Below are 56,592 nucleotides of genomic sequence, written 5' to 3'. Positions count from 1 at the left end.
GCCGGGACCTGCTGGACGCGACCGTTCGGGCCCGGGTGCTCGCGCATCCCCGGATCGAACTCGCCGACGGCACCGAGGCGCTGGCGCTGCTCGGCACGGACGCGGCGGTCACCGGGGTGCGCGTTCGGCACGCCGACGGGGCCGAGCGGACCCTGACGGCCGACCTGGTCGTCGACGCCACCGGGCGCGGCTCGCACACGCCGCGCCGACTGACCGAGCTCGGGCTGCCCGAGCCGGAGCGGCGGGAGGTGGACTCCGGTCTGGCCTACGCCAGCCGGATGTACCGGGCGCCCGATGCGGCGCGGGACGGCTTCCCCGTGGTCAACATCCAGCCGGACCCGCGGTCCGGGCAGCCGGGGGGCGGGGGTGTGCTCCTGCCGATCGAGGACGGCCGGTGGCTGGTCACGCTGTACGGCCCCCGGGACGCCGAACCCTCCACCGACCCGGCCGACTTCGAACGCTACGCCCGCGCGGAGCTGCGGCACCCGATCCTGGCCGAACTCCTCGGACAGGCGGAGCCGCTGGGCGAACCGGCCTTCACCCGGACGACGGTCAACCGCCGGCACTACTACGAGCGGATGACCGTGTGGCCGGAGGGCCTGGTCGTGCTGGGCGACGCGCTCGCCGCCTTCAACCCCGTGTACGGGCACGGCATGTCGGTGGCCGCACAGAGCGCGGTGGCGCTGCGGGATGCCGTACGGCGTCACGGGTGGGGCTCGCCGGCCCTGGCGCGGCGCGCCCAGCGGGCGGTGGCCCGGCCGGTCGGGGCGGCGTGGGAACTCGCCATCGGACAGGACGTGTTCTACCCGGGGGCCACGCAGAGCGGGCCGACACTGCGGGACCGGGCGGTGGCGGCGTACGTGGACCGTCTGATGTACACCGCCACCGGCAACGGCCGCGTGGCCCGCCGGGTGACCGACGTGACGTCCCTGCAGCGCGGCGCGGAGACACTGCTGGCACCGGGAATGCTGCTGGCGGCCATGGTCGGCCCCCTCAAACCACCGCTGCTCGCCCCACCCCTGACAGCAGAGGAACGAAAGGCGGCGGGTCTTTCGTAGCACGCGGCCCAGCAACGCCCTTCAGGGGCGCGGGGCTGCATTTGACATGCGGCTCCGCCGCGCGGGCGCGACAAGCCCCCACGGCGCCGCACCCAAACAACGACACATCCCGGCACTACCGACGGAGTCTCACCCCGAGAACGCCGGTTGAGCCACGCCCTCCCCCACTCCCGCCACCACCAGCACCGACCCCGACAGCGGCGCAGGCGCAGCCAATCCGGTACGGGCGGTAGTGACGTACAGGTCCGTCAGATCCGCGCCCCCGAAGGCGCACGCCGTAGGCCGGGGCACCGGCAGTTCGAGAACCCGGTCCAGTACACCCCCCGGCGTATAGCGCCGCACCGCGCCGCCGTCCCACAGCGCCACCCACACACAACCGTCGGCATCGACCGTGAGCCCGTCGGGGAATCCGGCGCCCTCCTCGATCTCCACCAGCGGCCGCCGCCCCGTCACGTGCCCGTCCACGGCGTCGAAGACGTCGATACGCCGGGTCGGGGAGTCGACGTAGTACATGAGCCGCCCGTCGGGGCTCCAGCCGGTGCCGTTGCTCACCGCCACGTCGTCGAGGACGACGGCCACCGAGCCGTCGGGCGTGACGCGGGACAGCGTGCCGCCACCCGGCGCCTCGTCGTAGCGCATGGTGCCCGCCCACAGCGCGCCGTCCGGCGCCACGGCGGCGTCGTTGGCGCGGCGGCCGGGCACCGGGTCGTGGTGCAGCCAGCGGAAGGAGCCGTCCGGGTCCAGCAGACCCACCCCGTCACGGAGGTTGAGGACCAGGCCGCCGTTCACACGGGGCTTCGCCGCGCCGACGTGCTGGTGCGTGGTGCGGGTCGTGCGGCGGCCGGTGGCGGGGTCGTAGGTGTGCAGGCGGGAGCCGAGGATGTCGATCCAGATCAGCCGCCCGGCCGCCGGGTCCCAGGTCGGGCCCTCGCCCAGCGTCGCCTCGGCGCGCACCGCCACCTCGTACCGCGTCATGCGGCGCTCCGGTGGCCCAGGCGCTCCGACAGCTCGGCCGCGCCCTTCACGGCGAGTTGCTCCAGCTCGGCCAGGCGCTCGTCGCTCCAGCGGATCATGGGCACGGAGATGGACAGGGCGGCCACCACCTGGCCGGTGCGGTCGCGGACCGGCGCGGCGACGCAGGAGACGTCCGGGTTGGACTCGCGGCTCTCCACCGCGATGCCCCGCTGCCGGATCCCGGCCAGCGCCTCGCGCAGGGCCGCCGGGTCGGTGATGCTGTTCGGCGTCATCGCGACCAGCTCGGCGCCGTCGGGGACGCGGGCCGCGAGCTCCTGCTCGGGCAGCGAGGCCAGCAGCATCTTGCCGACGGACGTGCAGTGGGCGGGCAGTCGGCGGCCGGCCGCGGAGACCATGCGCACGGCGTGCGTGGAGTCGACCTTGGCGATGTAGATGACGTCGGTGCCCTCCAGGATCGCCACGTGCACCGTCTCGTCGCAGGTCTCGGCGACGGACCGGGCGACCTGCTGGCCCTCGGCGGCGAGGTCGAGCTGCTCGGCGTAGCGGCTGCCGAGCTGGTACGGGCGTACACCGAGCCGGTAGCGGCCCGGCTGGCCGGGGACCTGGACGATGTACGACCGGGCGGCGAGCGTGGTGACCAGCTCGTGCACGGTGGTGCGCGGCAGCTGCAGCTTGCGCACGATGTCGGGGGCGGAGAGCGTGCCGTCCCCGTCGAGGAAGAGCTCCAGGATGTCGAGAGCCCGGGTCACGGCAGGTACGAGGCGTCCCACGGCCGGCCCCCTCCCTTGCGTTCTGAGACGTGTGTCTGTTGGCTTGAGCGTTGACCTGAGCGGCTGCGTTCGAAATTTCAACACGCGGTCGGAATGGCGAACACAGGCTACTCACGGAATGTTTGCCTGGGCAATGGCCTTGCACGGGCCAGGTGAGGCGGTGAGCGCCCTCAGTCCGCGCGCAGGTGGGCGAAGGCCGTGCGGAGCAGTTCCTCGGCGACGGCCGGTGTGCGCTCCTCCTCGGGCAGGGCCGCGTACGCGAACAGCGCGGAGCGGATCGCGCCGACGGCGGCGCGGGAGAGCACCGCGGCGCGAAGCGGCGTGGCCGCGTCGGGATCGTGCCGCGCGAGCCGTTCACGCACGGCCTGCGCGAGCTCGTCCTCGAACTGGCTGAGCACCGGCAGGAACTGACGCACCGGCTGGTCCGGGAAGCGCTGCGGCGGACCGCTGAACATCAGGCCGACGCCACCGTCGGAGACGAGGTCGAGGGCCGCGCCCAGCACGGCGGAGTACGGGTCCTCGTCGGCGGGCCGGGCGATCACCCGGGCCCGCATGACCGGGGCCAGGTCCAGGGTCTCGTCGAGGACGAGGTCCTCCTTGGACGGGAAGTAGCGGAAGAACGTCCGCTCGGTGACCCCGGCCGCCGCCGCGATGTCCCGCACGGTGGTCCGGGCGTACCCACGCTCCTCGAACATGCGGTGCGCCGCCTCCTGGAGCGCCTTGCGCGTGGCCGCCTTGTGCGCCTCGCGCCGGCCACGGGGCGCGGCGGGGGGAGTGTCGAGGGTTGCCATGTGAGGAGTATCGCAGGCGGAAAACCGACGGTACAGAATCTGTCAGTCATGACACTTTCGCTATGCTGTCAGTCATGACACTTTTTCGAGGGGGGCGTACGGCCCGCAGTCGGGTCTCGCGGCGGGCCCGGCTGATCGCCCTGGGCGTGGCCGGCGCCGTGCTGGCCGCCGGGGGTGTCGCCGAGGCGGTGGCACGCGACCGGGCGGCCGACCGGCTCGCGGACCGTATGGAGCGGCGGCTGCACACCGCGCTGGACATCGGCTTCGGCCCGACTCCGGTGATGGTGCAGCTGGCCCGTGGGTCCTTCCCCCGGGTGGAGGTCTCCGGCGAGGGCGCCACCTTCCGCCGGTTCACCGGGGTGGATCTGCGCGCCGAGCTGGACGACGTGGTGCGCACGGGTGACGGGCTGTCGGTGGCCGACTCAAGGGTGAGCGCCGAACTGGCCGACGCCGCCCTCGCGGACGCCGTCGCCACGATGACCGGGGGCGCGCTGGGCGCCGCCGCCGTCACCACCGACCCCGGCACGGGCGAACTGGTGGTGCACGCCGGGCCGGCCGGGCGGATCGCCGTCGGTTTCCGGCCGGTGCTGAAGGAGCGGGGCATCCGCTTCGAGCGCACCACCGTGCGGGTCGGCGACCGCACGATCCCGGACGCCCTCGCCGCGCAACTGCTCGGCGAGGCCCCGCAGGAACTCGACCTGTCCGGACTGCCGCTCGACCTGGAGCCGCAGCGGCTCGCCGTGACGTCGAACGGGCTGCGGCTGGAGCTGACAGGGGGCAGTACGACCGTGCGGGCCTGAGCCCGGCCCCAAGCCGAACGACGTATCGCCGAACCCCCGGCCCCCAGAGGCACCAACCCCACCGCACTGCCACTACTGCACGAGGAGCATCTCCGTGGCGACTTGGCTCTATCGGCTCGGTCTCGGCGCATACCGCCGCCGACGGCTCGTCCTGGCGGCCTGGCTGGCCGTGCTGGCCGGTGCCGTCTGCGCGCTGGTCGTCGTGGGCGGCAGGCTCGACAACGAGTTCACGATTCCCGGCTCCGAGTCCCAGCGGGCGCAGGACACGATGGCCGAGGACTTCCCGGCGGCGGCCGGGACCAGCGCGCAGATCGTGTTCACCGCGCCCGAGGGACGCAAGGTGAGCGATCCGCAGGCGGCGCAGGGCATCCAGCGCACGCTCGCCGCCGCGCAGGACGCTCCGCAGGTCGCCGCGGTGATCCCGCCGGACCGGGCCGGGACCGTGACGCCGGACGGGCGGACCGCGCTGGCGCAGGTCAACTACGACGTGAGCCGCTCCGCGCTGGACGACGGCACGCTCGACGCGCTGGAGGAGACCACCCGGGCCGCCGAGGAGGCGGGTCTTGAGGTGTCCGTCGGCGGGCAGGCGTACGGCAACGGTGTGCTCACCCCCAGCGTGCTCGAACTCCTCGGCGTGGTGGTCGCGTTGGCGGTGCTCGCCATCACCTTCGGCTCGCTGCTCGCCGCCGGGATGCCGCTGCTGACCGCGTTCGTCGGCATCGGCACGGGGCTCGCGGGGCTGCTGGCGGTGTCCTCGGGGGTGACGGTGTCGTCGACCGCGCTGAGCCTGGCGCTGATGCTGGGACTGGCCGTCGGCATCGACTACGCGCTGTTCGTGCTGTCCCGGCACCGGACGCAGCTGGCCCAGGGGATGGACCCGCGTGAGTCCGCCGGGCGGGCCGTCGGCACGGCGGGCAGCGCGGTGGTGTTCGCGGGGACCACCGTCGTCATCGCCCTGGTCGGTCTGATGGTCGTCCGGATCCCGTTCCTGACGGTCATGGGCCTGAGCGCGGCGGCGACCGTGCTGATCGCGGTGCTGGTCGCGGTGACGCTGCTGCCCGCGCTGTTCGGCCTCGCGGGCGCACGGCTCGCGCCGCGTCCGGGGTCGCGGGCGGCCCGGCGGGCGGAGCCGGCCTCGGGCGACTCCGAGGACGCCGAGGAGTCGCGCACATCGGTCATGGGCCGCCGCTGGGCCCGTCTGGTCACCCGCCGCCCCCTCCTCGTCGTCCTCGCCGGCGTCGCCGCCCTTCTCACCCTCGCCGTCCCCGCCGCCGATCTGCGGCTGGCGCTGCCCGACAACGGCACTGCGGCGCACGGGACGTCGCAGCGGGAGACGTACGACACCGTCGCCGAGGCCTTCGGGCCCGGATTCAACGGGCCGTTGCTGGTGCTCGCCGAGGCGGACACGCCGGGGCAGGCCGGGCAGCGGCAGACGGCCGCCGTGGCCGGGCGGTTGCAACAGCTGCCCGGTGTGGTGAAGGTCGGACAGCCGCAGTACGCGCCGGAGTCCGGGCGGGCGGTGATCCAGGTCGTACCGAAGGGCGGCCCGCAGGACGAGTCCACGCAGGACCTGGTGGACGCCATCCGCGACGACGCGGCCACGATCGAGGGGGAGACCGGCGCCGCCGTCTCCGTCACCGGCACCACCGCGATCGGCATCGACGTCTCCGACCGGCTGAGCGCCTCGCTGCTGCCGTTCGCGGCCGTGGTCGTGGGCCTGTGCCTGGTACTGCTGCTGCTCGTCTTCCGCTCACTGGTCGTGCCGGTCAAGGCGACGGTCGGCTTCCTGCTGTCGGTGGCGGCGTCCTTCGGCGCGGTCGTGGCGGTGTTCCAGTGGGGGTGGCTCGCCGACGTACTGGACGTGGCAAGGACCGGACCCGTCGTCAGTTTCCTGCCGATCGTGCTGATGGCGGTGCTGTTCGGACTGGCGATGGACTACGAGGTGTTCCTGGTGTCCGGCATGCGCGAGGAGTGGGTGCGCACCGGGCGGGCCCAGGACGCGGTGGTCGAGGGCGCCGGGCATGCCTCGCGGGTGGTCACGGCGGCCGCGCTCATCATGTTCTTCGTCTTCGCCAGCTTCGTGGCGACGGAGGACGCCATCGTCAAACCCATCGCGTTCTCGCTGGCGTTCGGTGTGCTGGTGGACGCCTTCGTCGTCCGGATGACGCTGGTGCCGGCGGTGCTGGCCATGGTGGGCCGCGGCGCGTGGTGGCTGCCACGGGGACTGGACCGGCTGCTGCCCGACCTCGACATCGAGGGGGCACGGCTGCACGACGGCCCGCACCAGGAACCCGTACGGCCACTGACCGAAATCAAAGCGGGTTCTGGCTGAAATACCCCGGATAAAAAACGCCGGTCCGCCTCTACGGTTCACCGAGAGGCAGGCCGGCGTTTTTTGCCGTTAATTGTTTCCACTGCGGAAATTACCAGCGGAATATTTGATTCCGGAGAAGCCCTTGTGCTTGACTGAGGGCATCGAATCGACACCCGGTTCGAACGGGGAAGAGCTGACCACTCTTTTCTTCGCTCTTCGATGCACCCTCTGGCGCATCTTCACCATCATGGTTCTGACCTGCGCAAAGATGCCCGGGTCGGACTTCCTTGGCACGCACGATTCCCCCTTCCGTCTTTCGCCCGAGCGGTCGTTTTCCGCTGCCCGAAACAAAGGGATCACGCATGCACCTCGAAGAGAAAATCACCCCCGCCCGCCGCGCTCCGCGTACCGTCGCGCGACCTGTCATCACCGGCTCCTCGCATTCCTTTCCAGGCACCCGGAGCAGCCAGGACGAGCTGTGGCAGGACTTTTTCCGGGAGCACTACGAGGGTTATCCGCTGGCCCGCCGAATATTCGAGAATTCCGGCATCAACTCCCGCTCCACCGCCGTGGACCCGCGCGCCGAGAAGGAGGTGTCCGGCTGGAGCACCGGACAGCGCATGGCCCGCTACATCGACGAGGCCGTCCCGCTCGGCAGGCGCACGGTCGCGGACGCCCTGGAGTCGGCGGGCCTGGCCCCGCAGGACGTCGGCCTGCTGGCCGTGGCCTCCTGTACCGGCTACACCACACCCGGCCTGGACTTACGGCTCGCCGACGAACTGGGCATGAGCAGCAGGGTGCAGCGGCTGTTCGTCGGCCACATGGGCTGCTACGCCGCCGTCCCGTCCCTGGGCGCGGTCTCCGACTTCGTCGCCTCGCGGGGCCGCCCGGCCGTGCTGCTGTGCCTCGAACTCACCTCGCTGCACGTCCAGCCGCCCAGCCGGGACATCGAACAGATCGTGGCGCACGCGCTGTTCGCCGACGCGGCCGCCGCCGTCGTCCTCGAACCCGACGCGGACACGGGCTACGAGGTGATCGACGTCGTCGCGGTCACCGACCACTCCACCGCCGACCACATGAGCTGGCAGATCACCGACCTCGGCTTCAAGATGGGCCTGTCGCCCAAGGTCCCGGACGTGCTCGCGCAGCACGTCGGCGAGGTGGTCCGCGACCAGCTGCTCGCCCCGCACGGGCTGACCCCCGAGGAGGTCACCGGCTGGGCCGTGCACCCGGGCGGCAAGCGCATCCTGGAGGTCGTCGGCGAGCGCCTCGACCTGCCGGCCGGCGCGCTGGACGCGTCGTACGGCGTCCTCGACGAGTGCGGCAACTGCTCCTCGCCCACCGTCCTGATGGTCCTTCAGCGGCTGCCGCGCACCGACGGCCCGGTGGTCGCCATGGCCTTCGGCCCCGGCCTCACCCTCTACGCGGCCCTGCTGCGCCGGTCCTGACCCCGGCCGGGCACCTTCCCGCACGACCCACGGACACCACCCAAGGACGCACGGAAGGAACAGCTGCGCATGCCCACCCCGACCTCACCGGCACCCGGCCAGGTCTTCGTCACCGGCACCGGCCGCTGTGGCTCGACCCTGGTCTCCGAGCTGCTGCGCGAACACCCCAGGGTGCTCAGCCTCTCGGAGCTCTTCAACCACCTCACAGACATGTACCGGATCACCGCCCGCGTCTTCCCCGAAGGCCCCCTCACGGCGGCGGAGTTCTGGCGGATCCTGTCCTCGCGCAATTCCGTCAACAAGCTCCTGACCGCCCACGGACTCGCCCCCAAGGAAGTCCTCTACCGCCCCGCCCCCACCACCCGCTTCCAGGCCGACACCGGCGTCCCCGCCGTCCTGCTCACCACGCTCCCCCACCTCACCGACACCCCGGACGAGCTGTACGACGAACTCGCGGCGGCCGTCGCCGAGTTCCCGGACGCCGGTGTGGGCCAGCACTACCACCGCCTCTTCGGGTGGCTGTGCGCCCGCTTCGGCAAGGCCCTGTGGGCCGAGCGCAGCGGCGGCTCGCTGATCCTCGCCTCGCAGTTCCGCGAGCACTTCCCCGACGCCCGCTATCTGCACATCGTGCGCGACGGCCGGGACACCGCCCTGTCCATGAGCCGCCACACCGGCTTCCGCATGGCCGCCGTGGTGATGGCGCTGCACCTGACGCTGGGTCACGACCCGTACGCCGAGCAGGCGGCCCTCGACGCCGAGCGCGATCTGGGCTTCGTGCCGGAGGAGCTGCTGCCGTTCCTGCCGGAACGTTTCGACGCCGCCGCCGTGCGCGACTACCGGGTCCCGGCGTCGCTGTTCGGCACGTACTGGGCGGACGAGATGCAGCGCGGCATGGCGGCGTTGTCCGCGCTGCCGCGGGAGAACGTGCTGCACCTGTGGTACGAGGACCTGCTCGCCGCGCCCGAGGAGTGTCTGCACCGCATCGGCGAGTTCCTCGGCGCCGAATTCGTGGACGCCGACTGGGTGCGTCGGAGCGCGGCCAAGGTGGGCGCACCCTCGTCGTCCTGGCGGGAGCTGCCCGCCGCCGAGCGTGAGGAACTGGAGCAGGCGTGCGCCCCCGGCTTCTCGGTGCTCGCCGCACACGGGGTCGTACCCCTTTCCGGTACGGCGGCTTCAGGGCCTCGGCGGCTTCGGCGGCCTCGGCGGCGAGGAGTGGCGCATGAGGGCCCCGTCGAGCCAGGGCGCCACGGTGTGGCTGACCGGGCTGCCCAGTTCCGGCAAGACGACGCTGGCGCAGGCGCTGGCCAGCCGCCTCACCCGTGAGGGACACCGCGTCGAGGTCCTCGACGGCGACGAGATCCGCACCTTCCTCAGCGCCGGCCTCGGCTTCACCCGCGAGGACCGCGACACCAACGTGCAGCGCATCGGCCTGGTCGCCGAGGTGCTGGCCCGCAACGGCATCCTGGTGCTGGTCCCGGTCATCGCGCCGTACGCCGACAGCCGCGAGGCGGTCCGCAAGCGGCACGAGGCGAGCGGGACGCCGTATCTGGAGGTGCATGTCGCCACCCCGCTCCAGGTGTGCGCGGTCCGCGATGTGAAGGGCCTGTACGCGCAGGCCCGCGCCGGGCGGCTGTCCGGGCTGACCGGCATCGACGACCCCTACGAGCTGCCGCAGTCGCCGGACGCGAGGGTGGAGACCCAACTCCAGTCCGTCGCCGAGTCGGTGGACGTCGTGCACACGCTCATGTCGGAACGGGGGCTGCTGTGACCGCCGTGGCCGCCCGGCTCACGCACACCGACGTGCTGGAGTCGGAGGCGGTGTACATCTTCCGCGAGGTGGCCGGCGAGTTCGAGAAGCCGGTGCTGCTGTTCTCCGGCGGCAAGGACTCCGTGGTCATGCTGCATCTGGCGCTGAAGGCGTTCGCGCCGGCGCCGCTGCCGTTCTCGCTGCTGCACGTGGACACCGGGCACAACTTCCCGGAGGTACTGGCGTACCGGGACCGTGTGGTGGCCACACATGGGCTCACCCTCCATGTGGCGTCCGTACAGGACTACATCGACCGGGGTGCGCTGCGCGAACGTCCCGACGGCACCCGCAACCCGCTCCAGACGCTGCCGCTGCTGGAGGCGATCGGCGGTGGCGGCTTCGACGCGGTGTTCGGCGGTGGGCGGCGCGACGAGGAGAAGGCCCGCGCCAAGGAGCGGGTGTTCTCGCTGCGCGACGAGTTCGGCACGTGGGACCCGCGCCGCCAGCGGCCCGAGCTGTGGCAGCTGTACAACGGCCGTCATCTGCCCGGCGAGCATGTGCGGGTGTTCCCGCTCAGCAACTGGACCGAGCTGGACGTCTGGCAGTACATCGCCCGCGAGGCCATCGAGCTGCCGTCCATCTACTTCGCGCACGAGCGCGAGGTGTTCCTGCGCTCCGGCATGTGGCTGGCCCCGGGCGACTGGGGCGGCCCCAGGGACGGCGAGCCGGTGGAGAAGCGCCGGGTGCGCTACCGCACCGTCGGCGACATGTCCTGCACCGGCGCGGTCCTGTCCGAGGCGTCCGACGTCGTCGAGGTGATCGCCGAGATCACCGCCTCCCGGCTCACCGAGCGCGGCGCCACGCGTGCCGACGACCGGCTGTCGGAGGCCGCGATGGAGGACCGCAAACGCGAGGGGTACTTCTGACATGACCGCCGACCTCACGGCTTTCGGCCACCCCCCGCATGTCACCGCCGCCCTGATGATGCGCGGCATCTTCCAGGAGGCCCGGTCCCGGCTGACCGTCGGGGCCGGCGCACAGGAGGGACACGTGAACCCCATGCCCACCTCCCGGCCCGCCGAGGCGCCCGTGGCCGAGGCGGACCTGCTCCGCTGGGCCACCGCCGGTTCGGTGGACGACGGCAAGTCCACCCTCGTGGGACGGCTGCTGCACGACTCCAAGTCGGTCCTCGCCGACCAGCTGGAGGCCGTGGCCCGCGCGTCCTCGGGCGAGGGACCCGACCTGGCCCTGCTCACCGACGGGCTGCGCGCCGAGCGCGAGCAGGGCATCACCATCGACGTGGCGTACCGGTACTTCGCCACCCCGCGCAGGCGGTTCGTCCTCGCCGACACCCCGGGGCATGTGCAGTACACCCGCAACATGGTCACCGGCGCCTCCACCGCCACCCTCACCGTGATCCTCGTCGACGCCCGCAAGGGCGTGGTCGAGCAGACCCGCCGGCACGCGGCCGTGGCGGCGCTGCTGCGGGTGCCGCACGTGGTGCTCGCCGTCAACAAGATGGACCTCGTCGGCTACGAGCAGTCCGCCTTCGCCCGGATCGCCGGGGAGTTCACCCGGCTCGCGGCCGGGCTCGGCATCCCCGAGGTCACCGCGATCCCGATCTCCGCGCTCGCCGGGGACAACGTCGTCGAGCCGTCCACGCGCATGGACTGGTACGGCGGCCCGACCGTCCTCGCCCATCTGGAGAACGTGCCCGTCACCGAGGAGGCCCCCGACGCACCCGCCCGCTTCCCGGTGCAGTACGTCATCCGCTCCGGTGACACCCGTCTGTACGCCGGTCAGCTCGCGACCGGTGAGCTGCGGGTCGGCGACCGGGTCACCGTGCTGCCGTCCGGGCGGACCACCACCGTCACCGGCGTCGACGTCCTGGGCGCCGCGGCCGAGCTGGTGCGCGCCCCGCAGTCGGGTGCGCTGCGCCTCGCCGACGACCTGGACGTCTCCCGGGGCGACCTGATCGTCCCGGCGGCGGCGCTCCCCGAGGTGTCCCGGGATGTCGAGGCGGCCGTGTGCCATCTGCACGAGCGCCCGCTGCGCCCCGGTGACCACGTGCTGCTGAGGCACACCACCCGGACCGTGCGCGCGGTGGTCCGGCGGGTCTCGGGGCCCGGACGCCTCGAACTGAACGAGATCGGTCAGGTGGCGCTGCGCACCGCCGAGCGGCTGGCGTTCGACCGGTACGCGGACAGCCGCCGCACCGGCTCCTTCGTGCTGATCGACCCGGCCGACGGGGCCACGCTGACCGCGGGCATGGTCGGCGCGACCGCTCCGGGGACCACCGATGCGGCTGCGTGAGCGCCACCGCACGTCCCGCCGCTCCCGGCGTCCGCTCCGCGCGGCCCTGGCGCTGCTCCTGCTGCTCCTCGGCGCGGCGGGCTGCGGCTACGGGTCCCGGGCGCCGGGCGTGGCGGCCGCCCCGGCCGTCGGCACGGGTCCGCCGCTGTCGGCGGAGTCGGTCTCCGTCGGCTACTTCGCCAACGTCACCCACGCCACCCCGCTGGCCGCCGTCCAGGAGGGCTACTTCACCCGTGAGCTGGGCGGCACCCGGCTGCGCACCCAGGTGTTCAACGGCGGCCCGTCGGCGCTGGAGGCGCTCAACGCGGGCGCGGTGGACATCGCGTGGATGGGCCCGTCGCCCGCGGTCAACGGCTTCCTGCGCTCCGACGGCCGAGCCTTGAGGATCGTCTCGGGTGCCGCCTCGGGCGGGGTCGCGCTGGTCGTCGACGCCGACACGAAGGTGCGCGGCACGGACATCCGGGGGCTGCGGATCGCCACGCCGGAGGCGGGCAACACGCAGGACGTGGCGCTGCTGCACTGGGTCCGGCAGCAGGGCTGGGCGGTCGACCCGCACACCGGACGCGGTGACGTGACGGTCGTACGGCAGTCGGTCAAGGAGATCCCGACGAGCTTCCGGCGTGGCGCGATCGACGGGGCGTGGGTGCCGGAGCCGGTGGCGGCACAGCTCGTCGCGGCCGGCGGGCGGGTGCTCGTCGACGAGGCGGACCTGTGGGACGGCGGCGCGTTCGTCACCGCGCTCGTCGTGGTCAACCCCGCGTTCCTGAAGGACCATCCGGACGTCGTCGAGGCGGTACTGCGGGGCGCGGTGCGCACCAACGCGTGGCTGCGGGACCGGCCCGCCGAGGGCCGGGCGGCCGTCAACCGGGCCATCGAGACGCTGACCGGACGGCCCTTGCCGGGCCCGGTCCTCGACGCGGCCTGGCGGCACGTCCGCCTGACCGCCGATCCGCTCGCCGCGACCCTCGCCGAGGAGGCCGACCGGGCCGACCGGCTCGGGCTGCTCGGCGGCAGCCGTGACGCCCTGGACGGAATCTTCGATCTGCGCCCCCTCAACCGGGTCCTCGCCCAGCGCGGCGAGCAGACCGTGGCCGACGCCGGGCTCGGCGTCGCGGCCGACGAGAGCCACTGAGAGCCACTGAGACCACTGAACCAGAAGGATTTGATCCCATGTCAGAAACGGTGCTGCGGGCCGGCGCACCGGCCCGTCCCGTCCTCGTGGCCGAGGCGGAGCGTCCCGCCGTATGCCTCACCCATGTCTCCAAGTGGTTCGACACCGCCGGGCGCCGCCAGACGGTCCTCGACGACATCGGGCTGACCGTCGGCCGGGGCGAGTTCGTCTGTGTGCTGGGCGCCTCCGGCTGCGGCAAGTCCACGCTGCTCAACCTGGTCGCGGGCCTGGACCGGCCGTCCACGGGCGCCATCGACGTGCCCGGCGGGCGGCGGCCCGCGCTGATGTTCCAGGACCACGCCCTGTTCCCCTGGCTCACCGCCGGGCGGAACGTCGAACTCGCCCTGCGGCTGCGCGGAGTGCCCCGGCGCGAGCGGCCCGAACGGGCGCGGCGGCTGCTCGACTTGGTCCGGCTGAAGGACGCGTACGGCAAGCGGATCCACGAGCTGTCCGGCGGGATGCGCCAGCGGGTCGCGCTGGCCCGGGCGCTCGCCCAGGACGCCGACGTGCTGCTGATGGACGAGCCGTTCGCCGCGCTGGACGCCATCACCCGCGATGTGCTGCACGAGGAACTCGCCCGGATCTGGGCCGAGAACCACCTCACCGTCCTGTTCGTCACCCACAACGTCCGCGAGGCGGTGCGGCTCGGGCAGCGGGTCGTGCTGATGTCCTCCCGGCCGGGCCGGATCGCCCGCGAGTGGGCCGCCGCAGGCTCCCCGGAGGCCGCCCTGACGTCCCTGGTCACCGACGCGTTACGGGAGGAGATCCGCCGCCATGGCCGCCGGTGAGACGGTCACGGCCCGCGAGGTGCGGGAGTCGGCGGCGGTCGAGGCGGGCCTGGACGCGCTGGACAGCGCGCCGGCCGGGCCCGCCCGGACGCCCGTCGGGCGGCTGCTGCGGCAGCGGCTGCTGCCGCCCCTGGTGGCCGTCGTCCTGGTCCTGCTCGCCTGGCAGGCCGCCTACGAGGCCGAACTCAAGCCGGACTACCTGCTGCCGTCCCCCGCCGACGTGGGGCGGGCGCTGTCCGACCAGTGGTACGAGGGGACGCTGTTCTCCACGGTGTGGACCAGCATGGAGCGCGGCGCGCTCGGCTTCGTCGCCGCCGTGCTCATCGGCACCGCGCTGGGGCTGCTGCTCAGTGCGGTGCGGCCGCTGCGGGTCGCGGTCGGGCCGGTGCTGTCCGGGTTGCAGTCGCTGCCGTCGGTGGCGTGGGTGCCGGCGGCGGTGGTGTGGTTCGGGCTGACCGACGCCACCATCTACGCGGTGATCCTGCTCGGCGCCGTCCCGTCGGTCGCGAACGGGCTGCTGGCCGGGGTCGACCAGGTGCCGCCGCTGTATCTGCGGGCCGGGCGGGTGCTCGGCGCCACCGGGTTCGCCCGGGTGCGGTACGTGCTGCTGCCGGCCGCGCTGCCCGGCTATCTGGCCGGACTGAAGCAAGGCTGGGCGTTCGCCTGGCGGTCCTTGATGGCCGCCGAACTCATCGCCAGCTCCCCGGAGTTGGGGCTCGGCCTCGGCCAGCTGCTGGAGAACGCCCGCTCCTACCAGGACATGGCGCTGGTGCTCGCCACCATCGGGGAGATCCTCGTCGTGGGCATCGCGGTGGACCTGCTGCTGTTCGCCCCGCTGGAGCGGCGGATGCTGCGGTCCCGGGGTCTGGCGGGCGCTCGATGAAGGGGGCGCCGCGCCGGACCGTATCTGCTGTACTGGCCGGGTGAGCGGGTCGTCGTGGCTGCTGCGGCTGGCGCCCTCGGCGGCGCCGCCGGAACCGGTGTGCTCGCCCGAGACCCTGGCCGCGGCGCGCGGGCCGCTGGGGCCGGGGCCGGTCGGCTGGGGCGTCGAGGTCGCCCGGGACATGGCCGCGCACATCGTGCGGCACGTGCCCGAGCACGGCGGAACCGGCGCGTATCCGCCGTTCCACCGGGCGGTGGAGGCGACCGTGCTCCAGGCGCTGCGCGGGCTGCTCACCCAGCCGGAGCCGACGGGCTCGCTGGTGGTGGCGGAGGCGATGGCGAGCAACGCCGAACTCGCCCGGCGCAATGTGCCGTTGGAGCGGGTGCTGCGCGGGGTGCGGCTCGGGCACGCGTATCTGCACGGGCGGCTGATGGAGGCCCTCGACAAGGAGCCGGACGACGTCCGGATCCAGGAGAGCCACCGGGTCAGCGAGCTGCTGTTCGTCTACGCCGACGTGCAGGCCAGCCGGCTCGCCGAGGAGTACGTCGCCGAGCGGGACCGGTGGCGGCGCGGCCGGGAGGCGGCCCGCCGCCGGATCGTGGACGACCTGCTGGCCGGACGGCTGGTCGGCGGGGCGGTCGCGGCACGCACCCTCGGCTACGAACTGGCCCGCCATCACGTGGCGTTCATCGTCACGTCGGGTTCACCGGACACATCGGTGGACGAACTACGGCTGCTGGCCGGGGAGTTGAGCCGGGCGGCCGGGGCGGAGAGTCTGCTGAGCGTGGCGGCGGGCAGCGCGGAGCTGTGGGCGTGGGCCTGCTGGCCGGCCGAGCCGCCGAGGGACGCGCTCGCCCGCCTCCCCAGGCTGGTCCCCGAGCGCCGCCCGCTACTGGCCGCGCTGGGCTCGGTGGGCTACGGCGCCGAGGGCTTCCGGCGCAGCCACCGCGGCGCCCGCGAGGCTCAGCGCGTGTCCCGCTTCGGGCACACGGGCTGGCTGTGCGACTACGCCGACGTGAGCACGGCGGCCCTGCTCACCGCCGATGTGGAACACGCCCGGTGGTTCGCCGCGCGGGTGCTCGGGGGGCTGGGGGGCGATGATCCGCGGGTGCGGGAGCTGCGGGAGACGCTTCGCGTGTATTTGGCGGAGGGGCGTAGTCCGCAGGGGGCGGCTGAGCGGCTGTTCGTGGCGCGGAACACCGTGACGTATCGGGTGCGGCGGGCTGTGGAGTTGTTGGGGCGGCCGTTGGAGCCGGATGCGTTGGAATTGCGGATGGCGTTGGAGATCGTGCGGTTGCTGGGGCGTGGGTAGTGCCGGGATATGTCGCCTTTTGTCTGCGGCGCCGTTGTGGTTGATCGCGCAGTTCCCCGCGCCCCTTTAGGGCGTTGCATGAGGCCGGTGTACCAAAAGTGCGGGGGAGTTTGGGGTGCCGGACCAAAGCCCGTCGGGCTCGGTGGTCGTTGACTGCTTGACGAGGGTGAACTTCCCGGGGTCCGGCAGGGCAACGGGAGGACAACAGCACCCGCCTTCGCTTCCCCCCTCAGTCTCCCGGGATTCGCCATGCCCACATTCCCCGTGCCCAGCCGCCGCACCCTCCTGCGTACCGCCGCCGTCGCCTCCGGCGTCAGTGCGGTCGCCGTGCTTCCCCTGCGCCCGAGCCCGGCGGTCGCCGTACCGCACAAGGGCACCCAGCTCGTGCTGCTCGGCACCAGCGGCGGGCCCGTCCCCATGCACGGGCGGGCCGGTATCTGCTCCGCGCTGGTCGTCGACGGGCGGGTCTATCTCGTGGACTGCGGGCCGGGCACGTTCGGCCGGTACGCGCAGGCCTGGCTGACGGCCGAGCAGCTCACCGCGGTGTTCGTCACGCATCTGCACTCGGACCACCTGTCGGACCTGTACCCGCTGCTGTGGCTGCGGTTCGGCGGATTCCAGCCGCTGGGCGGGCCCGTGCACATCTACGGCCCCGGTTCCGCCGGGACGCTCCCCGCCGTCCACCCCGTCGGGCGCGACGTGCGGACCGTCAGCCCCTCCGATCCCGCCCCCGGCACGAAGGACCTGGTCACCGGTCACATCGCCGCGACCGCCTACGACATCAACGTCCGTATGCGCAGCGAGGGCTGGCCCGACATCCGGGAGCTGATCGTGCCGCACGACATCCGGTTCCGTCCGCCGAGGGGTGCCGGGCCCCGGAAGCTGATGGCGCCGCCGATGGAGCCGTTCGAGGTGATGCGGGACGAGCGGGTGCGGGTCACGGCGGTGCTGGTGGAGCACCCGCCGGTCTACCCGTCCTTCGCCTACCGCTTCGACACCGCCGACGGGTCGGTCGTGTTCAGCGGCGACACCGCGCCCTGCGGAAACGTGGCCCGGCTGGCGCGCGGCGCGGACATCCTCGTGCACGAGGTGATGGACCTCGACACCCTCGCCCTGGGCGGACTGAAACCGGCCCAGCAGCGGCACATGGAGATCAGCCACACCGACGCCGGCCGGGTCGGCCCGATCGCCGAACGCGCTGGTGTGCCCACGCTGGTCCTGAGCCATCTGGTCCCCGGCGCCACCAACATCGTCCCGGACTCCACCTGGCACACCAAGGCGAGCAAGGGCTACTCCGGGCGCGTGGTCGTCGGGCGCGACCTCACCCGCGTGCCGCTCGGCGCCGCCGCCCGGCGCGACTGAGCGCCGCCCCGGCCGAGCCTGCCGCGCAGTCGCTGGGCGCGCAGCACCAGTTCCAGTTCGAAGCGGCGGTCGGGGTCGTCGATCTCGTCGCCCCACAGCTCCCGTATCTGCCGCAACCGGTACCGGACGGTCTGAGGATGCACACCCAGCCGCGCCGCCACCTCCGGCGCCCCGCCCCGCGTCTCCAGCCACGCCAGCAGCGTCTCCGCGAGCCGCCGCGCATGGGCGGGCCCGCAGTGGGCGAGCGGGGCGAGGCAGCGCAGCGCCAGGTCGTCGAGGAGTTCCTCGGGCTGGAGCAGTACCAGCGCCTCGGTGTGCTCGGTGCAGAACAGCACCTCCCCGGCGGGCAGCAGCCGCCGTTCCATCAGGCGTACGGCGGCCTCGGCCCAGCGCAGCGACTTCGCGGCGTGGGCCAGCGGCACCGGCGGCCCGATCGCGCCCGCCCAGCCGCCGAGCGCGCGTTGCAGCAGCTCGCCGCGCCCGGCGGCGTCCGGCTCGGGCACGACCATGCGGGGCTGCTCGTACTCCATGTCGAGCAGCACGCCCTGCCCGACCGCGGGCGCGACCGCCTCCCGCGCCGGGCGCAGCAGCACCCCGACGGCGACCTTCTCGGGCAGCTGCCAGCCGATCCGGGCGGCGCGTTCGGCGAGGGCGTCGGCTGGGTCGCCGCGGTGGCGTTCGGTGAGCAGCAGCTCCATGAGGCGCCGCTGCAGGCGCAGCCGTTCCCCGGCCTGGCGGGCGGCGGCCTCGGCGTAGCCGCGTACGGACTGGTCGACGAGGCCGTCGAGGTACTCGTAGCCCGCGTCGACCAGCTCGTACATCGCGGGCGGCGGGATCTCGACGCGCTGGCCGATGTCGGCGAAACGGCGCCAGGCCATGCGTACCCCCATCCGGTAGATCGCCTGGAGGGAGTCGAGGGTGCGGCCGTTGTAGCCCTCGCCCCGGCCGAAGTCCTGGAAGACATTCGGCGGCACGCTCGGGCGCCCCTCGGAGTGTTCGAGGTGCTGCACGAACACCTCGATGGCGCGCCGGATGCCGACCAGCGCCATCGGCTCGCCGTTCTCGTCCAGCACGAGCGGCAGCTGCGGGTACTCGCGGCGGATCTCGCGCAGGATCTCCTCGGCGAGCGCGGGCGCCTCGGCCATGGCGATCGCCGCGAACCGGCGCACCTGGAGCCGGGGCACCTCGTGCCAGGCGGAACGGGACGTGCCGGCCGCGCCGGTGGGGGCGGCCGGAGTGACGGTTGCCGGGCGAGCCGTCACCGGTCAGTCCCCCTGACCTGCTTGTTCGTATGTGATCAGCGGGCTGTTGGGCTGCTCTGGAGTGGCTTCGAGCAGGGCGACGACGCCGAGCGCGGCGGCCACGGCGAGGCCGGCCGCGACCACGACGGTCACGGTGGCGGCGATCAGTCTGGACATGCGGGGTCAGCCTCTCTGGTCCGGAGGTTCCTCCCACCCCGGGATGCCCGCCCCTGTCTGTCGGCCCAGTGTCGGCGCGGTCCCGCGTGCCGTCAAGGGCCGGTATCGGATCCACGCTCACGTTGTGACGTGACGTCAGGTACAACAAGCGCCGAAATTGTCACGCGGGTGAGTAGCCGTGACGAACGCCTGGGCGAAAACTGTCCAACCCCACCCCGAGCACAGCCTGTCCACAGCACCAGCTCAAGAAGCACCCCCTTCCCCCACATCGAGTACCGCACCCCGAGACGAGTTGGAGCACCCATGCCCCAGCACGTGCCGCCGCCGCTGCGCACCGCGCTCCCCCGGCCGCAGCAGCACCCGTCGGCGCTCCCCCCTTCCCCGCGCCGAATCGTTTTCCTTGCCCACCGGGACCTCGGCAACCCGGCCGCGGGCGGCTCCGAGCTGCTCGTCGACCGGCTGGCCGAGGGCCTGACCCGCCTCGGCCACCAGGTCACCCTCCTGTGCGGCGGCCCCGCGGCCTTCCGCGAGTACCGGGTCGTCTCGGCAGGCGGGCCCTACGGCCACTACCTGCGAGCCCGCTCGGCCTTCGCCCGCCAGGTCGGCGACTGCGATCTGCTGGTCGAGGTGTGCAACGGCATGCCCTACCTCGCCCCGCTGTGGCATCGCGGCCCCACCCTCTGCCTGGTCAACCACGTCCACTCCGACCTGTGGGGGATGCGCTTCGGCGGGCCGCTCGCGCCCGCCGCCCGGATCGGCCGAAGACTGGAGCACTGGGCGCTTACGGGTGCGCAGCAGCGGAGTGTGCTGGTCGCCGTGTCTCCGTCCACCGCGCATGCCCTGCGGGCGATCGGCGTCGAGCGGGACCGTATCCGGGTGGTGCACAACGGGGTCGAGGAGCCCGGGCCCCTGGGTGACCGCTCGACCGAGCCGCTGTTCGTGGCCGTCGGGCGGCTTGTCGAGTACAAGCGGATCGATCTGCTGCTGCGGTTGTGGGAGCGGGTGCGGCCGGTTACCGGCGGGCGGCTGGTGATTGTGGGGGACGGGCCTGAGCGGTCGTCTCTCGAGCAGCTCGCGGGGCCCGGTGTCGACTTCGTCGGGCATGTGTCAGAGGCGGAGAAGCACCGGCTGCTGTGTGCGGCGTGGCTGTTGCTTCACCCGTCGGCCGTGGAGGGGTGGGGGCTCGTCGTCACCGAGGCCGCGGCCCGGGAGACGCCGACCATTGCCTTTGATGTGCCCGGGCTGCGGGATTCCGTCGTGGACGGGGAGACCGGGGTGCTCGCTCACGGTGAGTCTTCCTTTGCCGCGGCCTGGTGCACGTTGGCCCTGTCGGGACCTCGCCGGGAGTTGATGGGCAAGGCCGCGCGGGAACACGCCGCGCGGTATCGGTGGGAGCGGACGGTGCGGCAGTTTCGTGCGGTGGCCTCGGAGGCGGTGAGGGGCTTTGACGCCTAGACGCCGTGTCGGTGAGGCCGTCTCGCGAGTGACGGTTGTTCGTGGCTGGTCGCGCCCACGCGGCGGTAGCCGCAAATCGATGACAGCCCCGCGCCCCTTGTGGGCGTCACCTCGCCGACGTTTCAAAGATCCGTCCTTCCGGCGGTCCCTCGCTCTGTTCCGGGCCTTCCTCCACGAGCAGGACGACCCCGAAACCTGCTACTCGCTGCTCGCTCGTGACGCCGTCGATCAGGTCGAGGCCTACGACGGGCCCGTCGCCGGGCGTACCGTCGTGGACGTCGGTGGGGGCAGTGGGCACTTCACCGAGGAGTTTCGGCGGCGCGGCGCGCACGCCTATCTCTTCGAGCCCGACGTGCGTGAACTCGGTGAGAAGCCGCCCGACGGGGCGGTGATCGCCGACGGCTATCTGCTGCCGCTGTCGGACGGGGCCGCAGACGTCACGTTCTCCTCCAACGTTCTGGAACACGTGGCCGACCCGCAGACCTTCCTCAGCGAGCTGGCACGCGTGACCCGGCCCGGCGGGCTGATCTATGTGTCGTTCACCAACTGGCTCTCCCCCTGGGGCGGCCACGAGTGGGCGCCCTGGCACTACCTCGGCGCCGAGCGGGCCCGCGCCCGCTACCGGCGCCGTACCGGAAAGCCCGCCAAGCACACCCTCGGCGAGAACCTCTTCGCCGTGCACATCGGCCCCACCCTGCGGCAGGTCCGCGCCCGCGACGACGTCACGCTCGTCACGGCGCGCTCCCGCTACTGGCCGTTCCTCCCGGAGGCCGTCGTCAAGGCGCCCGGCATCCGCGAAGTGGCCACCTGGAACCTCCTCCTCATCCTCCGGCGGTGTCCCCCATGACGACCACGGTCCAGGCTCCTCCCCCGGCAGCCGTCCCCACCACCGCAACCGCCGCGGGCCCCCCGGAGGGCCCGCGGTCGCGGCGCTGGCTGCTGGGGTTCTGGGCCGTGGTCCTCGTGCTGTTCCTGGCGGTGCGGCCGGGCCGGCAGACCTTCGACACCAAGCTCGGGGTGACCGTCGATCCCGGCCAGTTCCTCGCCGATCTCGGCCAGTTGTGGCACGACCGGGGCGGCTTCGGCGGCATCCAGGACCAGTACGTCGGCTATGTGTGGCCGATGCTCCCCTTCCACTGGCTGTGCCGGGCGGTCGACCTGCCGGTGTGGCTGGCGGAGCGGCTGTGGATGTCGCTGGTGGTGTCGGTCGCCTTCTGGGGCGCGCTGCGGCTGGCCGAGCGGCTGCGGATCGGCAGTGGCACCTCCCGGCTGCTCGCGGCCGTGGCGTACGCGCTGTGGCCGGTGTTCACCGTCGTCATCGGCTCGACGTCGGCGGCCGCGCTGCCCGGCGCCTTCCTGCCGTGGGTGCTGCTGCCGCTGACCGACGAGCGGTACAGCGCCCGCGTGGCCGCGCTGCGCTCCGCGCTGATCATCCCGTTCATGGGCGGGGTGAACGCGGCCTCGACGCTGGCGTCGCTGCTCCCGGTGGGCCTGTACCTGCTGTCCCGCCCGTCGGGTCCACGGCAGCGCAAGCTGATCGCCTGGTGGGTGCCGGGCGTGATCGTGGCGACCGCGTGGTGGTGGATTCCGCTGCTGTTGCTGGGCGTGTACGGGGAGAACTTCCTTCCGTACATCGAGAGTTCGGCGACGACGACGGCCACCATGTCGGCCACGGAGGCACTGCGCGGTGCCGGGAACTGGGTGGCGTATCTGCACTTCGGTGAGGCATGGCTGCCCGCCGGGTGGGCCGTGGTGTCCTCGGTCGTCGTGATCCTGTGCTCGGCGATCGCCGCCGGGCTGGGGCTGGCCGGGCTGGCGCGGCGGGACATGCCGGAGCGGCGGTGGCTGGTGCTGACCGTGCTGGTGACCGGGCTGGTGCTGCTCGCCGGGTACGGCGGCGCGTTCGGGGCGCCCTTCCACGAGACCGCGCAGGACTGGCTGGACGGCTGGCTGGCGCCCTTCAGGAACATCTACAAGTTCCAGACGGGCCTGGCGCTGGCCCTGGTCCTCGGCCTCGCCCACCTGGTGGCGGTGGCCGCCGAGCCGCGCGGCGCCCGGCGGGTACGCGGCCGCCGGTTCGCCCCGCTGGTCGCTGCGGTGCTGGTGCTGCCCGGGCTGGTGTGGCCGTACGTCAACGGGTCGATCCTCAACGCGGGCTCCTTCCAGGAACTCCCCAAGTACTGGCAGGCCACCGCCGACTGGCTGGAGAAGTACTCCCCCGACTCGCGCGCCCTGGTCGTCCCGGCCACCGCGCACGGCATCTACACCTGGGGCTCCCCCATCGACCAGCCCCTCGACGTGCTCGCCGAGTCCCGCTGGGCGCAGCGCGACTACGTGCCGTTCGGCACCGCCGGCAACCGGCGCGCGATGGACGCGGTGGAGCAGGCGCTGGTGACCGGCGCCGAGGTCCCGGGCCTCGCCGACTACCTGAGCCGCGCTGGCATCCACTACGTCGTCGTACGCAACGATCTCGACCCCGACCAGGTCGGCGCCGTGCCGACCACGACCGTCAAGCGCACGCTGGAGCAGTCCGGCTACCAGCGGGTGACCGGGCTCGGCCCGATCATGACCGGCGGCCGGATCGCCGACGACACCCCGCTGCAGGTCGAGGGCCTCTACCCACGGCAGCGGGCGGTGGAGATCTACCAGCCGCCGGGGCAGGACGTGCCGCGGCCGGGACAGGCGGGGTTGTACCCGATCGCCGACACGGCCGTCGTCTCCGGCGGCCCCGAGTCCCTGTTGCCGCTCGCCTCCACGCTGCGCGGCCGGGCGACCGTGCTGGCCGGCGACCACCACCCCGGGCTCGGCTCCCCGCAGCTGCAGGTGACCGGCGACGGGCTGCGGCGCGCGGACACGCGGTTCGGGCTGGTCAACGCCAACACCTCGTACACGTACACGCGGGACGAGCGGAACGCGCCCGACGCCCATCAGGACCCCGGTGAGCCACCGCACCAGATCCTGCCGATGGCCGGCCTCGACCACCAGACGGTGGCCGAGCTGCGCGGGGCGCGGTCGGTGACGGCGTCCTCGTACGGCAGCTGGCTCTTCCATCTGCCGCAGTTCGACCCCGTCAACGCCTTCGACGGCAACCCGGCCACCGCGTGGACGGAAGGGTCGGAGGGGTCGCCGGACGGGCAGTGGCTGCGGATCGAGTTCGCGGGCGGGGGCTCGGGGGGCGGCGAGTACGACATGCCGTCGTCGTTCAGGGTGACGCCGTTGCCGCAGGAGAGCGTGCGGCCGGCGCCGACGCGGGTGCGGGTGGAGACGGAGCGGGGGTCGCAGACCAGCTTCCTCCAGCCGAACGGGATGACGCAGAGCGTCAAGGCACCGGCGGGCGCGACCAGTTGGATGAAGCTGACGATCGTCGACTCGGTGGCCCGCAAGGCCGGGCTGACCGGGGCGGGCTTCGCCGAGATCCAGCTGCCGGACGTACAGGTGACGCGCCTGCTGCGGCTGCCGGCGGACGCCTCGCCGGCGGCCTCGGAGATCGTCTCCCTGCACCGCCCCGCCGACCCCACCGGCCTCTCCCCCACCGGCACCGAGGCGGGCCTGCACCGCCGCTTCTCGACGACCGGGACGGGGACGTACGAGGTGCGGGCGAGCGCGGTGCCGGTGCCGGGCGAGGAACTGGACCGGCTGCTCTACGAGATCGCGCCCGAGCAGCGGGACCGGATCACCGCCACCGCCGACTCCACGGCCCGGCTCGGCGCGGGTCTGTCCGCGCGCAACCTCACCGACGGTGACCTGACCACGGCGTGGATCGCGGGCGACCGGCCCACGATCCATCTGCGCTGGGAGGGCAAGCAGCCGGTGAGCGAACTGGTGCTGGCGGCGGCGGGCGGGCTGTCCTCCCGCCCCACCGAGGTGCACATCAGCTCCCCCGACGGCGCGGCGAGCGCCGGTGTGGACGAGAACGGCTGGGTGCGCTTCCCGGCGATCACGACGGACCGCCTGGACATCACGATCACCGAGACGGCCCCGCTCACCCTCCACAACCCGGTCGTCGACGAGGACCTGCGACTGCCGGTCGGCCTGACCGAGGCCTACCTCCCGGCCCTCGACGGCTACCGCACCCCGCAGCCCCGCCCCGACCGGGAGTTCTCACTGCCGTGCGGTGAGGGGCCGGTGCTGGCGGTGGACGGGGAGCTGTACCGGACCAGCGTGAAGGGCACGGTACGGGACCTCACGGAACGCCGGCCGGTGGAGGTGTCGCTGTGCCCGTCGAGCGGTGTGGAACTGTCCGAGGGCGCGCACCGGGTGGAGGCGGGCGACGCCGGTCCGCTGGTCCTGACGGACGTGACGCTGACGCGCGGCACGGTGACGGAGCCGGTGTCCACCGGCCGTGACCTTCGGGTACGGGACTGGCTGGGCGACCGCCGCGAGGTGACGGTCGGCTCGGGCGCGGCCTCGTACCTGACGACGTACGAGAACTTCAACGACGGCTGGAAAGCCACACTGAACGGCGACGAACTCACGCCGGTCCGGCTGGACGGCTGGCAGCAGGGCTGGCGGATCCCGGCCGGGGCCGGCGGCACGATCAAGCTGTCGTACGAGCCGTCGACGACCTACGAAGCCGGGCTGATCGGCAGCGGGGTGGGACTGGCCGGGCTGGTGGGCCTGGTGCTGTGGCGCCGGCGCGCGCCCAACCCCGACGCACCGCAGCCCGTGCCCCCGGCGCCGGGCCTGTGGCTGGGCACGGTGGCGCTGACGCTGGTCGGCGCGGTGATCGCCGGGTGGTTCGCGCTGCTGGTGCCGGCGCTGGCGGTGCTGGCGTACCGGCGGCACGCGCTGCTGGTGCCGATCGCGGTCGTGGCGCTCGCGGGAGCGGGTGTGGTGGCAGCGACGGGGGCGGGCGAGCCGGCCGGTGACGGCGCCGGGCCCTTCTCGCCCGCGGCCCAACTGCTGGCGCTGGTCGGCCTGTTCGCGGCGCTGGTGAGCGTGCGGGAGCGGGGCGGCGGCGGTCCGGGTACGACGGGTCCCGGTGTGACGGGTCCGGATACGACGGCGGTCCTGCCGCCTGTGGCCCCCGAGACGGCGCCGACGCAGCGCCTGCCCCGGCGCGGGAGGGCCGTGCAGGACCCGTTCCCGCGCGCGGAGGCCGGACCACCGGTCTCGGCACGCGGTCCCGGCAGTCCGGAGTTCGAGGAGGGAGACGCCACCCGATGACCGCACTGGACAACGCGGGCCCCCGCCCGGCGGTACGCATCCCGTTCCCGGTCGTGGACGAGGTGGCCCGCCACTGCCTCCAGGACGAGGAACCGGAAACGGTCCACATCGAGGTCCACCTCCCGGGCCCGCTGGACCCGCCCCGCCTGCGCAGGGCCTTCACCGAGGCCCTTGAGCGCCACCCCCGCATCCTGATGCGCGAGGCGCCGGGCCCGTGGTACCGCCGCCGCTACGAGTGGGAACTGACGGAGGAACCGGATGTGGAGGTGGTGGGCTTCCCGGCGCCGGGGAGGGATGCGCTGAGGGACGCCAGGACGAGGGCCCTGACGCAGGCTCCGCCGCTGTCACAGTCTCCGCCGGTCCGGCTGGAGGTCGTCGGCGTGCCCGACGGCACGGTCCTCTTCCTCACCATCAACCACACCGCCCTCGACGGCCCGGCCTGCCTCCGCATCCTCGCCACCGCCGCCGAGCTGTACGGCGGCAAGGACAACTCCCCCGCGGCTCCGCCCACCCGCACGACCCGGGCCGAGCCGCCCGCCGAGGCCACCCCTTCCCACTGGTCCCCACCCGCCCGAGTGGCCCCCGGCACCCCCGACCCCTCCCCGGGCAACGGCATGCTCGTCACCGACCTCGCCCTCCCCCACCGCCCCAAGGGCGCCCCCTACACGGTCAACGACCAGCTCATGGTCACCACCGCCCTCACCCTCGCCCACTGGAACCGCGAACACGGCGCCCGGCCCCGCCCCCTGCGCATCACCATGCCCGTGGACGACCGCCCCCGTGACGCCACCATGCCCATCGGCAACGGCACCCGCCTCGTCGAAGTCCCCTTCACTCCGGACGAGTTGACACAGGCCGACACCGACATGCCCGCCCTCCTGCGCCGCACGGCACTCCGTACCCGCGCCCTGAAGTCCCTCCCCCGCCCCCAACTCGGCCACGGGGCCGCCCTCCTGACCGCCCCGGTCCTCCCGGTCCCCTGGCGTGCCGCCCTCACCCGCGCCCTCCGCCGGGCCGCCGCCCCCTGGACGTCCACCACACTGCTCAGCAACATCGGCCGCATCCCGTACCCGCTGGACTTCGGCGAGGAGGCGGGACGCGCGCACGCGGTCTGGTTCTCGGCCCCGGCCCGTATGCCCCGCGGTCTGACGGTCACCACCGCCTCCACCGCCGGCCGCCTCCACCTGGCCCTGCGCTGGTCCCGCACCCTGCTCGGACCCGGCGACGGCGCCCACCTGCGGGACCTGTTCGAGCACTACCTGCACTCGACGGAGGTTCCCCGATGACCACCGGCGCGCCTCCCAAGGACCTCCGCGACTTCTACGAGAACCCCGCCGTCCCGGTCGCCTCCGGCACCCCCCGCAGTCTCCGGCAGGCCCGTATGCTCGCCACCGCCCTCGGCGCGGGCGCCCCGAGCCTGATCCTCGACATCGGCTGCGGCGACGGCACCGCCGCCGCCACCGCCGCACCCCTCCTCCCCGGCCACCGCGTCATCGGCGTCGACTGGTCCCAGGACGCCCTCACCCGCGCCCGCCCCCACCTCGCGTACGCGATCCGCGGCGAACTCACCGACGGCGGCCTGCCCTTTTGCACCGCCGCCGCCGACGCCGTCCTGTTCAGCGAGGTGATCGAGCACCTGGTCGACCCGGACGCGGCCCTGGACGAGCTCCGCCGCGTCCTGCGCCCCGGCGGCCACCTGATGCTGTCCACCCCCAACCTCGCCGCCTGGTACAACCGCGCCCTGCTGCTGGCCGGAGTACAGCCGGTGTTCTCGGAGGTGAGCCTGCGCGCGATCCACGGCCGCCCCGGCCGGGAGGTCGTGGGACATCTGCGGCTGTACACCGCCCGCGCGCTGCGGGAGTTCGTCACGGCCGCCGGTTTCGAGGTCGTACGACTGGAAGGGGCCCCCTTCCACGGCGTACCGCGTCCGCTGCGCGCGCTGGACCGGCTCGCCTGCGCCCGCCCGGCCCTGGCCTCGATCCTGCTGCTGCACGCCCGAAGGGCGTAGGCCGTGTGGTGGGGAGTGGGCGCCGCTCTGCTGGCGAACGTCCTGTACAGCAGCGGGTTCGTGCTGGAGAAGCGGGCGCTGGCCGCGCTGCCCGAGGTCACCGTCCGCCGCCCGGGCCGCCTGCTGCGCCTGGTGCTCGGCAGCCCGCTGTGGATCGGCGGCTCGCTCGCCCTCGCGGCCGGGTTCGCCGCCCAGCTGATCGTCTACCGCACCCTGCCGATCGCCGCCGCGCAGGGCATCTTCGTCTCCGGTCTGGTGCTGCTCGTGCTGCTGTCGGCACGGCTGCTGGGCGAGGAGACCAGCGGGCGGGAGCGGTACGCGCTCGCCGCGATCCTCGCCGCGCTGCTGATGGTCGTCCTCTCCCTGGACGAGGGCACGGACACCGTCAGCCGCGGCGCCCCCTACCCGCTGGTGCTGCTGCTGTGCGTGCCGTCGCTCGCGTGCGGCGTCTGGCTGTACCGCGCCGCCGAGCGCCGTGCCCTGCGCCGGCACCGGATGCCGACGACGGGCGTCGAGTACGGGGTGGCGGTGGGCCTGCTCTACGGGGTGAGCTCGCTCGCCATCAAGGGCGTCTCCGGCTACTGGTCGGCCGGCGACATCGGCGGGGCGCTGCTCGGCGTACTGCGCTCCCCGTACCCGTACCTGCTGCTGTTCACCGGCGCGTTCGGCCTGGTCATGTCGCAGGCGGCGCTGCAACGCTGCCGGGCCTCGCTGATCGTGCCGGTGTGCACGACGGTGACCTGCCTGTACACGGCGGTGCTCGGCACGCTGTCGTTCGGCGAGGCGCTGCCGGACGATCCGCTGCGGCTCGCCCTGCGGCTGGCGGGCACGGCGCTGGCGGTCACCGTGCTGCTGACCATGCCGAAGCACGACACCGCTCCCCAACCCCCCGCTGCCGCAAAGGAGTTGACCCCACCATGAGCTCCTACCCGAGCCCCTCCTCGAGTTTCGACGACCAGCTGCTGAAGATCCTGGCGTGCCCGCTCGACAAGGGCCCGCTGCACCTGCTGCCACCGGACGAGCCCGTGGCGTCGGCCGAGGCCCTGTACAACCCGCGCCTGCGCCGCCGCTACCCGATCGTCGACGGCATCCCGCAACTGCTTCCGTCCTCCGGCGAACAGGTCTCCGAGGACGAGCACGAGGAACTCCTCAAACGCATGGCCCCTTGACTCCTCCCCCGCCCGAAAGCGGGGTTTTCCTCGGAGGTTCCGGATGACCACGCTCGCCGCCCGCCTCGCCCCCTTCCTCCCGGCCCGCCTCGTCGCGGCGACCGCCCGCGCGGTCTACCCCCGCTTCGAACCGGAGCTGGCGAGGATCACCGAGCTGTGCCCGCCGGGCTGCGGCACGGCGGTGGACATCGGCGGCTGGTACGGCCCCTGGACCCGCCGCCTGTCCGGGCACGCCCGGCGGGTGGTGACCATCGAACCGGTCCCGCATCTGGCCCGCCTGCTCTGCGCCACCGCGCCGCCCAACGTCCGGGTGATCCAGGCCGCCGCCGCGGACCGCCCCGGCACGGCCCGCCTCTGGCTGCCGCCCGACGGCACCGGCAACCGGGGCGTGTCGTCCCTCGTCCGGAGGGACATCCACGCCCACGCGGTGGACGTCCGCTGCGTCGCGCTGGACGATCTGAACCTGCGGGACGTCGGCTTCGTCAAGATCGACGTGGACGGCAGCGAACTGGCGGTGCTGCGCGGCGGGACCGCTCTGCTGACCCGCGACCGCCCGGCTCTGTTCGTCGAACTGGAGTCCCGTATCCAGCCCATCTCGCCCGTCCTGACGTATTTGTCAATGCTCGGATATGACGGCTGGGTGCTCCCCGGCGACCGCTGGATCCCCCTGGCCGACTTCCCCCTGGAGGCCCATCAGGCAGCCACTGCGCACGTCGCGTCGCACGGACTGCTGCGCCGGGTCCTCCCCTTACAGGACCGGACCCGATACGTCAACTCCGTACTGTTCCTTCCGGACGGACGGCGCCCGGGAAGGGGCCGAATGGGCGACGATGGTTCGCATGCCGTCCTCCGCAGAGAACCCCACTAGCCCCTTCAGCCCTGTCGAGTTCCAGGTGGTCCTGCTGCGCCGCATGGCCGACTTCAATCCCGACCTGGTCGAGGACGCCCGCCGCGAACTGGGCGTCTCGGTCACGCGGATGCAGGAGGCGAACCGGCGCTGGCAGATGTTGCTGCGCTCACCGCGCGTCCGCGCCGCCCAGAGCCGGCACCGGGCGATCCTCGGCGCCCCCGAGTGGACGATCTCCCGCCGTATCGGCGACCTGGACTGCGAGGCCTGGCAGTGGCCGGTCGTCCTCTGGCCCGACCTGCGCTTCGAGGTGCTGCTCGCGCCGGGCGGCGCGGTCTGGAACGAGTGGCTGGTCCGCGCACCCGACGCCAAGCCCGCCGACCTGCACACGGTCGAGGACCTCTACCCCTGGTCGTGCACGGTCGACGACGCGGCCCGCGCCTTCGCCCCCGCCCGCCCCTTGGAGGGCACGGCCCCCAGCCGCTGGGGCCTCGCCTTCAGCGCCCCGGACACCGACGGCCAACGCCACGAGGTGACGACGGAGTTCACATGGGGCCTGCTCCAACGCACGATGATCGGCGGCCGCCGGGTCCTGTGAGAACGCCGGGGGCCGGGGCTCACGCCCTGGCCGCCGTCAGCATCGCCGCCGCGATCCGGGGCACCGAAGCGGGGTGCAGCGACAGGAACAGGTTCGGCTCGACCAGCTCCAGCTCCATCACTCGCGGCTCCCCACCCTCCCCGTCGACCAGGTCGACGCGGGCGTACAGCAGCTCGGGGGAGCCGGGCACGCAGGCCAACGCCCGCTCGGCGACGGACAGTTCCTCCGGCGTCGGCTGCCAGACCTGCAACCCGGGATGGGCGACCTTCCGCTCGTCGTACGCCGTCCCCCGCGTCAGCACGGCCCCCTTCCGGCTGGCGTGCAGCAGCCGCCCGCCGAAGAACTGCAACGCCCGCTCCCCGCCCACGTCGATGCCGCTCACATACGGCTGCACCATCGCGGTGAAGCCCTCGGCGTGCATGCGCTCAAGATGCCGTACGGCGATGTCGTGCTGGTCGGGCGTGTAGCGGGCGGCGAACCGCGCCCCCGCACCGGAGGTCGGCTTGACGACGTACTCCCGGTCACGGGGCAGCTCGGCCGCCTCCCCCGGCGCGACATACCGGGTCGGCACCACGGGCACCCCGGTCGCCGCCAGCTCCCCCAGGTACCGCTTGTCGACGTTCCACCACACCACGTCCGCCGGATTGGCCAGCCGCGTGACCTTCCCGCAGGCCTCCACCCACTCCACGAACTCGGCCGCCCGCCAGCTGTAGTCCCAGGTCGACCGGATCACGACAAGATCGAACCCACCCCAGTCGACCCCGACCCGATCCCACTCCACAGCGACGGCCTCGGCCCCCGCCTCCCCCAACGCCTCCACCAGCACCGGCAGGTCCGGATCGACGCTCACCTGGGGTCCGGGACGACAGGTGACGAGGGCTATACGGACCACGGGCTCTCCATACTCGGTACTCGGTACTCGGTACTCGGTACTCGGTACTCGGTACTCGGTACTCGGTCGGCGGACTAGCGATTCTCGGTCGGATCCCAGGACAGCAGGCGGACCTTCGCGACCGTGCGGACGTGGCGGCGCATCGCCGCGGCTGCCTGGCGGGGCTGCCCGGCCTCGATGGCGTCGAGGATGGCCTGGTGCTGGGCGAGGGAGCGGTTGGGGCGGTGGGGCTGGCGCAGGGACTCGGTGCGGCTTTCGGCGATCTGGTCGGCGATGGAGCCCATGAACTCCGCGAGGATGCTGCTGTGCGCGGCCGCCGTGACCGCCGCGTGGAAGCGGCGGTCCCCCTCCACGCCGTGCGCGCCCTGACCGATCTCCCCCGCCATGTGGGCGAGCGCCGAGCGCATCGCCGTCAGGTCGTCCTCGGTGCGGCGTTCGGCGGCCAGTTCGGCGAGCTTGGTCTCCAGGGCCTCGCGGGCCTCCAGGACGTCGGGCAGGCGCCGGCGGCGTTCGACCATCCGCTCGACCGGCTCCACGTCGAGGGTGTCGCGCACGAGATACGTACCGCCGCCGTGCCGGGCCTCCACCAGCCCCTGCACCTCCAGCACCACGATCGCCTGCTTCACCGACGCCCGGCTGACCCCGAGCCGCGCGGCCAGGTCCCGCTCGGGCGGCAGCCGGTCACCGGCGCGCAGGCCGCCCTCGGTGACGTAGTCGCGCAGTCGGTCGAGCACCTGCTCGTACAGGCGCTGCTGCTTCGCCATCGGGCGCAGGGCGTCGGTCACGCCGGGAGCGTAACACCGGACCCCTGAGTGGTTGAGTGGCTGAGCCAATTTCCGCGCGACCCCTTGACGTCCCCGCCCTTCACGTCCACGCTGACCAGCCATCCGCTCCAATCCTCAAGTGGCTCAGCCACTCGTCCACTCCGGGGCCCAACGACGGGAGCCCGTATGTCCCCCGAACTGATCTCCATCCTCGTCCTCGTCGTGGTGTTCGTCATCGCCACCACCCGCTCCATCAACATGGGCGCCCTGGCCTTCGCCGCCGCCTTCGGAGTCGGCACCCTCGTCGCCGACCTCGACGCGGACGGCATCTTCGCCGGCTTCCCGGGCGACCTGTTCGTCGTCCTGGTCGGCGTCACGTACCTGTTCGCGATCGCCCGCGCCAACGGCACCACCGACTGGCTGGTGCACGCCGCCGTACGCCTGGTCCGGGGCCGCGTCGCGCTGATCCCCTGGGTCATGTTCGCCCTCACGGGCGCCCTCACCGCGATCGGCGCCGTCAGCCCGGCCGCCGTCGCCATCGTCGCGCCGATCGCCCTGAGCTTCGCCGCCCGCTACGGGATCAGCCCGCTGCTGATGGGCGCGATGGTCGTACACGGCGCCCAGGCCGGCGGATTCTCCCCGATCAGCATCTACGGCACGATCGTCAACGGCATCGTGGAACGCGAAAATCTCCCCGGCAACGAGATCGCCCTCTTCCTCGCGTCCCTCTTCGCCAACCTGATCATCGCCGCCGTGGTGTTCGTCGTCTGCGGCGGGGTACGGCTCTGGCGCAAGGGCGAGGACAACGCCCCCCAGGGGCGCGGGGAACTGCGCGATCAGCCACAACGAAGCCGCACAGAACCGCCGACAGAACCAGGCACCCACCCCTCCCCCACCGCACTGGCCACCCGCGAAACCACCCCCACCCCCACCATCCCCCTCACAACCCCCCGCACAGCCACGCTCCTCTCCCTCCTCACCCTCGTCATCGCCGTCCTCGCCTTCGACCTGGACGCCGGCCTGACCGCGATCACCCTCGCCGTCGTCCTCAGCGCCGCCTGGCCCGACGACAGCCGCACCGCGGTCGGCCAGATCGCCTGGCCGACGGTCCTGCTGATCTGCGGTGTCCTGACGTATGTCGGTGTCCTCGACGAGATGGGCACCATCACCTGGGCCGGCGAGGGCGTCGGCGGCATCGGCGTACCGCTCCTCGCGGCGATCCTGCTCTGCTACATCGGCGCGATCGTCTCGGCGTTCGCCTCCTCCGTCGGCATCATGGGCGCGCTCATCCCGCTGGCGGTCCCCTTCCTCGCGCAGGGCGAGATCGGCGCGGTCGGCATGGTGGCGGCGCTGGCCGTGTCGGCGACGGTCGTGGACGTGAGCCCCTTCTCGACCAACGGGGCCCTGGTGCTGGCCGCCGCGCCGGACGTCGACCGCGAGCGTTTCTTCCGGCAGCTGATGATGTACGGAGGGATCGTGGTGGCGGCGGCACCCGCGGTGGCGTGGCTGGTGCTGGTCGTGCCCGGCCTCGGGTAGCACTTCCGGACGACGTGACAGACGACCGACCGACCAAGGAGTACGACGCGTGTCCCATCTCTTCCCGGCCCTCTCCCAGGGACCGGCCGCGCAGCCCGCCCTGACCTTCGGCGACCGCTCCCTGACGTACGCGCGACTGGCCGCCGCGTCCGGCGCCGTCGCCAAGCGGGTCCGCACCGCCGGCCGCGTGGCGGTGTGGGCGACCCCGACGCTGGAGACCGCCGTCGCCACCGTCGGCGCCCTGACCGCCGGCGTGGCCGCCGTGCCGCTCAACCCGAAGTCCGGGGAGAAGGAACTCGGGCACATCCTCGCCGACAGCGCCCCGGACGCCGTCCTCACCGCCCCCGGCGCCGAACTCCCCGCCGCCCTCGCCGGCTTGCCCCGCATCGACGTCGACGTTCAGGCAACCGGCACCCTCCCCGCGCAGGAAGCGGACGAGGCCGCCCCCGCCCTGATCGTCTACACCTCCGGCACCACCGGCCCGCCCAAGGGCGCCGTCATCCCGCGCCACGCGATCTCCTCGACCCTCGACGCGCTCGCCGACGCCTGGCAGTGGACCGGCGAGGACGTGCTCGTGCACGGGCTGCCGCTGTTCCATGTGCACGGGCTGGTCCTGGGGATCCTCGGCCCGCTCCGGCGCGGCGGATCCGTCCGCCACCTCGGCCGGTTCAGCCCCGAGGGCGTCGCCCGGGAGCTCGGCGCCGGGGCGACCATGCTGTTCGGCGTGCCGACGATGTACCACCGCATCGCCGAGGCCCTCCCGACCGACCCGGAGCTGGCCAAGGCGCTGGCCGGGGCGCGGCTGCTGGTCTCCGGCTCGGCCGCGCTCCCCGTGCACGACCACGAGCGGATCGCGTCCGCCACCGGCCGCCGGGTCATCGAGCGGTACGGCATGACGGAGACGCTGATGAACACCAGCGTCCGCGCGGACGGCGAGGCCCGCCCCGGCACCGTGGGCGTCCCGCTGCCCGGAGTGGAGCTGCGGCTGGTGGAGGACGACGGGACGACGCCGATCACCGCCTACGACGGGGAGAGCGTCGGCGAGATCCAGGTGCGCGGGCCGAACCTGTTCACCGAGTACCTCAACCGGCCCGACGCCACCGCCGCCGCCTTCACCGCCGACGGCTGGTTCCGCACCGGCGACATGGCGGTGCGCGACCCCGACGGCTATGTCCGGATCGTCGGCCGCAAGGCCACGGACCTGATCAAGAGCGGCGGTTACAAGATCGGCGCCGGTGAGATCGAGAACGCGCTCCTGGAACATCCCGGGGTGCGTGAGGCCGCCGTCACCGGTGAGCCGGACCCCGACCTCGGCGAGCGGATCGTCGCGTGGATCGTGCCGACGGACCCGCAATCGCCGCCCGGCGTCGACGAGTTGGCCGATCACGTGGCCGCCCGTCTCGCCCCGCACAAGCGGCCGCGGGTCGTGCATCACCTCGACGCGCTCCCCCGCAACGACATGGGGAAGATCATGAAGCGGGCGCTCCATGCCTGAGCGTTCCTCCGCCCGATCGGCCATCGCCCTGGTCACCGACGACTTCACCGAACTCCCCCACCCCGCCCGGCAGACCAAGCCCGACGGCCCCCTCGCCTGGGACGGTTACGACGTCCTGCGCGCCCGCGCCGCCGACCGCACCGGCGAGGACGAGTCCGTCGTCTGCGGCACCGCCCGCATCGAGGGCACCCCGGCGGTACTGATCGCCTTCGAGTTCGGCTTCCTCGGCGGCTCGCTCGGCGAACGCACCGGCGACCGGCTGGAGGCGGCCCACACCCACGCCCGTGAACACCGGCTGCCGGTCGTCGCGCTGATCGCCACCGGCGGCAGCCGGATGCAGGAGGGCATGGTCGCGCTGACCCAGCTCCAGGGCGTGGCCCGGCAGTCGGCGCTCACCCGGGAAGCCGGACTGCCGCAACTCGCCGTGCTGCGGGACCCGACCACCGGAGGCGGCTGGGCCACCCTCGGCGCGGGCGCCGACGTGATCCTCGCGCTGCCCGGCGCCCAGGTCGGCTTCGCGGGCTCCCGGGTCCGCCCGGCCGACGCGGACCCGGCGGCGTACACGGCCGAGGCCCAGGTGGCGGCGGGCGCCGCCGACGCGGTCGTACGCCCGGAGGAACTGCGGCCGACGCTGGGGCGGTGGCTCGGGCTGCTCGGCGCCCCGTCCACCGAACCGGCGCCGGCGCCCCGCCCCCTCGGCGCGACCGACCTGCCCGCTTCGGGATGGGCGGCGGTCCAGCGCGCCCGCTCACCCCAACGCCCGCGCGCACACCACTACCTGGACGCCTACTTCGCCCACCGGGTCGCGATCAGCGGCGACCGGTGCGGCGGCACCGACGACGGGGTGCTGTGCGGCTTCGGCGCCCATCAGGGCCGTACGGTCGCGTACGCCGCCCAGACCGGGGCGGCGACCCGCCCCGCCGGTTACCGCACCGCCGCCCGGCTGATCCGCCTCGCGGACCGGCTCGGCATCCCGGTGCTGACCCTGGTGGACACACCGGGCGCCGCGAACGACGCGGAGGCGGAGCGGCAGGGCGTGGGGGCGGCGATCGCCGACCTGTTCGACGCGGTGGCCTCGGCCCGCACCCCGATCACGAGCCTGGTGATCGGCGAGGGCGGCTCCGGCGGCGCGCTCGCCCTGGCCGCACCGGGCAACACCTGGGCGAGCCCGGACAGCTACTTCTCGGTCATAGCCCCGGAGCTCGCCGCCGCGATCCTCAAACGACCGCCGCAGGAGGTGGAGTCGACGGCCGACCAACTCCGCATCCGACCGCAGGACTTGGCGGAACTGGGCATAGCCCGAACAGACGTGCGCTGAGAGCGACGGCGCCGCCTTCCCGACCCAGGAGGCGGCGCCGTCCGTAGTGGGAGCTGCGCGGCGTGCGTGACCGACACGACCTCACGAGCGCCCGGACCCGCATCTGCGTGCGCTTCGAGTTCGTGGGCGTGGGGCGGGACATGCACAACAGGCTGCGCGCCGAACTCGCGTCCCCCGACGCGAACGCCCTGGTGGCCGTCGCCCCGGAGCCGCACGAGGCGCTGACGGGTCCGACGCGCGTGTTCCTGAGGCCCGACCGCGCGAAGCCCACGTACTGCTCGTCGTGGGCGGCGGCGTCCACGGCCGCGGCGACGCCCCCCACCACCTGCTGCCGGACCCCGAGTTCCTGCTGCGCGCCGGGGCACCGCACGGCGTCCTGATCGGCTCGTCGCACGTCGAGCCGGCCGCCGCCCGCACCATCGGTCTGACCTTCATCGGCCACGCCCCGGACGACCGGACCCGGGCGAGCCTCGTGGCCGCCGGCGCCCAGTACACGGTGGGGAGCATGCCGAGCTGGTGGAGATCGCCCAGAGACGCCTTTGAGCAGCCACGTCAAGCCTGCCGGGCGCGGCGCTCCGGAAGACCACCCATACAGCCGCACCCCGCCCGGCCCCCCACAAAAGGCGACCCCGACCTCGGCGCCCGCAGGATGCCAAAGAGGGCCCGCCGCCCGGCGGCACCTCGGTCCATGTGCTCGGGAGGATCCGCCATGACCGCCAGTCTGGAGCAGCTGCGGCGCTGCCATTTCGCCGTCGACCTGGGGGCGGCGCGGACGCGGGTGTACGTCAAGGGCGCGGGGCTCGTCGTGGATCAGCCGTCGGCGGCCGCCGTGAACACCCGTACCGGGGCGCTGATCGCGGTCGGGGAGCTCGCCGAGAAGATGACGGGACGCACTCCGCACTACATCCGGGTGGTCCGGCCGGTCTCCGGCGGCACGGTGGTCGACATCGAGATGGCCCAGCGGATGCTGCGCCATCTGCTCGGCGACAAGATGCGTCGTACGTTGCGGCGCAAGGGGCGGCTGCGCGCCGCCGCCTGTACGCCGCACGACGCCGACCCCCTCGCCCAGCGCGCGACCATCGAGACCCTCGTCGGCCTCGGTGCCCGGCGGGTCGAGCTGGTCGACACGCTCATCGCCGCCGCCGTGGGCTGCGGGCTGCCGGTGGAGCAGCCCGAGGCGACCATGGTCCTGGTGTGCGGGGCTGCCGCCACGCAGGTCGCGGTGCTCTCCCTCGGCTCGATCGTGACCGCCGAGCGGATCCCGGTGGGCGGTGAGGCCGTGGACCACGCGATCGTGCAGCATCTGCGGCACGAGCACGAGCTGATGCTGCCGAGCCAGTCGGTACGGCCGCTGCAGATCGCCCTGTCCGGCAACGGCCTCACCCCGCACGGACCGGCCTCCACGGAGATCCACGGGCGGGATGTCGCCACCGGCCTCGCCCGCAGCGTGCGGGTCGACACCGCCGCCGTGCGGGACGCCATCCAGACGCCGCTGACCGCCGTGCTGGACGGTATCGGCAAGGTGCTGCGGGACTGCCCGCCGGACCTGGTGGCCGACCTCGCCGACCGGGGGATCATGATGGTCGGCGGCAGCGCCCTGCTCCCCGGGTTCGACCAGATGCTGCGCCAGGCCACCGGCATGCCGGTGCACATCGCCGAGCGGCCCGACGTGTGCGCCGTGCAGGGCCTCGGCACCATGCTGGAGGGCCGGGTCGCACCGCTGGAACTGGACCGGCTGACCCCCTGAGAGCACCGGCCGGCCCCGGCAGCCGCCCCGTGGGCGCCCGGTGGCCGGGGCGGCTCAGCGGGCGAACCAGCAGCGGACCGTCGTCCCGTCCTCGCCCGTGTGCACCCGTACGAGATCGGCCACCAGGTTCACCAGCAGCAGCCCCCGGCCCCCGCGCTGGTCCCGGGCGGCCGGGCGGCGGCCCGCCAGCGGGTCCGTCAGCCGGCCCGGGTCGCGCACCTCGCACACCACGTACCCGTCCTCGGTCCACACCCGCAGCACGCCCGAACCGCCGCCGTGCACCACGCTGTTGGTGGTCAGCTCGGCGGTGACCAGCGCCAGGTCCTCCAGCCGCGTACCGGCCAGCCCGAACCGGGCCGCCTCCCGGGTGGCGGTGTGCCGGGCCGTCGGCAGCGTGGCCGCGACGAAGGCGAAGGACAGCGCGTCCGGTACGGCGGGCAGGGGCTGGTTGTAGCGGCTGACGACGCCTTCCCAGTCGTACCCGGAACTGTCCTGCTCCCGGCCCGAGGAGATGACCGTGGGGTGGGTGGCGCGGGCGTCGGTGAGCACCTCCTCGTCCAGGGCCCGGACGTCGTACGGGCACAGGATCGTCACCCGGCGGCCCGCGAACGCCGCGTTGATCAGGGCCTCGTGCTGGGCGCAGGCCGGGTACTCGGTGGGGCTGCGGCCGGCCCAGATCGGCTCGCCGATGATGCGCACCCGGCGGCCGGCCGGCTGGGCGTCGGCGAACGCGCGTAGCACTCCGGGGATGATCCGGCCGGGGTTGCGTCCGGCCTCGCGCATGTCCAGCAGCCGCACCGCGTCGGCGATGTCGCCGAGCCCGTCCCGGATCAGCGCCAGGTTCTTGCCGGGCACGGCCACCGCCACCGGCTCCCCGGCGGCGAGGCCGTCCCGCACGAAGGGGAGGGTGCCGTCGAGGTACTCCTGCTCGTCGGCGTAGAACAGCGCCGGGTGCACGAAGGACGCAGTCATGACATCGACACCTCGATCGCCGACAGATCCGGCCAGAACAACTCCAGTGTCCGGCGCAGCGCGGGCGGCGGCCGGTGCAACACGAGCCGTCGGCCGACGGGCAGCCGTCGCGCGGCGTCCACCAGCACTCCGGCGCCCGCGACGTCCACGAACGTCACGGCGGAAAGCTCCAGATGACACACGTCCGTGCCGTCCCGCACGACCTCCTCCAGTGCGCGTTCCCAGATCCCGCGTGTGGTCAGCCCCACCTCTCCGACCGCCCGTACGCCGAACCGCTCGGCCAGCGGCGCGACGGTCAATCGCGCCGCAGTGCCTCCGGACCCGGACGGAACCCGGTACTGGACGGACACAGCTGTCTCCCCACACTCCTGGACAGAGCGCTCGTACCCCGAAGGGATCCGGTCAATCCCGAGCCGGGTCGGTCGGCGGGGTGTAGGGCGCCGCACGTCGGGAAGGCGCACGGTCAGCATCGGGGCGACGGGGGGCTCCACCATGACATCGGACAACGTGACCCTCGGCGGCACCACCCTCTTGCCCGAACTGCCCGCGCCGCATCCTGGAGCTGATCGGCTTGGACACCACCGAACCCCTGCGCCCCGGAGACCCGACCCCCTCCGCCCCGCTCCCCTCGGCCCTGGAACGGGCCGAACAGTTCCACGAGCTGTGCGAGGAGATCGAGCACCTGCGCCGGGCCATCGCCTCCCGTCCCGTGATCGACCAGGCCCGCGGCATCCTGATGGCCACCCACGCCTGCACCTCCGACGAGGCCTGGCACATCCTCCGGGAGGCCTCCCAGCTCTCCAACACCAAGCTCCACACGGTGGCCGCGGCCATCACCTCCGGCGCGGAGACCGACGGCCCGCCCCCGCCGGAGGAGGTACGCGTGGCGCTGCGCCGGGCGCTCGCACGGCGGGGACGGTGAGAGGGCGGCTCACACTTCGTTCCTCATCGTGCTGCCGAAGGCCCGCTCGAAGGTGTGGAAGGCGACCTCCTGCCGCCACTGGACCGCGGCCCTGGGACTGGCGTCCAGCAGACGGCGGCACTGCGGACGGGGAGCGGCGAGGCCGGGCCGTTCGCCCCGGCAGGCGGCCGCGAGGTGGTAGCCGTGCCGGGTCGGGTTGCCGTGCCACAGGCTGCCGCCCGGCAGGAAGGCGTACTCCAGGGAGGCCCGGGCCAGGTCCTTCAGGTCCGGGTACGACAGGTCGTAGGTCTCGGCGGCGTACTGGTACTCGCGGCTGATGTCGGTGCGGCTGACACCGGGGTCGTCGGTGGACAGCACGACCGGTACGCCGTAGCGGCGGTAGGTGGTGAAGGGGTGGTCGTCGCCGCGTACGCCGAGGATCTGGGCGTTGCTGGTGAAGGGCACCTCGACGGCGATCTCACGGTCGGCCATGGTGCGGGCGGTGCGCTGCCAGTCGTCCTCGTGGACCAGGTCGACACCGTGGCCGATGCGCTCGGCACCGGCGACGTCGACGGCCTGATCGACGTGGAACTTCAGGTGCTCGGGCTTGACCAGACCGGGCCACAGTTCACCCGCGTGCAGGGTGAGGTGCGCGCGGGGGTAGACGCCGCGCAGGTGGTTCAGCATGCGCAGGTGCAGGCGGTAGTCGCGCAGGGCGATCTCGCCGTCCTCGGGCTGGACGAGGTTGACCGCGAGGAACCGGGGGTCGCTTTCGGCCAGGCGCATGCCGAGGGCGATCTGTGTGAAGACCCGCTCCGGTGAACTGCCGCGCGAGACGTGGGAGATGAAGCGGACGGGCAGCTCGCACGCGGGGCGCGGGTGAGCGGTGTCGCAGCGGGCGGCCGTGCGGAACTCGGCGTCGGCGTCGTCCGCCTCCTCGCGGGCCTCGGCCACCAGCCTGTCCAGCTTTCCCCCGGCCGTCAGCTTGCCGTGCAGCTTCGCGAGGTCGCTGTCCCAGCCGACCTCGGCGGCGAGCCTCTCCGCGCCGGCCGAGGCCGGGGTGACCATGGTCTCCAGATAGAACTGGTTCTGGGTGGCCACGTCGTCGCCGACCTCGGCGAGCAGCTTGCCGCGGTGCCGCTCGCTCACCGCCGCGAACTTGCCGAAGGTGGCGAAGAAGTGGTCGTGGCCGTTCTGGTCCGGCGGGAAGTCCTGCATGGACCAGGCGCGCAGGATCGTGTCGTGGAAGGCGCGGTCGGTACGGGCGTCGGCGGCGGGCCGCGTCCCGGCCCCGCAGGGCGGGGCGACGGCGGTCAGCGTCGCGGTCTCGACGCACAACCCGTCGTCCGCGGCCAGCTCGATCAGGTACTCCGTCGCGACCGCGCCGGAGAGGTGGTTGTGCAGGTCCGCCCCCTTGGGCAGGTGGCGGAAGAAGTCACTGAGCAGGCGGGGTTCGTGTCGGACGGCGTCCAGGTAGGCGGCCGTACCCCTCTCCCCCGCGGTCACCGGCCGTGGTGGAGACGCCGCTCGGGCAGGTCCGGGGGTGAGCAGTGCGGACGACGTCAGCAGTGCCAGAGCGCCCAGTCCGGCCACCGCGAGGCTGCTGGACCGGGGCAGGGAGCGAGGGATCGGAGCAGTCACGCCCGCATCATCGTCAGGGCAACGCACGGACATGCGCGGACTGAGGGGTGTGCGCGGGACGACCACTCTCGTGGGTGACGCGACGCATCAGGCCCAGGCGGGCGCGAAGCGCGATGCGGCGACGGGGTCGGTGACCTGTCCGGTGACGACGGCGGAGAAGGACTCCTGTCCGGCCTGCCTGCCGGTGAGGCGGACACGGCGTTGGCCCGGCCTGGCCGGAGCCAGGTCCTCGGCCGTGATCCGGCAGGGTTGGTCGAGTTCGACGTAGCGGGAGAAGGTGGTCTCGAAGCCGACCGGGGTCGATCGCCACGGATGCGCGTCGGCCACGGCGGCCTGTGTGCACGCCTCCAGCAGCAGCATGCCGGGTACGTGGTCGTGCGGGTGGTCGAAGAGCACGGGATGGCTGGTGTCGGCCCTCACCAGCCAGGTTCGTGGCGCGTCCGCGGCGGCGAGGACGACATCGCCGGGCCGCGAGCGCCCGACGAGCGCGCACGGCAGGGGAGGTGGAGCGGGCAAGGCCCGGGCGCAGGCCTCCTTGGCGTCGGCGTACCGGCCGCGCAGGCGGTCGTAGAGCTTCGGGGGGAAAGCGGTGTAGCGCACCCGGGCGGTGCCCAGCCGGACCTCCCCGCGCACGGCGGTGATCGAGGCGCTCAGGTGCACCGTGCCCAGCCTTCGCCGGACGGGGGTGTCATGGACGACGACGAGTTCCACGGTCGTGGCGTCCGGGCGGGTGCGCAGGGTGTGCGGCGACACGGTGGAGACATAGGTCTCCCAGCTCAGCCGGTGGGACATCGGGACGCCGAAGGCGGCGCGGGCCAGCAGCGCCAGCGCCTGGCGGACGCTTTCGGTGAACAGGTGGGGTCCGTGCGCGGCGGGCGTGGGGGTGTAGAAGCGGTGCACGCGGGGCCAGCGCGCGATGACCAGGTGCGCCCCGTCGTGATGCGGCGACCACCTGGTGACGAGCACTTCGTCGGGGTCGGTCTTGCCCACGTACTGACCCAGGCCGGGTAACGGGGCCCCAGAGTCGACGGCCATGACATCCTTCCCGGAACATCATCGTTCGCGTCGCGTCTCCTCCTGGAAACACTTCAACATAAACGTAGGTACGATTATGTTTTCTGTCGAGCAAGAACCGAGGGACCGCATGGCAGGTGCAAGAGGCGGCAGAACGACGGCAGTTCAGGAGCGTGCCCTGCGCACTCGGGCCGAACTCCTGCGCGCCGCGGCCGAGGTGTTCTCCGAGCAGGGCTTCTCCCGCACCACCCTGACGGAGATCACCGACCGGGCGGGGGTGACGCTGGGCGCGATGTACTTCCACTTCAGGAACAAGGGGGAGCTCGCCCGGGCGATCGTCCAGCAGCAGCCTGACCAGGTGGCCCCGCCGATCGACTCGACCGGCCTGCAACGCGTGGTGGACATCACGCTGAGCTGGGCGTACCAGGTCCTGGAGGACGTCTACCTGGCGGCGGGCGCCCGGCTGGTGATGGAGCAGGAGTTCTTCATGGAGTCGGCGGAGAACTCCCACCAGCAGTGGACCCGCATACTGACGGACGAACTGGCCGCCGCCAAGCGCAAACGGGAGCTGCGGGCGGCCACGGACGTGGACGCCATCGCGCGGCTGATCGTCAACGCCTGCACCGGGGCCCAGATGCACGCGTACCTGGAAACGGGCCGCGAGGACCTGCCCGAACGAGTCGTCGACATGTGGCACTGCCTGCTGCCCGCCATCGCCACGCCGACCACGCTCCGCCGTATCGAACTGAACCAGGACCGCGGCCGGATCCGAAAGGAGTGACCGCGCGGTCTGCCCGGCACCACCGACATTCGCCGTGCAAGACCTGAAAATCGACGGGGGATCCATGCTCGCCGGCAAGACAATCATGATCACCGGGGCGTCCAGCGGGATCGGGGAAGCCGCCGCCAGACTGTTCACCGCCGAAGGCGCGCACGTGGTGCTGATGGCGCGCCGGGCGGAACGGCTCAGGAACCTCACGGCGGAACTCGTCGTCGGCGGAGCGAGCGCCCTCGCCGTGCCGGGGGACGTGACGTCGTCCGAGGCCGTCCGGCACACCGTCGCGGAAGCCGTACGTCACTTCGGCCGGCTGGACGCCGCCTTCAACAACGCCGGCTGGGGAACGGCGGGGCTCGCCCTTCACGAGACCCCCGACGAGCTGTACCACCGGATCATGGCGGTGAACGTGCTGGGCGTCTGGAACTGTCTGCGCCATCAGATACCCGTCATGCTGGAGCAGGAGAGCGGCGGTTCCATCGTGAACACCTCCAGTATCGCGGGGCAGTTCGCCACCGGCGCGGTGGCCCCCTACGTCGCGGCGAAGCACGCCGTCCTGGGCTTGACCAAGGCCGCGGCCGCCGACTACGGCGAGCGGCGCATCCGCGTCAACGCGCTCGTCGCGGGCAGCATCAGAACGCCGCTGCTGGAGGAGAACCTGGAGATCCTCGGACTCTCCGCCGACACACCCGACCCGCGGGCCGTGCAGCGGCGGTTCGGCGAGCCGGAGGAGGTGGCGCGTGCCGCGGCCTGGCTGTGCAGTGATCTCTCGTCGTTCGTCACCGGAGCCGCAGTTCCCGTCGACGGTGGGTACAGCGCGATCTGAGGGGGTGCGCTCAGGCGCACACGGGGATCTCGGCGGCCGACGCGGGGCGGGAGCCCTCCAGCGCCCGGAACGCGTGGGCCGCGGAGACCAGGGTCATGTAGTGGTGCCAGCCCGGATACGAGCGGCCCTCGAAGTCGAGCAGTCCGAAATCCCGCTCCAACTCGCCCACGGTGTCGGCGGTCCCGGCGTGGTGCTCGACCAGCGAGAGGAGTTCCGTCGTCCGGCGTCTCACCATGTTGGTGATCCAGACGACGGCGGGCCGCCGCCGGCCCGCGCGCCAGTCGGTGAACAGCCGAAGGACCCGTCGCCCGTGCAGGCCGGGCGCGCCCGAACCCGGCAGCCGGACCAGGCTGCTGAGCACGCCTGTGTCGCCGCCGGCGGCGGGCGTGTCGTCCATGGCGAACTGGGCGAGCAGGGTGAGGGCCGGCCGGTCGGGACCGGGTGCGTCGGCCGGCAGGACGGGGAAGTTGGCGGGGACGGCGACCACGAAGTCGTGCCGCTGCCGGGTGAGCAGCCGCACCAGGTCGGCGGCCTCGCCGTCCCGCATGTCGGCCACGAGCGGGAGGGGTGCCACGCCGGTGCCGCGCCGCAGGCTGTCCACCATGTCGAAGACGTCGGCGCACATCGGCGTCGGGCGGGCGTCGCCGGGGATGCGCGCCCGGCTGCGCAGCCGGGGCAGCGTCCAGTGTTCGGGCAGATGCAGCCGCCAGTCCACGGGCACGGCGCACTCGCCGTCGGACAGGAAAAGCCCTACGCCGACCTGGCAGTTCACCGTCTGGCCGAGGCGGGGTATGAAGCGCCGGTGCACACCGCAGGAATGGTCCCCGCGCTTGGGCATGACCGTCGTGGCGATGGTCCAGGCACGTGGGCGCAGCCGCTCGTCGACCCACCGGGCCAGTTCGTGCCGGGCCGGTTCCCACTCCCAGGGGCTGGAGTTGACGAACTGCTGCAGGGACTGCGACGCCGTCGGCGAGTCGGTCACCGCGGCCGCAAGGCGCCGTACGGTCTTCTTGCCGGGCGTGGTCAGCAGCCCGAGCAGATAGGCGTGGCCCCAGCGGCGTTGGTCGACACGGTTGAGGTGAGCGAACACCGAGTCCGCGAAGTCGGAGAGCTGATCGGTGGGGACGGGTGGCGCGCTGGACGTCGTACGGCGCGAGGACATGAAGATCCTTTCCGTTGCGGGCACCTCTCCAATGGCATCAGAATAATTGACTCAACTATGTTTTCGAGGACGTGAGATTCGGACAACCCCGGCCGGGCGGAGTGAACTCGACGTGAGGCCAGGGCATCGGTGAAGAGAAGGAACAGGCCGTACCCGCGGACCTGTCCGGAAGACGGACTTGATACGAACATCAAGCGAGGGCAATGCTGTGCGTCCCGCCTGCAAGATCACCCGACCGGGCTCCGCCCTGCCCCCGCGGAGCCCCACGTTGCCGTGACTGCAAGCGTTTTCCCGCGGAAGTTCACCTGGCCGTTCCCGGCGGCCGGCCATCGCCCCCGGAGCCCCCATGCAGGCAAGAGCAGCGCGAACACGTCAGGCCCTGGTGCGGGCGGCAGCCTTCGAGTTCGACCGGCACGGCTACGCCGGCGCCTCGATCGTGCAGGTGTGCCGCGCGGCGGGCATCACGACCGGCGCCCTGGCCTTCCACTTCGGCACCAAGAGTGAACTCGCCGACGCCGTCCAGGACCACGGCTGCGCGGCCGCACGTGCCGTCGTCGACCGGGTCAGGGCCGAGGCGTCGTCGACTCCCGCGCTCAGTCTGGTCGTCGACCTGACCACGCACCTCGCCCGGCTCCTGGAGGAGGACACGGTCACGCGGTCGGCCGCCCGGCTCACCCGCGAGCGCCCCGGCATCGCCCCGGCGTGGTGGTCCGCCTGGCTGCCGACGGTCAGTGAACTCGCCGACCGGGCCCAGCGGGCGGGCCAGCTGCACGCCGACACTCCCCCGGCCGCCGTGGCCGCCCTGGCCGCGTATCTCCTCGTCGGAACCGAACTGCGCACCCGCGCCGCCCATGAGGCCGGACGGAAACCGGACGCCGTGGAACGGCTCCAGCAGCTGTGGAAAGTCGCCCTGCGCGGAATCCGCGCGGCACGCGGCGGGTGAGCAACGGCCCGAACAGGGCCACCCTCCGGGGCCATTCACGGAATGACCCAATGTGGACGACGAATGTCACGTACCCCCCTCGCACCCGTGCGCCCGGGTGACGAGGATTCAATTCGGCCGCCCACTGCACGGCAGCCCTGGCTGAAGCTTCCGTCAGCCCATTCGGCATGCCCGAACCAAGGTCTCCGGGAGGATTCCATGGCGAAAGCTGAACACATCGACGCGGTCGTCGTCGGCGGCGGGATCGCCGGATCCGCGCTGGCCGCGGCCCTGGCGGGGGACGGACACGACGTCCTGCTCCTTGAGCGGCAGACCATTTACCGGGACAAGGTCCGGGGTGAAGTGATCAACTGCTGGGGAGTTGCGGAACTCCTTGAACTGGGCTTGGAAGAATGCATCCTGAAGGCCGGTGGAACATATGTGGACCGCTTCATCGGATTCGACGAGATAGTCGATCCGGACACCGCGAGGGCCAGGGCCTTACCGCTGGATGAAATGCTGCCCGGAATTCGTGGCGTACTCGATGTCGGGCATCCCGAGGCCTGCGAGGCACTGTCCGGCGCTGCCGAGGAGGCCGGCGTCACCGTCGTACGAGGTGTGGGCGACGTCCTGGTGACGGGCGGCGAGGCTCCGAGCGTGCGCTACGAGCACAACGACGTCGAATACGAGGTCCCCTGCCGCCTGGTGGTCGGCGCCGACGGGCGGATGTCCACCGTGCGCCGCCAGTTGGGCATCGGACTGACCCAGACTCCGCCCAACTCCCTGGGCGGCGGCATGCTGGTGGAGGACCTGCACGCCTGGCCCGTCAACGTCACCTCGGTCGGTACCGAAGGTGACCTGCTGTACTTCGTCTTCCCCCGCGAGGGCGGCCGGGCGCGCCTGTACCTGCTGCACGACGTCGCGCAGAAGGGCCGCTTCACCGGGCCGAACCGCCATGCCGAGTTCCTGCGGGCCTTCCGGCTCGACTGCATTCCGGGCAGCGAGATGTTCACCGCGGCGACCCCGGCGGCCGTCTGCGCCTTCTACCCGATGAACGACGCCTGGGCGGACACGCCCTTCGCCCCCGGCGCGGTACTGGTCGGGGACGCGGCCGGATGGAGCGACCCGGTCATCGGGCAGGGCCTGTCCGTCGCGCTGCGGGACGCCCGGATGGTGCGCGACTGCCTGCGCTCCGGCGACGCGTGGGAGCCGGGCGTCTTCGAGCCGTACGCCCGCGAGAGGCGGATCCGGATGCACCGCCTGCGGATCTCCGGCTCGGTGCGCACCACGATGAACATGACCTTCACCCCCGAGGGCGTCGCCCGCCGCAAGGCGTACGCCGAAGTGTGGCCCACCGACCCGGTGTTGGCCGGGTCCCGGCTCGCCACCTTCAAGGGCCCCTTCCACGTACCCGCCGAGTCCTTCGAACCGCGGGTCATCGAGCGCCTCTTCGCCCTGGGCTGACCTGCCGCCCCGACACACGCCGACAGAACAGAGAGGAACCGTATGCACGTCAAGACCGAGGCCGGCGACGAACTGATCCGCAAGAACGGCTGTGACATCCGCCAGCTGTATCCCTGGGACGGCGTCGTCACCCCTCCGTGGAACAGCACCCTGTGCTCCATCCGTCCCGAGGAGTCCAGCACCCCGCACGGCCACGATACCGACGAAACGTTCATCTTCGTCAGCGGCCAGGGGCGGGCACGGGTCGGCGACGAGGAGCGGGAGGTCGTCCCGGGCGACGTCATCTACATCCCGCACGGCACCCGGCACATCGTCACCAACACCAGCACCAGCCGGCCGCTGACCTTCGTCAGCATCTACTGGCTGCAGCCCGCAGACCAGGGGGAGCCCACTCCATGACCGACGCCCCGCACGGCGCCGAGCCCGGCCGGCGACGCATCAACGTCACGTTCTCCCCACCGACCCCCAACGGCGACCTCCACCTCGGCCACCTCTCGGGCCCGGTGCTCGCCGCCGACGTCTGCGCCCGGTCCCAGAAGATCCACGGACACGACGTGGCCTTCGGGACCAGCACCGACGACAACCAGACGTACGTCGTCACCACCGCCGAACGCCTCGGCACCGACCCCGAGTCGCTCATCCGGCACGCCTTCGACAGCGTCACCAAGACGCTGGAGCTGGGCGCCGTCGACGTCGACCTCTTCGAGCGTCCGGACGCCGACTACACGGCCTTCGTCGAGCACTTCTTCACGCACCTGTGGCGGCACGGCGCCTTCGACCGCCGCGAGGTGGAACTGCCGTACGACGCCGACTCGGACGCCTACCGGGCCGAGGCGTTCGTCACCGGACGCTGTCCCACCTGCCTGGCACACGCCCGGGCCGGGGTCTGCGAGGCCTGCGGCCTGTACAACCTCCCCGGTGCCCTGCTGCCCGTGGCCGACTCGGCCTCGGCCCTGCCGCGCCGGCCGGCCTCGATCTGGGTGCTGGACCTGGAGCGCCACCGGTCGATGCTGACCCACTGGTACCGGTCCCAGGACGTGCCCCTGCGCCCCGACCTGCAGCGCGTGGTCACCCAGACCCTGGCCGGCCCCCTGCCGTACATTCCGATCACCTACCCCAGCACCTGGGGCATCACGGTGGACTGGGACGGACCCGGCGGCCTGCCGCAGGCCATCAACGCCTGGCCGGAGATCTACGTGGGTCACGTGTACTGGCTGCGGCGGGCTCGCGAGGGCCGCGCGGCCGGGTGCGACGAGCTGGTCCAGTTCATCGGCATCGACAACGGCTTCTACAACGCCTTCGTCTACGTGGCGCTGTCGCTGCTCGCGGTCCGCCACGGCCTGCCGGTCGAACTGCCCAGGACCCGCACCCTGACCAACCAGTACTACCTGCTCGAAGGGCGCAAGTTCTCCACCAGCAAGGGCGATGTGCGCTGGGCGGGAGAGTTCCTGGAGAGCTTCGGCCGCGACCGCGCCCGGTTCGTGCTGTCCCTGACCAGCCCCGAACTTCAGCAGTCCGAGTTCAGCGAGCCGGTGGCCGCCGCCACCCTGGCCGCCCGGTTCGACGACCCGCTGACGACCATCGCCACGACACTCACCGCCACCGCCGCCGGCCGGCGCGTCGACACCGAGCCCTCCGCCTGGTGGGACGCGGCACTGCGGGCCTCGCGCCGGCGCTTCGAGGAGGCCTACGCCCTGGAGACGTTCTCCATCCGCAAGGCCGCGGAGGCACTCGCCCTGCACCTGGAGGTGCTCGCGCTGCGCTGCGCGGACCTCGACGCCGACGACCCCGCGGACGTGTGCGGCGCCCTGCGGTTCCTGTGGACGCTGCGCACCCTGGCCTGGCCCCTCACCCCGGACCTGAGCGAGCAGGTGTCGAACGCCTTCGGCGCCCCCTCCACCGCCGGGAACCCGCCCCTGCCGGCAGAGCTGGACCACCGACCGCCGGGCGCCTTCACCGGCCTGGTCACCGCTGCCCGGCAGAGCGACGGGCCTGTCGCCTGATCCGCACGACGAGCACCACACCACCCCTCACATCACCAGGAGTCACCTCATGCTGCGCACCTTCATGCACTCGAAGATCCACCGTGCCACCGTCACCGACAGCAACCTCAACTACGTCGGGTCGATCACCATCTCGCCGGAGCTGCTCGAAGCGGCCGAGATCGGCGTCAACGAACTGGTGCACGTCGTCAACATCAACAACGGCGCCCGCTTCGAGACCTACACCATCCTGGACGACTCCCCCGAGCCCCCCGCCGGCCAGGTCGTCATCAACGGCGCCGCCGCCCGCCTGGTCCAGCCGGGCGACAAGGTCATCATCATCAGCTACGCCCAGCTGACCGAGGAGGAGCGGGTCGGCTTCAAGTCCCGGGTGGTCCACGTCGACGACGCCAACGCGATCACGGAGACGGCCCTGCTGAGCTCCTGACCCCCGCCGCGGGGCGCTGCGGCGTCACCCGGCGCCCCGCGCCGCCCGCCTTCCACCACCGGCGCAACTCCGCCCGTATGCCTGCACGCGCGACAAGTCGAGGATGCGTGACCAGTGACGAACGAACAGGTTTACCCCATCTTGGGAATAGGGTTCGGGCCGGCGAATCTCTCCTTGGCCGTGATGCTCGACGAACTCGGCCGACTGGGAGAGGCCCACTTCATCGAGCGGTCGGACCGCTTCCAATGGCAGGACGAGCAACTGCTGCCCGGCGCGGACATCCAGAACAACCCCTTTCGTGATCTGGTCATGCCGCGCAACCAGGACAGCCCCCACACCTTCGTCAAGTACCTCGCGTCCCGCGGGCAACTGACCGACTACCTCCATCTGAACGCCAAGTTCCCGCTGCGCCGCGAGTACGCCGGCTATCTCACCTGGGTGGCCGAAGCGTTCGCGGCCTCGGTGGACTACGGGCAGGCCGCCACCGCGCTGACGCTGGTCGACGACGAGGACGGCGGCGAGCTGTTCTGCGTCCGCACCCAGGACGGCCGGCGCCACCTCGGGCAGACCGTCGTCGTCGGCACCGGGCGCTCCCCCCGTATCCCGCCCCCTTTCTCCCCGCGCCAGGACAGGACCGTCTTCCACTCGACCCGCTATCTGTCCTCCATCAACGCCCTCGCGGGCGAGGACATCCGGGTGGCGGTCGTGGGCGCCAGCCAGAGCGCCATCGAGATCGTGCTGGACCTGCTGGACCGCCCCAACGTGCGCCAGGTCACCTCCGTCCACCGGGGCATCGGATTCCGTCTGAAGGACACCAGCCCCTACAGCCGCCAGGTCTTCCTGCCGGAGTTCGTCGACTACTTCCACCCGCTGCCCACCGCGACGAAGCGACGCCTGCGCGCCGAGCTGCGCTCCATCAACTACGCCGCCTGCGACCAGGACGTGATCGACCGGCTCGTCGGCATCCAGCGCGAGTACCGGCTCATCGGCTCGGACCGTCTACGGCTGCTGCCGTTCACGGAGATCACCGGAATTGACACTCCCGCACCCTCGGGCCCGCACCGGCTGACCGTGCGCGACATCAACCACCTCCGCGAGGACACCCTGGACGCCGATGTCGTCGTCCTGGCCACCGGGTTCAAGGACTTCGGCACCGGGCCGGGCGACGAGCCCTACCACCCGCTCCTGGAAGGCGTGGCCCACCGGCTTCCCCTGGACGACGAGGGCGTCCCCTTCGTGGGCCGCGACTACGCGATCGAACTCAAGGCGCCGGAACCCGCGCCCCGCCCGCTGAAGATCTACCTCAACGGCCTGTGCGAGGCCAGCCACGGCATGGGCGACGCCGGAGCCCTCGCCATGCTGTCGGTGCGCGCGTCCGACATCGCCGAATCCCTGGCGCGGGCCGACCGCCGCACCGCCGAACGGACCCTGCGGTGACCGCGCCGCCCACCTCGGCGGACGTCGTGATCGTCGGCGGCGGCATCATGGGCCTGACCACCGCCGAACGGCTCACCGCCCGGGGCCACCGCGTGATCGTCGTCGACGACACCGGGGCGACGGGCGGTGCCACCAGTGTCTCCGGCGGCCTGGTACGCGCCTTCGAGCCCACCGCCGCGCACGCCGCCTGGGCGGCCGAAAGCTGTGCCGTCTACCAGGCGCGCGGCCCGCACGGCGACTGGCCGGCCCTGCGCGAGGACGGCAGCCTGACCCTGATCGACCGCAGCGGGCTCCGCCGCGCGACCGCCGCGCTCGACGTCGCGCACAGCGCCGGACACGAGGCCGAGGTCCTCACGCCCGGCGACATCGCTCGACGCTTCCCCTCGCTCACCGTCCCCGACCACCTGCTCGGCGTCCTCGAACCGCACGCCGGCTGGCTGCCGGCCGCGGACGTCGCCCGGGCCGTACGACGCGACGCGGGCGACCGCCTGAAGCTGCACACCGACCGCGCCACGGCGCTGCTGCACTCCGACGCCCGCATCCGGGGTGTGCGCACCACCACGGGAACCGTGTACGCCGACGCGGTCCTGCTCGCCGCCGGCGCGGGCAGCGAGCCCCTGGCCGCGTCGGTGGGCGTACGGCTGCCGCTGCGGACCAGGGCGATCGGCTACTGCCTGTTCCGTACCGAGAGCTCGGCCGGCCTGCCCACCGTCGTCGACCACACCACGGGTGCCTGGCTGCGGCCCTGGGGCGACGGCGAGACCGTGCTGGCCGGGGTGACGTCCACCGTGACCGGGGTGCCCATCACCGTGCGGCGGGACGTGTCCGCGACCGAGGAGCAACGCGTCCGCGCCGTGCTCAAGGACCGCTGCCCGGCCCTGGCGCACGCCCCCGTGGTCGGCGGTGTCGCCGCCTACGACTGCCTCACCACCGACGGCCCGGGGACGGTCACGGCCTGGCCCCGCCCGCGCGGACTGGTCACCGCCGTCGGCTGGAACGGCGGCGGTTTCAAGCTCGCCCCCGCCGTCGGCCGGCACACCGCCGACCGGATCGTCGAGGTGCTGGCCCGATGAACGACGCGACAGCCTGGCGGCTGAACTCCACCGACGAGATGCTGCACCAGGCCGCGGCCACCCTCGGCTCCAGCCGCGTCGTGCAGGTGCTGTGGCGTCTGCCCGTGCCCGTCCCCGTCCAGGCGCTGCGGGACGAATGGCTGCGCCTCGACGAGGGGCTGCTCAGCCGCCGCGCGGCCCCTGCCCGTGTCCCCGGCGCCCGCCGCAGCTGGGTCCGGGCCGCCAACTCCCACCCGCTGCACGTCGATCCGCACCCGCTGACCGACAGCACGGCGCCGGAGTGGATCGACGCCCAGGTACGGCAGCCGCTGCCCGCCGACGGCACGGAACTGTGGCGCCTGGCGGCCGCCCCCCACCACGACGGCTGCCTGATCTCACTGACCGTGCCGCACTTCCGCAGCGACGGCCTGGGCATCCTCAACGCGCTCGCGGCGCCCACCCCGGCACACCGGCCGGGCGGACTGGCCGACAGCGACGCCGCCGACGCGCTGGCGCAGGTGAGCCGAGCCGTCGCCCGCACGGCACGCTGGTCCCTGGGCCTGGCCCGCGACCCCCGGCGGCGTGCGCTGGTCCGCGCCGCGCTGCGCCCGCGCCCCGCCCCGGCGGCCGGTCCCCCGGCCCGCCCCAGGTTCTTCACGACGGCCATCTTCGAGGTCGACGCCGCCGCATGGCAGGAGCGGGCCCGCGCCCACGGCGGCACCGCCAACACGCTGTTCCTGGAGATCGCCGCCAACCTCGTCCGGGCCAGGGTGCCGCGCGCCGCGCACGACGACGTCCGCGTCGGTATCCCGATGAACCTGCGCCACGGCGCCGACGAGCGCGCCAACGCCCTGGTCGTCGTCCCCCTGCGGCTGCCCGGCGGCCCGGTACGCCACGACGCGCTGCACGACACCCGGCGGGCGACGAAAACCCTGCTCCAGGGCTCCGGCGCGCACAGCGCCACCCTCGTACCCGAACCCCTGTGGCATCTGCTGCCCGCACGGCACGCCGCCGCCCTGAAGAGCCCCGGCGCGCAGCAGACCGACGTGGTGGCCTCCAACTTCGGCGACGCCTCCGACGCCGTGCTCGGATTCGCCGGCCACCGGGCCGACGCCGTCGCCCTGCGCACCATGAACGTGCCCGGCCTGCGTCCGGACAAGGCCCGGCTGCGGGCGTCCCTGTGTCTGTTCCGGGCCGGCCCGCGCATGACGGTGACCGTCACCGGTATGCCCGACCACTTCGGCGACTCCGCGTCCCTGCACCGCCTCGTCGCCGAGGAGTTCGCGGCCTGGGGGCTGGCGGCGCGGCCGTGGTGGGCCGGCGCGGCCCACGAAGCGACGAAAGGCTGATCGATGTCCGTGCCCCGACGACCCGCCCACCCCGAGCGCTGGTTCCGCACCCTCCCCGACTCCTCCGCCCTGCCCCGGCCACGGCTGCTGGCCCGCTCACTCGTCGACGTGGCCGAACTCGACGACCACATCGCCTTCTACGAACGTCTGCTGGGCGTGCCCGCCGATCTGCGGATGCCGATTCCCGACTTCGGCGGCCTGGAACTGGCCGCCGTGGGCAACCTGTTGCTGATCGCCAGTGCCCGTCCCTTCACGCCGATCCAGCGGCGCACCTCGTACTCCCTGATCGTGCCCTCGCTGCAACGGCAGCTGGAGCTCCTCGACGGCACCGGCACCACCGTTCTCGAACCGCCCGAGCGCATCCTGCCGGGAGCCCGCGCCCGGGTCCGCTATCCGGACGGCACGCTGGCCGAGCTGGTCGAGCACCGGCCCTGGGACGGCGAGCGGCCCCGACCTCCGGCCGCCCGGCCCGCCGCCGCACCGGACGGCGTCCGGCTGCTGGCGCGCCGCGCGGTGGACGAGGAGGCCTTCCCCGACACCGTCCGGCGCTACGAGACGCTCCTCCAGGCGACCGCCATGGACCACCCGCTGCCGACCGGCGCCCGCGCGGCCCGTACGGCGATCATCGGCAACCTCCTGCTGATCGGACGGCCGACCCCGCCGCCACCACCCGAGAACCAGCCCAGGGTGGCGCTGCTCGTGCCCCCTACCGGCCTCCCCGCCGGACTGGCCGATCTACGGACCGACGACCCGGACGTGCTCGCCCTCCCCGGCGGAACGAGGGCCGAGGCCTGGAGCGAACTCCCCGCTGTCAGCAGCACTCTCGCCGACCCCGACTCCTGGACCGTGAAGGACTGACCCATGACCTATGTCATCGCCCAGCCCTGTGTCGACGTCAAGGACAAGGCATGTATCGAGGAATGCCCCGTCGACTGCATCTACGAAGGCCCCCGCAAGATGTACATACATCCCGACGAGTGCGTCGACTGCGGGGCCTGTGAGCCCGTGTGCCCCGTCGAGGCCGTCTTCTACGAGGACGCGGTGCCCCCCGAGTGGTCGGACTACGCCACCGCCGACCGCGACTTCTTCGCCACGATCGGCTCGCCCGGCGGTGCCTCCGCCCAGCCGCCGCTCGACACCGATCACCCCGTGGTCGCGGCCGCTCCGCCCAGCGTCCCCGCGGAGTAGTACGCCCCGGCCGTACGGACAACTGACCGCCGTATTCGCGTGAAACGAGTTCCGATGAAGACACCTGTCGTACTGCTCGCCGAAGACCTCGCCCCCGCCACCGTCGACGCCCTGGGCCCGGGCGTGGAGGTCCGGCGCTGTGCCGGACAGGACCGTGCCGCCCTGCTCGCGGCCGTGGCGGAGGCCGACGCGCTCCTGGTGCGTTCCGCGACCCGGGTGGACGCCGAGGTGTTCGCCGCCGCGCCCCGGCTGAGGATCGTCGCCCGGGCCGGGGTCGGCCTGGACAACGTCGACGTCCAGGCCGCCACCCGGGCCGGGGTCACGGTCGTCAACGCCCCCACGGCGAACATCGTCACCGCCGCCGAGCTCGCCTGCGGCCTGATCATCTCCACCGCCCGCAACATCCCGCAGGCCAACGGGGCCCTCAAGGCCGGTGAGTGGCAGCGCGGCAAGTACGTCGGGGTGGAGCTGGCCGGCAAGACCCTCGGTGTCGTGGGCCTGGGGCGCATCGGCCGACTGGTGGCCGAGCGGATGTCGGCCTTCGGCATGCGGGTCGTCGCGCACGACGCCCATGTCCGCGACCAGCAGGCGGCCCGGGTGCCGGCCGCTCTCGTCTCCCTGGACGAGCTCCTCGAAAGGGCCGACTTCATCACGGTTCACCTGCCCAGGACTCCGGAGACGATCGGCCTGATCGGCGAGGAGGAGTTGAGGCGGGTCAAACGCAGCGTGCGGATCATCAACGCCGCGCGGGGTGGCATCGTCGACGAGGAGGCGCTCGCGACGGCGTTGCGGGAGGGCCGCGTGGCCGGTGCGGGCCTCGATGTCTTCGCCGTCGAGCCCTGCACCGACTCCCCGCTGTTCGCCCTGGACAACGTGGTGGTCACCCCGCACCTCGGGGCGTCGACCACCGAGGCACAGGACAAGGCGGGCATCGCGGTCGCCGGCGCCGTACGCCGGGTCCTGGCGGGCGATTTGGTCCCCGAGGCCGTCAACGTCCGCGGTGGCGGCGTCACCGAGGAGGTCGGCCTGCTCCTGCCGCTCGCGGAGAACCTCGGCCGGATCTTCGGCGCGCTGGCCGACGACCGCACTCCGGTCGCCCTGCACGTCGAGGTGCGCGGCGAGATCACCCGGCACGATGTGAGCGTGCTCGAACTCGCCGCCCTCAAGGGGGTCGTCACCGGCCTGACCGACCGCGCGGTCACCTTGGTGAACGCTCCGCTGATCGCCCGGGAACGCGTCCCCGCCGTACACTTCACCACCGGCTCGGAGTGCGCCCCGCACGGCGATCTGGTGACGGTGCGCGGCACGTTCGCC

General features: G+C 72.9%; 52 protein-coding genes and 1 pseudogene (2 of these 53 cut by a window edge). 41 read left to right on the top strand and 12 right to left on the bottom strand.

Going from position 1 to position 56,592, the window contains the following annotated elements; all coding sequences use genetic code 11:
* Positions 1-1,058 carry the 3' portion of an NAD(P)/FAD-dependent oxidoreductase gene (locus I2W78_RS27610; protein ID WP_196462951.1) on the top strand. 337 nt of this gene lie to the left of the window's left edge, so the window shows 1,058 of its 1,395 coding nt (coding positions 338-1,395); its start codon lies beyond the left edge, outside the window; its stop codon occupies positions 1,056-1,058.
* A gap of 129 nt (positions 1,059-1,187) precedes the next feature.
* Here I2W78_RS27610 and I2W78_RS27605 read toward each other — a convergent pair whose 3' ends face one another.
* The 3 genes from I2W78_RS27605 to I2W78_RS27595 form a co-directional block, all read right to left on the bottom strand.
* On the bottom strand, positions 1,188-2,033 hold the full coding sequence (locus I2W78_RS27605; RefSeq protein ID WP_196462950.1) for an SMP-30/gluconolactonase/LRE family protein: 846 nt from the start codon (positions 2,031-2,033) through the stop codon (positions 1,188-1,190).
* A complete protein-coding gene (locus I2W78_RS27600; protein ID WP_196462949.1) occupies positions 2,030-2,803 on the bottom strand; it encodes an IclR family transcriptional regulator in 774 nt (257 codons plus the stop codon). Before I2W78_RS27600 ends, I2W78_RS27605 begins: the two co-directional genes overlap by 4 nt.
* Positions 2,804-2,973: 170 nt before the next feature.
* Positions 2,974-3,594 (bottom strand): TetR/AcrR family transcriptional regulator, encoded by a 621-nt coding sequence (locus I2W78_RS27595; protein ID WP_196462948.1) that lies wholly within the window; start codon positions 3,592-3,594, stop codon positions 2,974-2,976.
* A gap of 74 nt (positions 3,595-3,668) precedes the next feature.
* Here I2W78_RS27595 and I2W78_RS27590 point away from each other — a divergent pair, with 74 nt between their 5' ends.
* The 12 genes from I2W78_RS27590 (at position 3,669) to I2W78_RS27535 (ending at position 17,732) form a co-directional block, all read left to right on the top strand.
* The gene (locus I2W78_RS27590) at positions 3,669-4,394 is read left to right on the top strand and encodes an LmeA family phospholipid-binding protein (protein WP_196462947.1); all 726 of its coding nucleotides are present in this window, start codon (positions 3,669-3,671) and stop codon (positions 4,392-4,394) included.
* A 94-nt stretch (positions 4,395-4,488) separates the two neighbouring features.
* Positions 4,489-6,726: an MMPL family transporter gene (locus I2W78_RS27585; RefSeq protein WP_196462946.1), complete on the top strand. Its 2,238-nt coding sequence runs from the start codon at positions 4,489-4,491 to the stop codon at positions 6,724-6,726.
* A gap of 344 nt (positions 6,727-7,070) precedes the next feature.
* Positions 7,071-8,156, top strand: a complete 1,086-nt coding sequence (locus tag I2W78_RS27580) for a type III polyketide synthase (protein ID WP_196462945.1) — start codon at positions 7,071-7,073, stop codon at positions 8,154-8,156.
* Positions 8,157-8,225: 69 nt separating this feature from the next.
* Positions 8,226-9,479 (top strand): sulfotransferase, encoded by a 1,254-nt coding sequence (locus tag I2W78_RS27575; protein WP_196462944.1) that lies wholly within the window; start codon positions 8,226-8,228, stop codon positions 9,477-9,479.
* Positions 9,376-9,924: an adenylyl-sulfate kinase gene (gene cysC, locus I2W78_RS27570; RefSeq protein ID WP_196462943.1), complete on the top strand. Its 549-nt coding sequence runs from the start codon at positions 9,376-9,378 to the stop codon at positions 9,922-9,924. Before I2W78_RS27575 ends, cysC begins: the two co-directional genes overlap by 104 nt.
* The gene (gene cysD / locus I2W78_RS27565) at positions 9,921-10,829 is read left to right on the top strand and encodes a sulfate adenylyltransferase subunit CysD (RefSeq protein ID WP_196462942.1); all 909 of its coding nucleotides are present in this window, start codon (positions 9,921-9,923) and stop codon (positions 10,827-10,829) included. Before cysC ends, cysD begins: the two co-directional genes overlap by 4 nt.
* Positions 10,830-10,962: 133 nt before the next feature.
* Entirely contained in the window at positions 10,963-12,216 is a 1,254-nt protein-coding gene (locus tag I2W78_RS27560; protein WP_230886671.1) for a sulfate adenylyltransferase subunit 1, read from the top strand.
* The gene (locus tag I2W78_RS27555) at positions 12,203-13,348 is read left to right on the top strand and encodes an ABC transporter substrate-binding protein (RefSeq protein WP_196462940.1); all 1,146 of its coding nucleotides are present in this window, start codon (positions 12,203-12,205) and stop codon (positions 13,346-13,348) included. The genes I2W78_RS27560 and I2W78_RS27555 overlap by 14 nt, the downstream gene beginning before the upstream one ends.
* Positions 13,349-13,386: 38 nt before the next feature.
* The gene (locus I2W78_RS27550; protein ID WP_196462939.1) at positions 13,387-14,175 is read left to right on the top strand and encodes an ABC transporter ATP-binding protein; all 789 of its coding nucleotides are present in this window, start codon (positions 13,387-13,389) and stop codon (positions 14,173-14,175) included.
* Positions 14,162-15,058: an ABC transporter permease gene (locus I2W78_RS27545; protein ID WP_196462938.1), complete on the top strand. Its 897-nt coding sequence runs from the start codon at positions 14,162-14,164 to the stop codon at positions 15,056-15,058. Before I2W78_RS27550 ends, I2W78_RS27545 begins: the two co-directional genes overlap by 14 nt.
* A 40-nt stretch (positions 15,059-15,098) precedes the next feature.
* Positions 15,099-16,370, top strand: a complete 1,272-nt coding sequence (locus tag I2W78_RS27540; protein WP_196462937.1) for a PucR family transcriptional regulator — start codon at positions 15,099-15,101, stop codon at positions 16,368-16,370.
* A 249-nt stretch (positions 16,371-16,619) separates the two neighbouring features.
* A complete protein-coding gene (locus I2W78_RS27535) occupies positions 16,620-17,732 on the top strand; it encodes an MBL fold metallo-hydrolase (protein WP_196462936.1) in 1,113 nt (370 codons plus the stop codon).
* On the opposite strand, the gene I2W78_RS27530 is transcribed toward I2W78_RS27535, so the two are convergent.
* Together I2W78_RS27530 and I2W78_RS27525 are read right to left on the bottom strand one after the other, a co-directional pair.
* Positions 17,660-18,994, bottom strand: coding sequence for a PucR family transcriptional regulator (locus tag I2W78_RS27530; RefSeq protein ID WP_196462935.1), 1,335 nt, complete (start codon positions 18,992-18,994; stop codon positions 17,660-17,662). The two genes, I2W78_RS27535 and I2W78_RS27530, sit on opposite strands and share 73 nt — an antisense overlap.
* Before the next feature lie 3 nt (positions 18,995-18,997).
* Positions 18,998-19,150, bottom strand: a complete 153-nt coding sequence (locus I2W78_RS27525; RefSeq protein ID WP_196462934.1) for a hypothetical protein — start codon at positions 19,148-19,150, stop codon at positions 18,998-19,000.
* 303 nt (positions 19,151-19,453) lie between these two features.
* Here I2W78_RS27525 and I2W78_RS27520 point away from each other — a divergent pair, with 303 nt between their 5' ends.
* From I2W78_RS27520 to I2W78_RS27480, 9 genes are all read left to right on the top strand, one after another.
* Positions 19,454-20,605, top strand: coding sequence for a glycosyltransferase family 4 protein (locus tag I2W78_RS27520; protein ID WP_196462933.1), 1,152 nt, complete (start codon positions 19,454-19,456; stop codon positions 20,603-20,605).
* A 79-nt stretch (positions 20,606-20,684) separates the two neighbouring features.
* Positions 20,685-21,452: a class I SAM-dependent methyltransferase gene (locus tag I2W78_RS27515; protein ID WP_196462932.1), complete on the top strand. Its 768-nt coding sequence runs from the start codon at positions 20,685-20,687 to the stop codon at positions 21,450-21,452.
* The gene (locus I2W78_RS27510; protein ID WP_196462931.1) at positions 21,449-25,771 is read left to right on the top strand and encodes an alpha-(1->3)-arabinofuranosyltransferase domain-containing protein; all 4,323 of its coding nucleotides are present in this window, start codon (positions 21,449-21,451) and stop codon (positions 25,769-25,771) included. The genes I2W78_RS27515 and I2W78_RS27510 overlap by 4 nt, the downstream gene beginning before the upstream one ends.
* Positions 25,768-27,057 (top strand): condensation protein, encoded by a 1,290-nt coding sequence (locus tag I2W78_RS27505; RefSeq protein WP_196462930.1) that lies wholly within the window; start codon positions 25,768-25,770, stop codon positions 27,055-27,057. Before I2W78_RS27510 ends, I2W78_RS27505 begins: the two co-directional genes overlap by 4 nt.
* Positions 27,054-27,779, top strand: a complete 726-nt coding sequence (locus I2W78_RS27500; RefSeq protein ID WP_196462929.1) for a class I SAM-dependent methyltransferase — start codon at positions 27,054-27,056, stop codon at positions 27,777-27,779. Before I2W78_RS27505 ends, I2W78_RS27500 begins: the two co-directional genes overlap by 4 nt.
* Before the next feature lie 15 nt (positions 27,780-27,794).
* Positions 27,795-28,700 (top strand): hypothetical protein, encoded by a 906-nt coding sequence (locus I2W78_RS27495; protein ID WP_196464747.1) that lies wholly within the window; start codon positions 27,795-27,797, stop codon positions 28,698-28,700.
* Positions 28,697-28,948: a Trm112 family protein gene (locus I2W78_RS27490; protein ID WP_196462928.1), complete on the top strand. Its 252-nt coding sequence runs from the start codon at positions 28,697-28,699 to the stop codon at positions 28,946-28,948. Before I2W78_RS27495 ends, I2W78_RS27490 begins: the two co-directional genes overlap by 4 nt.
* Positions 28,949-28,991: 43 nt before the next feature.
* The gene (locus I2W78_RS27485) at positions 28,992-29,816 is read left to right on the top strand and encodes an FkbM family methyltransferase (protein WP_196462927.1); all 825 of its coding nucleotides are present in this window, start codon (positions 28,992-28,994) and stop codon (positions 29,814-29,816) included.
* The gene (locus I2W78_RS27480; protein WP_196462926.1) at positions 29,779-30,393 is read left to right on the top strand and encodes a hypothetical protein; all 615 of its coding nucleotides are present in this window, start codon (positions 29,779-29,781) and stop codon (positions 30,391-30,393) included. Before I2W78_RS27485 ends, I2W78_RS27480 begins: the two co-directional genes overlap by 38 nt.
* Before the next feature lie 19 nt (positions 30,394-30,412).
* Here I2W78_RS27480 and I2W78_RS27475 read toward each other — a convergent pair whose 3' ends face one another.
* Entirely contained in the window at positions 30,413-31,285 is an 873-nt protein-coding gene (locus I2W78_RS27475) for an ATP-grasp domain-containing protein (protein ID WP_196462925.1), read from the bottom strand.
* A gap of 74 nt (positions 31,286-31,359) precedes the next feature.
* Entirely contained in the window at positions 31,360-32,070 is a 711-nt protein-coding gene (locus tag I2W78_RS27470; RefSeq protein WP_196462924.1) for a FadR/GntR family transcriptional regulator, read from the bottom strand.
* A gap of 165 nt (positions 32,071-32,235) precedes the next feature.
* On the opposite strand from I2W78_RS27470, the gene I2W78_RS27465 reads away from it, so the two are divergent.
* The 5 genes from I2W78_RS27465 to I2W78_RS27445 all read left to right on the top strand — a co-directional run bounded on the left by I2W78_RS27465 (position 32,236) and on the right by I2W78_RS27445 (position 38,145).
* A complete protein-coding gene (locus tag I2W78_RS27465) occupies positions 32,236-33,585 on the top strand; it encodes an SLC13 family permease (protein WP_196462923.1) in 1,350 nt (449 codons plus the stop codon).
* Between the two features lie 49 nt (positions 33,586-33,634).
* Positions 33,635-35,080 (top strand): acyl-CoA synthetase, encoded by a 1,446-nt coding sequence (locus I2W78_RS27460; RefSeq protein WP_196462922.1) that lies wholly within the window; start codon positions 33,635-33,637, stop codon positions 35,078-35,080.
* Positions 35,073-36,398, top strand: a complete 1,326-nt coding sequence (locus tag I2W78_RS27455; RefSeq protein ID WP_196462921.1) for a carboxyl transferase domain-containing protein — start codon at positions 35,073-35,075, stop codon at positions 36,396-36,398. Before I2W78_RS27460 ends, I2W78_RS27455 begins: the two co-directional genes overlap by 8 nt.
* A gap of 62 nt (positions 36,399-36,460) precedes the next feature.
* The gene (locus I2W78_RS27450; RefSeq protein WP_196462920.1) at positions 36,461-36,778 is read left to right on the top strand and encodes a hypothetical protein; all 318 of its coding nucleotides are present in this window, start codon (positions 36,461-36,463) and stop codon (positions 36,776-36,778) included.
* Between the two features lie 329 nt (positions 36,779-37,107).
* On the top strand, positions 37,108-38,145 hold the full coding sequence (locus I2W78_RS27445; protein WP_196462919.1) for a rod shape-determining protein: 1,038 nt from the start codon (positions 37,108-37,110) through the stop codon (positions 38,143-38,145).
* A 54-nt stretch (positions 38,146-38,199) separates the two neighbouring features.
* Here I2W78_RS27445 and I2W78_RS27440 read toward each other — a convergent pair whose 3' ends face one another.
* Together I2W78_RS27440 and I2W78_RS40760 are read right to left on the bottom strand one after the other, a co-directional pair.
* Entirely contained in the window at positions 38,200-39,117 is a 918-nt protein-coding gene (locus I2W78_RS27440; RefSeq protein WP_196462918.1) for a sensor histidine kinase, read from the bottom strand.
* Positions 39,114-39,416 (bottom strand): STAS domain-containing protein, encoded by a 303-nt coding sequence (locus I2W78_RS40760; RefSeq protein WP_230885608.1) that lies wholly within the window; start codon positions 39,414-39,416, stop codon positions 39,114-39,116. Before I2W78_RS40760 ends, I2W78_RS27440 begins: the two co-directional genes overlap by 4 nt.
* A gap of 245 nt (positions 39,417-39,661) precedes the next feature.
* Here I2W78_RS40760 and I2W78_RS27430 point away from each other — a divergent pair.
* A pseudogene (locus tag I2W78_RS27430) lies at positions 39,662-40,039 on the top strand (ANTAR domain-containing response regulator); the annotation flags it as partial.
* 9 nt (positions 40,040-40,048) lie between these two features.
* On the opposite strand, the gene I2W78_RS27425 reads toward I2W78_RS27430, so the two are convergent.
* Complete coding sequence (locus I2W78_RS27425) at positions 40,049-41,692, bottom strand: adenosine deaminase family protein (protein ID WP_196462917.1); 1,644 nt, start codon at positions 41,690-41,692, stop codon at positions 40,049-40,051.
* 54 nt (positions 41,693-41,746) lie between these two features.
* Entirely contained in the window at positions 41,747-42,694 is a 948-nt protein-coding gene (locus I2W78_RS27420; RefSeq protein WP_196462916.1) for a ScbA/BarX family gamma-butyrolactone biosynthesis protein, read from the bottom strand.
* A gap of 109 nt (positions 42,695-42,803) precedes the next feature.
* Here I2W78_RS27420 and I2W78_RS27415 point away from each other — a divergent pair, with 109 nt between their 5' ends.
* Positions 42,804-43,454 carry a ScbR family autoregulator-binding transcription factor gene (locus I2W78_RS27415; RefSeq protein ID WP_196462915.1) on the top strand — a complete coding sequence of 217 codons (651 nt, stop codon included), beginning with the start codon at positions 42,804-42,806 and terminating at the stop codon, positions 43,452-43,454.
* 64 nt (positions 43,455-43,518) lie between these two features.
* Positions 43,519-44,274 (top strand): SDR family NAD(P)-dependent oxidoreductase, encoded by a 756-nt coding sequence (locus I2W78_RS27410; protein WP_196464743.1) that lies wholly within the window; start codon positions 43,519-43,521, stop codon positions 44,272-44,274.
* Between the two features lie 10 nt (positions 44,275-44,284).
* Here I2W78_RS27410 and I2W78_RS27405 read toward each other — a convergent pair whose 3' ends face one another.
* Positions 44,285-45,436: an IS701 family transposase gene (locus I2W78_RS27405; protein WP_196464744.1), complete on the bottom strand. Its 1,152-nt coding sequence runs from the start codon at positions 45,434-45,436 to the stop codon at positions 44,285-44,287.
* 346 nt (positions 45,437-45,782) lie between these two features.
* Here I2W78_RS27405 and I2W78_RS27400 point away from each other — a divergent pair, with 346 nt between their 5' ends.
* The 11 genes from I2W78_RS27400 to serA form a co-directional block, all read left to right on the top strand.
* Positions 45,783-46,379 carry a TetR/AcrR family transcriptional regulator gene (locus I2W78_RS27400; RefSeq protein ID WP_196462914.1) on the top strand — a complete coding sequence of 199 codons (597 nt, stop codon included), beginning with the start codon at positions 45,783-45,785 and terminating at the stop codon, positions 46,377-46,379.
* Between the two features lie 198 nt (positions 46,380-46,577).
* Positions 46,578-47,822, top strand: coding sequence for an FAD-dependent oxidoreductase (locus I2W78_RS27395; RefSeq protein ID WP_196462913.1), 1,245 nt, complete (start codon positions 46,578-46,580; stop codon positions 47,820-47,822).
* 42 nt (positions 47,823-47,864) lie between these two features.
* Positions 47,865-48,221 carry a cupin domain-containing protein gene (locus I2W78_RS27390; protein WP_196462912.1) on the top strand — a complete coding sequence of 119 codons (357 nt, stop codon included), beginning with the start codon at positions 47,865-47,867 and terminating at the stop codon, positions 48,219-48,221.
* Complete coding sequence (locus I2W78_RS27385; RefSeq protein WP_196462911.1) at positions 48,218-49,825, top strand: class I tRNA ligase family protein; 1,608 nt, start codon at positions 48,218-48,220, stop codon at positions 49,823-49,825. Before I2W78_RS27390 ends, I2W78_RS27385 begins: the two co-directional genes overlap by 4 nt.
* Positions 49,826-49,874: 49 nt before the next feature.
* Positions 49,875-50,252 carry an aspartate 1-decarboxylase gene (gene panD, locus I2W78_RS27380; RefSeq protein ID WP_196462910.1) on the top strand — a complete coding sequence of 126 codons (378 nt, stop codon included), beginning with the start codon at positions 49,875-49,877 and terminating at the stop codon, positions 50,250-50,252.
* A 114-nt stretch (positions 50,253-50,366) separates the two neighbouring features.
* On the top strand, positions 50,367-51,689 hold the full coding sequence (locus tag I2W78_RS27375) for a SidA/IucD/PvdA family monooxygenase (RefSeq protein ID WP_196462909.1): 1,323 nt from the start codon (positions 50,367-50,369) through the stop codon (positions 51,687-51,689).
* Positions 51,686-52,762 carry an NAD(P)/FAD-dependent oxidoreductase gene (locus tag I2W78_RS27370; protein ID WP_196462908.1) on the top strand — a complete coding sequence of 359 codons (1,077 nt, stop codon included), beginning with the start codon at positions 51,686-51,688 and terminating at the stop codon, positions 52,760-52,762. Before I2W78_RS27375 ends, I2W78_RS27370 begins: the two co-directional genes overlap by 4 nt.
* On the top strand, positions 52,759-54,090 hold the full coding sequence (locus I2W78_RS27365; RefSeq protein ID WP_196462907.1) for a hypothetical protein: 1,332 nt from the start codon (positions 52,759-52,761) through the stop codon (positions 54,088-54,090). Before I2W78_RS27370 ends, I2W78_RS27365 begins: the two co-directional genes overlap by 4 nt.
* A 3-nt stretch (positions 54,091-54,093) precedes the next feature.
* Positions 54,094-54,948, top strand: a complete 855-nt coding sequence (locus I2W78_RS27360) for a VOC family protein (RefSeq protein WP_196462906.1) — start codon at positions 54,094-54,096, stop codon at positions 54,946-54,948.
* Positions 54,949-54,951: 3 nt separating this feature from the next.
* On the top strand, positions 54,952-55,278 hold the full coding sequence (fdxA, locus tag I2W78_RS27355; protein ID WP_196462905.1) for a ferredoxin: 327 nt from the start codon (positions 54,952-54,954) through the stop codon (positions 55,276-55,278).
* 54 nt (positions 55,279-55,332) lie between these two features.
* Positions 55,333-56,592: the 5' portion of a phosphoglycerate dehydrogenase gene (gene serA / locus I2W78_RS27350; protein ID WP_196462904.1), read on the top strand. It continues 333 nt past the right edge of the window; 1,260 of the gene's 1,593 nt are visible here — the first part of the coding sequence; the start codon lies at positions 55,333-55,335; the stop codon falls past the right edge of the window.

Origin of the sequence: Streptomyces spinoverrucosus (assembly GCF_015712165.1) — a bacterium.
Lineage (GTDB): Bacteria > Actinomycetota > Actinomycetes > Streptomycetales > Streptomycetaceae > Streptomyces > Streptomyces spinoverrucosus_A.
This window is presented reverse-complemented; position numbering and strand designations above follow the sequence as displayed.

What these genes read in the sequence shown, in the direction of transcription:
- fdxA (WP_196462905.1), top strand. Translation starts at nt 54,952, where the DNA reads ATGACCTATGTCATCGCCCAGCCCTGTGTCGACGTCAAGGACAAGGCA.
- I2W78_RS27555 (WP_196462940.1), top strand. Translation starts at nt 12,203, where the DNA reads ATGCGGCTGCGTGAGCGCCACCGCACGTCCCGCCGCTCCCGGCGTCCG.
- I2W78_RS27515 (WP_196462932.1), top strand. Translation starts at nt 20,685, where the DNA reads ATGACAGCCCCGCGCCCCTTGTGGGCGTCACCTCGCCGACGTTTCAAA.
- I2W78_RS27385 (WP_196462911.1), top strand. Translation starts at nt 48,218, where the DNA reads ATGACCGACGCCCCGCACGGCGCCGAGCCCGGCCGGCGACGCATCAAC.
- I2W78_RS27525 (WP_196462934.1), bottom strand. Translation starts at nt 19,150, where the DNA reads ATGTCCAGACTGATCGCCGCCACCGTGACCGTCGTGGTCGCGGCCGGC.
- I2W78_RS27560 (WP_230886671.1), top strand. Translation starts at nt 10,963, where the DNA reads ATGCCCACCTCCCGGCCCGCCGAGGCGCCCGTGGCCGAGGCGGACCTG.
- I2W78_RS27590 (WP_196462947.1), top strand. Translation starts at nt 3,669, where the DNA reads ATGACACTTTTTCGAGGGGGGCGTACGGCCCGCAGTCGGGTCTCGCGG.
- I2W78_RS27400 (WP_196462914.1), top strand. Translation starts at nt 45,783, where the DNA reads ATGCAGGCAAGAGCAGCGCGAACACGTCAGGCCCTGGTGCGGGCGGCA.
- I2W78_RS27575 (WP_196462944.1), top strand. Translation starts at nt 8,226, where the DNA reads ATGCCCACCCCGACCTCACCGGCACCCGGCCAGGTCTTCGTCACCGGC.
- panD (WP_196462910.1), top strand. Translation starts at nt 49,875, where the DNA reads ATGCTGCGCACCTTCATGCACTCGAAGATCCACCGTGCCACCGTCACC.
- I2W78_RS27405 (WP_196464744.1), bottom strand. Translation starts at nt 45,436, where the DNA reads ATGTCCTCGCGCCGTACGACGTCCAGCGCGCCACCCGTCCCCACCGAT.
- I2W78_RS27455 (WP_196462921.1), top strand. Translation starts at nt 35,073, where the DNA reads ATGCCTGAGCGTTCCTCCGCCCGATCGGCCATCGCCCTGGTCACCGAC.
- I2W78_RS27465 (WP_196462923.1), top strand. Translation starts at nt 32,236, where the DNA reads ATGTCCCCCGAACTGATCTCCATCCTCGTCCTCGTCGTGGTGTTCGTC.
- I2W78_RS27490 (WP_196462928.1), top strand. Translation starts at nt 28,697, where the DNA reads ATGAGCTCCTACCCGAGCCCCTCCTCGAGTTTCGACGACCAGCTGCTG.
- I2W78_RS27500 (WP_196462929.1), top strand. Translation starts at nt 27,054, where the DNA reads ATGACCACCGGCGCGCCTCCCAAGGACCTCCGCGACTTCTACGAGAAC.
- I2W78_RS27535 (WP_196462936.1), top strand. Translation starts at nt 16,620, where the DNA reads ATGCCCACATTCCCCGTGCCCAGCCGCCGCACCCTCCTGCGTACCGCC.
- I2W78_RS27445 (WP_196462919.1), top strand. Translation starts at nt 37,108, where the DNA reads ATGACCGCCAGTCTGGAGCAGCTGCGGCGCTGCCATTTCGCCGTCGAC.
- I2W78_RS27425 (WP_196462917.1), bottom strand. Translation starts at nt 41,692, where the DNA reads ATGTCCGTGCGTTGCCCTGACGATGATGCGGGCGTGACTGCTCCGATC.
- I2W78_RS27415 (WP_196462915.1), top strand. Translation starts at nt 42,804, where the DNA reads ATGGCAGGTGCAAGAGGCGGCAGAACGACGGCAGTTCAGGAGCGTGCC.
- I2W78_RS27505 (WP_196462930.1), top strand. Translation starts at nt 25,768, where the DNA reads ATGACCGCACTGGACAACGCGGGCCCCCGCCCGGCGGTACGCATCCCG.
- I2W78_RS27485 (WP_196462927.1), top strand. Translation starts at nt 28,992, where the DNA reads ATGACCACGCTCGCCGCCCGCCTCGCCCCCTTCCTCCCGGCCCGCCTC.
- I2W78_RS27580 (WP_196462945.1), top strand. Translation starts at nt 7,071, where the DNA reads ATGCACCTCGAAGAGAAAATCACCCCCGCCCGCCGCGCTCCGCGTACC.
- I2W78_RS27510 (WP_196462931.1), top strand. Translation starts at nt 21,449, where the DNA reads ATGACGACCACGGTCCAGGCTCCTCCCCCGGCAGCCGTCCCCACCACC.
- I2W78_RS27420 (WP_196462916.1), bottom strand. Translation starts at nt 42,694, where the DNA reads ATGGCCGTCGACTCTGGGGCCCCGTTACCCGGCCTGGGTCAGTACGTG.
- I2W78_RS27360 (WP_196462906.1), top strand. Translation starts at nt 54,094, where the DNA reads ATGTCCGTGCCCCGACGACCCGCCCACCCCGAGCGCTGGTTCCGCACC.
- I2W78_RS27480 (WP_196462926.1), top strand. Translation starts at nt 29,779, where the DNA reads ATGGTTCGCATGCCGTCCTCCGCAGAGAACCCCACTAGCCCCTTCAGC.
- I2W78_RS27520 (WP_196462933.1), top strand. Translation starts at nt 19,454, where the DNA reads ATGCCCCAGCACGTGCCGCCGCCGCTGCGCACCGCGCTCCCCCGGCCG.
- I2W78_RS27390 (WP_196462912.1), top strand. Translation starts at nt 47,865, where the DNA reads ATGCACGTCAAGACCGAGGCCGGCGACGAACTGATCCGCAAGAACGGC.
- I2W78_RS27550 (WP_196462939.1), top strand. Translation starts at nt 13,387, where the DNA reads ATGTCAGAAACGGTGCTGCGGGCCGGCGCACCGGCCCGTCCCGTCCTC.
- I2W78_RS27605 (WP_196462950.1), bottom strand. Translation starts at nt 2,033, where the DNA reads ATGACGCGGTACGAGGTGGCGGTGCGCGCCGAGGCGACGCTGGGCGAG.
- I2W78_RS27595 (WP_196462948.1), bottom strand. Translation starts at nt 3,594, where the DNA reads ATGGCAACCCTCGACACTCCCCCCGCCGCGCCCCGTGGCCGGCGCGAG.
- I2W78_RS27395 (WP_196462913.1), top strand. Translation starts at nt 46,578, where the DNA reads ATGGCGAAAGCTGAACACATCGACGCGGTCGTCGTCGGCGGCGGGATC.
- I2W78_RS27440 (WP_196462918.1), bottom strand. Translation starts at nt 39,117, where the DNA reads ATGACTGCGTCCTTCGTGCACCCGGCGCTGTTCTACGCCGACGAGCAG.
- I2W78_RS27410 (WP_196464743.1), top strand. Translation starts at nt 43,519, where the DNA reads ATGCTCGCCGGCAAGACAATCATGATCACCGGGGCGTCCAGCGGGATC.
- I2W78_RS27545 (WP_196462938.1), top strand. Translation starts at nt 14,162, where the DNA reads ATGGCCGCCGGTGAGACGGTCACGGCCCGCGAGGTGCGGGAGTCGGCG.
- cysC (WP_196462943.1), top strand. Translation starts at nt 9,376, where the DNA reads ATGAGGGCCCCGTCGAGCCAGGGCGCCACGGTGTGGCTGACCGGGCTG.
- I2W78_RS27365 (WP_196462907.1), top strand. Translation starts at nt 52,759, where the DNA reads ATGAACGACGCGACAGCCTGGCGGCTGAACTCCACCGACGAGATGCTG.